Raw genomic sequence first — 56,610 nt, 5'->3', positions numbered from 1 at the left:
GACGATCGTGCTCACCGGCACGCTGCTGGCCATGTCGCGCGATGCGGCCAAGGCACGGCTCGAACAACTCGGCGCCAAGGTCGCCGGCAGCGTGTCCAAAGCCACCAGCCTGGTGATCGCTGGCAGTGAGGCCGGCAGCAAGCTCGACAAGGCGCGCGCGTTGGGCGTGGAGATCTGGGACGAGGCGCAGTGGTTGCACTGGCTCGCTCAACAGACTTGATGCGCGGATCAGCGCGCATGGCCGGCCGGCCGCGCTAAGCTCACGTTTTGACTGTGCCTCCAAGCCATGGCCGAACCCGTCCGCATCGCAATCCACGGCGCCGCCGGGCGCATGGGGCGCAGCCTGATCGAGCTGGCGCGTCAGGATGCGCGCCTGAAGTTGGTGGCCGCGCTGGTGGCGCCGGGCTCCGATCTTGAAGGCACGCCGCTGCGCAGCCCGCCCGTACCCGGAGCGCTTGTCTATGGCACGCAACTGGGTGCTGTCGGCGCCCATGTGTTGGTTGACTTCAGCAGCCCGGCCGGCTTCGATCGGGCCTTGGCGCTTTGTCGTGAGCGCGGGATCGCACTGGTCAGCGGCAGCACGGGTCTCAGCGCAGCGCAATTCGTTGCGCTGGACGCCGCGGCGCGAGACATTCCCGTGCTGCACGCGGCCAACTTCAGCTTGGGCGTCAGCCTGCTGATGCGCTTGCTGCGCGAGGCCGCGGCTGCTTTGCCCGAGTGGGATGTGGAGATCGTCGAGGCGCATCATGCGCACAAAATCGACGCGCCCTCGGGTACCGCGTTGGCGCTGGGCGAGGTTGCCGCCGCCGCCCGCGGACATCGCCTCGATGAGGTGATGCAGACCGCACCCTACGGCCAAACCGGCGCACGCGTGTCAGGCACTATCGGCTTCGCGGTGGTGCGCGGCGGCGATGTGGTCGGTGAGCATGGCGTGTGGCTGCTGGGCACCGGCGAGCGCATCGAGCTGGCTCATCGCGCCACTTCGCGCGACATTTTCGCTCGCGGCGCGCTCAGCGCCGCGGGCTGGCTGGCCACGAAGCAGCCGGGTCGCTATTCGCTCGAGCAGGTGCTGCAGCCGCAACGGAACCCATAGCGCGGCGCGCATAACCACGGCTTCCACGCATTCGCAGCCGCTGGCGCGTGCCGGCATCGCGTGATCGCGGCTGCAGGATCCAGAATCCTTGTACGGCGAGGGTGTCCCCATCATGCGGTATGCACCGGCGTGTGCCACTGCCGTCAACGCGGCGGTAGGATGAGGCATGAGCTTGTATCTGCTGCCCGATTTCCTCGCGATCGGCGGCCTGTTCGCGATCTTCGTTTCGCTGCTGCGGCGCACGCGGCAGACGCGAATGCGCTCATGGACGTTGGGCTGGGCGCTGCTGTTGACGCACATCCTCGCCGAATTCGTCGCGGTCAACATCCACACCGCCAGCGATGCGGCCTACGCGGTAGCGTCGATCACGCTGCTGCTGGCCAGCGTTGCCTTCATCTGGGCGGCGCTAGAGGCGCCCCTGCAGCACTGGCGCTTTCTGGCGCGTCTGGCCGCGGTGGAACTTCCCGATGTGGTCTTCATCGTGCTGCTGTTTTTCAACGTGGGCACGCCGGCTGCTTATGTCACCCTGTCCATAGCCGGTGCGCTGGGCTCTCTGCTGCTCGTTCGTTCGGGCGCGCGTGTCAGCGATCGCAGGGAACGCTGGGTATTTGTCCTCGGGATTCTGTTCGCGTATTCGGCGCAGGCGGCGTTATCCGCATACGGCCACCCCGATTACGCCTTCGACTGGATGCTGTGCTGGCATTACCTTGCAGTCGCCACGCTGTTTTGGCGCAGCGCACGACACGTCACGCCCGGTACCGTGTTCACCACGCTGAGCTTTATCGCTTGGGCCTCGGTATTTCCGGTGGCCGAGCTGCTCCATGTCCTCGCGCCGTCGGTGCATGTGGAGAGCGAGGTGTGGAACCTGCCGAAATACCTGGTTGCCACGGGCATGATCCTGACTCTGCTCGAAGAGCAGATGACCGTCGCGGAGGAAGCTGCCCAGCACGACGATTTGACCGGATTGCCCAACCGCCGGCTGTTCGATCGCAGGCTGCTGCAGGCATTCGCGCTGGCCGACCGGTCTGGAGGCAGGATGGCTTTGTTGGCCATCGACCTGGATCGGTTCAAGCAGATCAACGATCGCTACGGGCATCCGGCCGGCGATGAGGTGCTCATGACGCTCGCACGACGCCTGTCGGGGCGGCTGCGAAAGGGCGATACCCTGGCGCGGGTGGGTGGCGATGAATTCATCGCGATTCTTCCCGAAGTGCCGGATCGTGCCGCGGCGGACGTTGTGGCCGGCGCACTGGCGGCGGCTCTTCAAATGCCAGTCGATCTGCCCGACGCGCGGGTCATGGTGGGTGTCAGCATCGGTGTGGCTGTATATCCCGACGATGCGCAGGATGCGAACGGCCTCCTGGCCCTGGCCGATCGCCGGATGTACGCGAGCAAGGGCATGGAGGCGCCGTCAGCGTACGCGGAACCGTGAGTAGACATGCCACCGGTGTCCACACGGCCGCCGCAATCACGGTTCAGTCCAGATGCCCGGCGTTGCGGTCGCGACCGGCGCCAAGCTTGCGGTCGAGGCCGCCGAAGAGTTTTTTCATCAGCCGCGAAAAGCGTCCGCGCCGGATCTTGCGCGCCTTGGCTTCCTCGTTCACCACCCAGGCGATTTGCAGCACCTTGCGCTCGCCCGCGCAGGGCAAGTGGCCATGAAATGAATTGTCGGCGCGCTTGAACATCGCCAGCGTGCCGAACAGCGGCCTGATCTCGGGCACCAGCACGGCGTCGATGTCGTGCGCGTTGGCCAGAAAGCGCAGGCACCCCTCGCTGATGTCGGGCCAACTGGTGTTGAGGTACAGCAGCGCCGTGGCCACCTTGGAGCGGCTGTCGGTGTGGATGGTGCCGTGGCGTTTGTTCATGCGCCCGCACAGCGTGACCAGGGTGGGGTACTGGCTGAGGCGTTCGATGTTGACCTGCGCGCCCAGCGCATCGGCGAATGCCGGCGCGGTCAGCGCGGCGACCAGCACGTTGAAGCGCGGTCCGCATTGCCGCGCGGTGTAGGGAAAGAATCCGGCCTCGTTGATCTGCGGATAGTCGCCCAGCAGCGCGGGCGCGGATGCGGCGGGCAGCAGGTCCGGCACGACGATGAAATCGAAGGGTTGGTGACACAGCGTCCGCGCCGGGCTGAGCAGGCGCGCGGCGCTGGGCAGCCAATCGACTTCGAAATCGGACAGGACAGCGGCATTCATCCGGTGCGATCCGGGGTTGGGCCAAGGCATTCTAGCGATTGCAGGCAGCGCGGCGCGTGATTTCACGTCGCGCCGGACACCGAGAGCGCCCGCCCCGGAAAATCGCCGGACCGCATTTCGCCGGCATCCTGCTAGAATCCTCGCTCGCCTGCTGTCCTTTCCCCTCGGTCCCGCCCCGCGTCGGATCGCGGGTCTTGTCGTATCCGGAAGGCGTACCCCCATGCATGTTCCCGCCCTGCTCGCCCTCGAAGACGGCACCATTTTCGCGGGCACGAGCGTTGGCGCCCCCGGCCACACCGTGGGCGAGGTGGTGTTCAACACCGCCATGACCGGCTATCAGGAAATCCTCGGCGATCCTTCCTATGCCCGGCAACTGGTCACGCTCACGTATCCGCACATCGGCAATACCGGCTGCAACGCGGACGATGACGAGTCCACGCACGTGCACGCCGCCGGCTTGATCGTGCGCGACGTGCCGCGCCTGCCCAGCAACTGGCGCAGTCGGGAAAGCCTGCCGGATTACCTCAAGCGTCACGGCGTGATCGCCATCGCCGGGCTGGATACGCGCAAGCTCACGCGCCTGCTGCGCGACCATGGCGCGCAGGCTGGCTGCATCCTCGCCGGTCCCGATGCGGCGCACGCCGATGCCGCCGCGATCGCCGTGGCCGCCGCGTGCGGGTTTCCTGGTCTGGCCGGCATGGATCTGGCGCGCGTGGTCAGTACCTCTGCGGCGTATCGCTGGGAGGATGGCAGTCTCGATCTCGATCACGGCGGCTGCGCGCGTCCCGCGCCGCGCTTGCGCGTGGTCGCCTACGACTTCGGTGTCAAGCACAACATCCTGCGCCTGTTGGTCGACCGCGGCTGCGCGCTCACCGTGGTGCCGGCGCAGACGCCCGCCAGCGAGGTGCTGGCGCGCAAGCCCGACGGCGTGTTTCTGTCCAACGGACCCGGCGATCCGGAACCCTGCGACTACGCCATCGCCGCCATCCGCGAATTCCTGGCGCGCAAGACGCCGCTGTTCGGCATTTGCCTCGGCCATCAGTTGCTCGGCCTCGCCGTCGGCGGCAAGACGTTGAAGATGAAATTCGGCCACCACGGCGCCAACCACCCGGTGCAGGAACTGGCCAGCGGCCGCGTGCTGATCACCAGCCAGAACCACGGCTTCGCGGTGGACGAGGCCAGCTTGCCGGTCACCGCGCGCGTCACCCATCGCTCCCTGTTCGACGGTTCCAATCAGGGCATCGCGCTGAGCGACGCGCCGGCGTTTTCGTTCCAGGGCCATCCCGAGGCCTCGCCGGGTCCGCATGATGTCGCTGGGTTGTTTGATCGGTTTATCGATTTGATGCGGGGATTGAAGAGCCGGGACCCGGGGGAAGCCGAAGATCGGGGCCCGGGAGTCGCGGTATGAGTGCCTCGCATTTTCGTGAACTCGAGGTCAGGCAGTTGGCGATGGACTTGGCGCAGGCTGTCTATCGCACCTGCGCTCAGTTTCCCAGGGAAGAGCGTTACGGATTGGCGGCACAGCTTCAGCGTGCAGCAGTCTCGATTCCTTCAAACCTCGCCGAAGGCAACGCGCGCGGATCGACTCGCGATTACGCCCGCTTCGTCTCCATGGCCAAGGGCTCGTGCGCCGAGCTGCAAACGCAGCTTCTGCTGGCCGAGCGCCTGGAACTTGGAGTCGACCCCGATCTGGCGGCCACACTGACATTGTGCGAGCGGGTCAGCCAGATGCTGGCCCGGCTGCAGCAATCCTTGCAACGGCGGATCGAATCCGGGTCCCGTATCGCAGAAACGCCCGAGGACTACTGACCATGCCCCGTCGTTCAGACCTCAAAACCATTCTGCTGATCGGCGCCGGTCCGATCGTGATCGGCCAGGCCTGCGAGTTCGACTACTCCGGCGCGCAGGCGTGCAAGGCGCTGCGCGAGGAGGGCTATCGCGTGGTGCTGGTCAACAGCAATCCGGCGACGATCATGACCGATCCGGACATGGCCGACGCGGTATATATCGAGCCGCTCACCTGGCAGTCGCTGGAACGCATCATCGCCAAGGAGAAACCCGATGCGCTGCTGCCGACCATGGGCGGGCAGACCGCGCTGAACTGCGCGCTGGATCTGGCCGACAACGGCGTGCTGGAAAAACACGGCGTCGAGCTGATCGGCGCCTCGCGCGATGCGATCCGCATGGCCGAGGACCGCGAGTTGTTTCGCGTGGCCATGCAGGAGATCGGCCTGGCATGCCCCAAGGCCGCGATGGCGCGCAGCTTCGAACAGGCGCTCGAGGTGCAGGCGCAGGTGGGTTATCCGACCATCATCCGCCCCAGCTTCACCCTCGGCGGCAGCGGCGGTGGCATCGCCTACAACCGCGAGGAGCTCGAGGAAATCGTCAAGCGCGGTCTGGAACTCTCGCCGGTGCACGAGGTGCTGGTCGAGGAATCGGTGCTGGGCTGGAAGGAGTTCGAGATGGAGGTGGTCCGCGACAAGGCGGACAACTGCATCATCGTCTGCTCGATCGAGAATCTCGATCCGATGGGCGTGCACACCGGCGACAGCATCACCGTGGCGCCGGCGCAGACGCTCACCGACAAGGAATACCAGCGCCTGCGCGATGCCAGCATCGCCGTGCTGCGCAAGATCGGCGTGGATACCGGCGGCAGCAACGTGCAGTTCGGCATCAACGCCGAGGACGGCCGCGTGGTGGTCATCGAGATGAACCCGCGCGTGTCGCGCTCCTCGGCGCTGGCGTCCAAAGCCACCGGTTTCCCGATCGCCAAGGTCGCGGCCAAGCTGGCGGTGGGCTACACGCTGGACGAGCTGCGCAACGAGATCACCGGCGGCAAGACCCCGGCCAGCTTCGAGCCCAGCATCGATTACGTGGTCACCAAGATTCCGCGCTTCGCGTTCGAGAAATTCCCCGCCGCCGACGCGCGCCTGACCACGCAGATGAAATCAGTGGGCGAGGTCATGGCGATCGGTCGCAGCATGCACGAATCGCTGCAAAAAGCGTTGCGCGGGCTGGAGATCGGCAAGAACGGCCTGGATCCGACCGAGCTTGACCTGTCGCTGCCCGACGATCAGGTGCGCCTGAAGCGCGAGTTGCGCGAGCCCAGCCCCGAGCGCTTGTTCTATGTGGCCGATGCCTTCCGCGCCGGTCTGGTGCTGCAGGAAATCCACGCGCTGACGCGCATCGACCCGTGGTTTCTGGCGGTGATCGAGGATCTGGTTCTGGAAGAAGCGCGTGTGCGCGAGGGTGGCTTGAAAACGCTGGACGCCGCGCGCCTGCGCGCACTCAAGCGGCTTGGCTTCGCCGATGCGCGCCTGGCCGCGCTGGTCGGCACCGACGAGGCGGCGTTGCGCCATCTGCGCCACGCGCTGGGTGTGCGTCCGGTGTACAAGCGCGTGGATTCGTGCGCGGCCGAGTTCGCCACCAGCACCGCGTATCTGTACTCGACCTACGAGGACGAGTGCGAAGCCGCGCCGACCACACGCAAAAAAATCATGGTGCTCGGCGGCGGGCCCAACCGCATCGGTCAGGGCATCGAGTTCGATTACTGTTGCGTGCACGCCGCGCTGGCGCTGCGCGAGGACGGTTTCGAGACCATCATGGTCAACTGCAACCCGGAGACCGTGTCCACCGACTACGACACCTCCGATCGTTTGTACTTCGAGCCGCTGACGCTGGAAGACGTGCTGGAAATCGTCGAGCTGGAAAAACCCGTCGGCGTGATCGTGCAGTACGGCGGGCAGACGCCGCTGAAACTGGCGCAGGCACTGGAAGCCAACGGCGTGCCGGTGATCGGCACCAGTCCCGACTCGATCGATCTGGCCGAGGACCGCGAGCGTTTCCAGAAGCTGGTCACCGCACTGGGCCTGTTGCAGCCACGCAACCGCACCGCGCGCAACGCCGACGAAGCGTTGCTGCTGGCGCGCGAGATCGGTTATCCGTTGGTGGTGCGCCCCAGCTACGTGCTCGGCGGGCGCGCCATGGAAGTGGTGTATTCCGATGCCGATCTGGCGCGCTACATCCGCGATGCGGTGCGCGTGTCCGAGCGCTCGCCGGTGCTGCTCGATCGCTTTCTGGACAACGCCATCGAGGTGGACGTCGATGTCGTCGCCGATGCCGAAGGCAACGTGCTGGTCGGCGGCATCATGGAGCACATCGAGGAAGCCGGCGTGCACTCCGGCGATTCATCCTGCTCACTGCCGCCGTATTCGCTGTCGCCTGCGCTACAGGCGCAACTGCGCACGCAGGTCACGCAACTGGCGCGCGCGCTCAAGGTCAACGGGTTGATGAACACGCAGTTCGCGGTGCAGGGCGAGACCATTTACATCCTCGAGGTGAATCCGCGCGCCTCGCGCACGGTGCCGTTCGTGTCCAAGGCCAGCGGCGTGGCACTGGCCAAGATCGCCGCGCGCTGCATGGCCGGGCGCTCGCTGGTGGAGCAGGGCAGCACGCGCGAAGTGGTGCCGGACTACTACTCGGTGAAGGAGGCGATTTTCCCGTTCGCCAAGTTCCAGAACGTGGATCCGATCCTCGGTCCGGAGATGCGCTCCACCGGCGAGGTGATGGGCGTGGGGCGCAGTTTTGGCGCGGCATTCGCGCGCGCGCACGAGGCCGCCGGGATCAAGGCGCCGCCGCTGGGCAAGGCATTTCTGTCGGTGCGCGACGCCGACAAGGAGCGCCTGCTGCCGGTGGCGCTGGACCTGCTGCGGCGCGGTTATGGCCTGGTCGCCAGCGGCGGCACGGCTGCGTTTCTGAGCGGCCACGGTGTACTCTGCGAGCGCATCAACAAGGTGCTCGAAGGTCGGCCGCACATCGTCGATCTGATCAAGAACGGCGAGATCGTGTTCATCGTCAATACCACCGAGGGCAAGCAGGCCATCGCTGACTCGTTCTCGATCCGGCGTGAGGCGTTGCAACTGCGCATCACCTATTCCACCACCATCGCAGGCGCGCGCGCCTTGCTGCACTCGCTGGATTTCCGTGGCCAGGGCGAGGTGCTGAGCCTGCAGGAACTGCATCAGGAGCTGCACGCGTGAAGCGCGCCCCCATGACCCGAAAAGGCTCCGAGCGTCTGCGCGGCGAACTGGAGCGATTGAAAAGCGTCGCGCGACCGCGCGTGATCCACGCCATCGCCGAGGCGCGCGCGCACGGCGATCTGAAGGAAAACGCCGAGTACCACGCCGCGCGCGAACAACAGGGCTTCATCGAAGGTCGCATCAACGAGCTGGAGGCCGCGCTGTCGTTCGCCGAGATCATCGACGTGGCGCGCCTCAACGCCGCGCCGCGCATCGTGTTCGGCGCCACCGTGCAACTCGAGGACGCGGACAGTGGCGAGACCATCACCTACCAGATCGTCGGTGACCTCGAGGCCGACATCAAGGCGGGGTTGATCTCGGTCAGCAGCCCGTTCGCGCGCAGCCTGATCGGCAAAAGCGCCGGCGACAGCGTGGATTTCAACGCACCGGCCGGCCTGCGCTGTTTCGATATTGTCGGCGTGCGCTACGAGTGATTTCCTTCCGTGCTGTCGCGCTGCGTCGTGGCGGCAGGCTGCTGCTGTCCGGCCTCGATCTGAACGTGCACGCCGGCTGGCGCGTCGGCGTGGTCGGGCGCAACGGCAGCGGCAAGTCGAGTCTGTTCGCCACGCTCAAGGGCGAGCTGGAAGTCGATGCCGGCAGCCTCGACATGCCCTCCGGTTTGCGCATGGCCGCGGTCGACCAGGAAACGCCACCGTTGCCGGAAACGGCGCTGGATTTCGTGCTCGGCGGCGATGCCGAACTGCACGCCGCGCATCTTGCCGCCACGCAGGCCGCGGCGGCCGAGGACCACGAAGCCGCGGCGCACGCGCACCTGCGCATCGAGGCCTTGCACGGTTACGACGCCGAGGCGCGCGCCGCGCGCCTGCTGTACGGCCTCGGCTTCGCGCCGGAAACGCACCAGCACGCGGTGGCGAGTTTTTCCGGCGGTTGGCGCGCGCGCCTGAATCTGGCGCGCGCGCTGATGGCGCCCTCGGACCTGCTGCTGCTGGACGAGCCCACCAATCATCTCGATCTGGATGCGGTGCTGTGGCTGGAAATCTGGCTGCAGCGCTATGCGGGCACGCTGTTGCTGATCTCGCATGACCGCGAGTTTCTGGATGCGGTGTGCACGCAGATCCTGCATATCGAAAACGGCGCGGCGCGCGCCTACGCCGGCAACTACAGCGCCTTCGAACGCCAGCGCGCCGAGCAGCTCAAGCAGCAGCAGGCGGCGCGCGCGCGCGAGCAGGCCGAGCGCGCGCACCTGCAGTCCTTCATCGATCGCTTCAAGGCCCAGGCGACCAAGGCCAAGCAGGCGCAGTCGCGCATGAAGCGCCTGGAAAAACTCGGTGACACCGCGGTACTGCGTTCGGCGGAAGCGTTCCGTTTCAGCTTTCCGGAACCCGAGCGTCAGCCGGAGTCGCTGCTGGCGCTGGATGATGCCGCGATCGGTTATCCCGGTCGCGAGATTCTGGAAAACGTGCGCTGCGGCGTGCAGGCCGGCGATCGCATCGGCCTGCTGGGGCGCAACGGCGCCGGCAAATCCACCCTGGTCAAGGCGCTGGTCGGCGATCTGCCGCTGCAGGGCGGCACGCGCCAGGCGCACAAGGACATGGTCATCGGCTACTTCGCTCAGCACACGGTGGAAAGTCTGCGCGCCGGGCATAGCGCCTACACGCATTTGTCCGATCTGGCGCCGCGCGCCGCGCCGCAGGTGCTGCGCGACTGGCTGGGCCAATGGCAATTCGCCGGCGCGCGCGCGTTCGAGCCGGTCGAGGCGTTTTCCGGCGGCGAGCGCGCGCGTCTGGCGCTGGCGCTGATCGCCTGGAGCAAGCCCAACCTGCTAGTGCTCGACGAGCCCACCAATCACCTCGATCTGGAGATGCGCGAGGCGCTGGCCGAGGCGCTCAATGACTACCCCGGCGCATTGCTGCTGGTGGCGCACGACCGGCATCTGCTGGGCCTGGTGTGCGAGCGCTTCTGGCGCGTGCACGACGGCGGCGTGCAGCCGTTCGATGGCGATCTCGACGATTACGCCGCGCTGCAATCCACCTCGACGCGCGCCGCGCGCACCAGCGATACGCACGCGGCCAGGCCCGAGATCAACGCGCGCGAGCGCCGGCGTCAGGCGGCGCAGCAGCGCGAGCGCGAGAAACCACTGCGTCAGCAGTTGCAGAAAACCGAGCAGCGCATGCAGACGCTGGCCGACGCGCTCACGGCGCTGGAGCAGCAGTTGGCTGATCCGAAGCTGTACGCCGGCGCCGATGCCGAACTGACGCGCCTGCTGCAGCAGCAGGCCGGTTTGCGCAGCGAGCACGCGCGCCTCGAAGCCGAGTGGCTGGATCTGTACGCGCAGCTCGAACCGGCCGCGACGTGATGCCGGCGCTGCCCGCGCATACCAGCATCTCCACGAATCGGCGCTAGGCTTCAGGCATGTCCACGCAGACCTTGTTGCTGCCGCCCTTGTCGCGACTCTCTGGAGTGTCCGCGCTGCCGCGCCTGCTCGGGCGTGGCGATCGCGAGCCGGCGCAGACACCGGGTTTGCTCGCGGCCTTGACCGAAGTGTTCGCCGTGCCCGGCCCCGGCCTGCCGGTGGCGGCGCTGTTGCGCGAGGCGCAGGCGCACGATGCGGGTGAGAACGTATGGCTGTGCGCCGATCCGGCGTGGGTGCAGGCCGAACCCGCCGGCGCGCGGCTGCTGGCCTGCGGCGCACTGGGCCTCGCGCGTGACGAGGCCGAAGAACTCGCGCGCCCGCTGCGCCCGCTGCTGGGTGATGCCGGCATGCTGCTGGAAATCAGCACGCCCGATCGCTGGCAATTGCGCCTGCCCGTGGGCAGTCCGTTGCCCAGCTTCGCCGCGCCCGAGACGGTGCTCGGTGAACACCTGCTGGCGCATCTGCCGCAAGGCGCCGAAGGCCGACGCTGGCGCGCGCTGTTCACCGAACTGCAAGTGCTGCTGCACCAGCATCCGCGCAATCGCGCGCGCGCGCAGCAAGGGCTGGCGCCGGTCAATGCGCTGTGGCTGTGGGGCGGTGGTGCGCTGCCGTCGCGGCCGCGCACCACGCTTTCCCGGTTGCTGTCCGCTGACCCGCTGGCGCGCGCGCTGGCGCAGCATGCGCGCGTAACGGTTTGCAGCGACGCGGCGCAACTGCGCGGGCTGGGCGATACGTGGGTCGATCTGGCGGCGCACACCCCGCCAGACGTGCAGCAGTTGCTTGATTCCGCCGTGCGCCGATTGCGGCGCGACGCTGTGCTGCGCCTGGCGTTTCTCGACGGCGCGCGCTGGCGCATCACGGTGGCGCAGCGCTGGCGCTTCTGGCGGCGCGCATGGCGGCCGTGAGTCGTCTGCGCCAGCGCATGGTGAACGCCGCCGCGTTGTTGCCGCATGAACTGCATCCGGTGCTGGCGCGCGTGTATGCCGCGCGCGGCGCGCTGGATGCCGCGAGTATCGCGCCGCGTCTTGCCGCGCTGCATCCGCCGCACAGTTTTTCCGGCATGGCCGCCGCGGTCGCGCTGCTCGGCGACGTGCTGGCGCGCGACGGGCGCATCCTGATCGTCGGCGATTACGATTGCGATGGTGCCACCGGCATCGCCGTCGGCGTACGCGGCCTGCGTCTGCTCGGCGCGCGCCACATCGATTACGCGGTGCCCAATCGCTTCGTGCACGGCTATGGATTGAGCCCGGCGCTGGTCGCAACCCTCGCGCAGGCGCCCGATCTGTTGATCACCGTGGACAACGGCATCGCCGCGCTGGAGGGCGTGGCCGCGGCGCGCGCGCGCGGCAGTCGCGTGCTGGTCACCGATCATCATCTGCCCGGCGTCGCGCTGCCCGCGGCCGATGCCATCCTCAACCCGAACCTGCCTGGCGAAACCTTCGCCAGCAGCGCGCTGGCCGGTGTCGGCGTGATGTTTTATCTGCTGCTGGGTCTGCGCGCCGCGCTGCGCGCGCAAGGGCGTTATCACAACGCCGCGGAGCCGGATCTGACACCGCTGCTGGATCTGGTCGCGCTGGGCACGGTGGCCGATCTGGTGCCGCTGGATGCCAACAATCGCGCCCTCGCGCGCGCCGGGCTGGCGCGCATGCGCGGCGGACGCAGCACGCCGGGCATCGCGGCCTTGTTCGCGGTCAGCGGTCGCGATGCGCGCACGGCCGCGGCCAGCGATCTGGGTTTCGCGCTGGCACCGCGCATCAATGCCGCGGGAAGGCTGGACGACATGCGCATCGGCATCGAATGTCTGCTCACCGATGACGCCGCGCGCGCCGCGATGCTGGCCGCGCAGTTGCATGCCATCAATGCCGAGCGCCGCGACGTGCAGGCCGGCATGCTCGACGAGGCACTGGCGCTGGCCGACGCCGATCGCGCCGCCGATACCTGGGGCGTGTGCCTGTATCAGCCAGGCTGGCACGAGGGCGTGGTCGGGCTGGTGGCCGCGCGCCTGAAAGAGCAATTGCATCGCCCGGTGGTGGCGTTCGCGCCCGCGGCCGGTGCGCCCGGCGAACTGCGCGGTTCGGCGCGCTCGATTCCTGGTTTGCATATCCGCGATGTGCTGGCTGATGTCGCCGCCGCGCATCCCGGCCTGCTGCCGCGCTTCGGCGGCCACGCCATGGCCGCGGGCCTGAACCTGCGCAGCGCCGACTATGCACGCTTCGCGCGCGCCTTTGATGTCGCCGTGCGCGCGCGTCTCGATCCCGCAGCGCTGACCCCGCTGCTGTGGACCGATGGCGAATTGCAGCCCGGCGAGTTCAGCCTTGATCTAGCGCGCGCGCTGCGCGACGGCGGCCCGTGGGGGCAGGGTTTTCCCGAGCCGCTGTTCGAGGGCCACTTCGTCTGTTTGCATTGGCGCCTACTCAGCGGCGGCCACTGGCGCCTGCGTCTGCAAACACTGCCGCACGGCCCCGAGCTCGACGCCGTGTATTTTCAGCCGCACGGCGAGCGGCCGCCCACGTCCATGCGTGCGGCCTATCGCCTGCAACTCGACACCTGGCAAGGCCGCGAGCGTCTGCAACTGCTGCTGCAGCACATCGAATCGGAGTGAGGGGTAGGGTTGCCAATGAATGCGTGCATGTGCTGATCCGTACCTGATTCGGGCAGGATGAAGGCTCCAGGTATTGCGTGGTGCTCTGCTATCCTCAAGTGCTTTATACGGCGCGTCGTCCATGATCGAGACCAACCCCATCCAGAATCTGATCGCAGACCTGCGCGAGCGCGTCGCCGCGCTCAGGGGGTATCTTTGACTACGCGGGCAAACGCGAGCGTCTGGAAGAGGTCAACCGCGAGCTGGAGCTGCCCAAGGTCTGGGACGATCCGGCACACGCGCAGGAACTGGGCCGCGAGCGTGCGCGGCTGGCGCAGATCGTCGAGGGTCTGGATGCGATCGGCGGTGGGCTGAACGACGCCGCCGAACTGCTCGATCTGGCGATTGCCGATGGCGACGAGGCTTCGATCAAGGCCGTCGCCACCGATGTCGATGCGCTGGCCGGCCGCGTCGGCACGCTGGAGTTTCGGCGCATGTTCGCCGGCAAGATGGACAGCAGCAACGCGTTTGTCGATATCCAGGCCGGCGCCGGCGGCACCGAGGCACAGGACTGGGCCGAAATGCTGCTGCGCATGTATCTGCGCTGGGCCGAGTCGCGCGGCTGGAAGACCGAGCTGCTGGAAGCCAGCGCGGGCGAGGTCGCGGGCATCAAGTCGGCCACCTTCCGCGTCGAGGGCGATTACGCCTACGGCTGGCTGAAGACCGAAACCGGCGTGCACCGCCTGGTGCGCAAGAGTCCGTTCGACTCGGACAACCGCCGCCACACCAGCTTCGGCAGCGTGTTCGTCGCGCCCGAAGTGGACGACGACATCGACATCGCGATCAACCCCGCCGACCTGAAGACCGACGTGTATCGGTCCTCCGGCGCGGGTGGCCAGCACGTCAACAAGACCGAATCCGCGGTGCGCATCACCCACGTGCCGACCAACACCGTGGTGGCCTGCCAGACCGAGCGCAGCCAGCATGCCAACCGCGACCGCGCGATGAAGATGCTCAAGGCCAAGCTCTACGAGCTGGAGCTGCACAAGCGCAACGTCGAGAAGGCCGCGGTCGAGGCCACCAAGTCCGACATCGGCTGGGGCAGCCAGATTCGCAATTACGTGCTCGATCAGTCGCGCATCAAGGACCTGCGCACCGGCATCGAACGTTCGGATACGCAAAAGGTGCTCGATGGTGATCTCGATGAGTTCGTCGAGGGTAGCCTGAAGGCTGGTCTGGAAGTCGGCTCCAAGCGCGCGGATGCTTGATGGCACGCATTCAACAACTAGAATATGGGTGCCCATATCATGGTGTACGGGAGTCCAGATGAAGACCACCATTGAAATCAATGACGCATTGCTCAAGCGCGCCCGCAGCGTCAGTCAGCGCGATGGCACCACGCTGCGCGCCTTGGTGGAACAGGGTCTGCAGCATGTGCTGGGCAAACCCGTGCGTAGCGCTCCGACAGTGGTCGAATCGCTGGTGTTTGATGGCAGGGCAGGCTTCACCGAGGCTTTTGCCGATGCCTCGTGGAGCAAGATCAAGGAAGAGAGCCGGCGGCGATGATCGCGGTCGACACCACCATCCTGGTGTACGCGCATCGGCCCGATTACGCGCAGATGCATGCTCTTGCCTTGACTGCCATGAATGCCCTGGCCAACAGCCGTCGGCCATGGGCGATTCCGTGGCCATGCGTGCATGAGTTCGTCGGCAATGTGACGAATCGGCGTATCTACAAAACACCGACTTCATTGGCCATGGCGCTGCAGGCGGTGTCGGTCTGGCTGGCCAGTGATCAGGTGCAATTGCTGCATGAAAGCCCTGGTCACTTCCACACGCTTTCCGAACTCTGCGTCGATGCCGATGTTTGCGGTTCACAGATTCACGACGCGCGCATCGCCGCCATCTGCGTCGATCACGGGGTCAGCCAGTTGTGGACGGTGGACCGTGACTTTTCCCGCTTCCACGCGCGTTTGCCGGTGCGCAATCCATTGAAGAGTTCATTCCATGTCTGAAGCAACCGCACCGCCTTTCGACGACAACAAGCTGATCGCCGAGCGCCGCGAAAAACTCAAGGCGCTGCGTGCGGCGGGCATCGCCTATCCCAACGATTTCCAGCCCGACGTTTTCGCCGGCGATCTGGCCGCGGACTACGCCGATGCCGAGCACTGGACGGCCGCGGCGCTGGCCGCCAGCGGCCACCGCGTGCGCCTGGGCGGACGCCTGCTGGCCAAGCGCGTGATGGGCAAGGCCAGTTTCGCGCGGCTGCAGGACGGTACGGGCGCGATCCAGTTGTTTCTGCGCGCCGAGCTGGGCGACGCCTACGCGGCGTTCAAGGGCTGGGACATCGGCGACATCGTCGGCGTCGAGGGCACGCTGACGCGCACCAAAACCGGCGAGCTGTCGGTGGCGGTCAGCGCGATCCGGCTGCTGGTCAAGGCGCTGCGTCCGCTGCCGGACAAGTGGCACGGCCTCGCCGATGTCGAGCAGCGTTACCGGCAGCGCTATGTCGACCTGATCGTCACGCCCGAGGCGCGCACCACGTTCCGCCTGCGTTCGCAGGTCATTGGTTGCATCCGCCGCTGGCTGGAGGATGCGCCGCGGCGCTTCATGGAAGTGGAAACGCCGATGATGCACGTGATCCCAGGCGGCGCCACGGCGCGGCCGTTCATCACCCATCACAATGCGCTGGACCTGCAGTTGTACCTGCGCGTGGCGCCCGAGCTGTATCTCAAGCGGCTGGTCGTGGGCGGTTTCGAGCGCGTGTACGAGATCAACCGCAACTTCCGCAACGAGGGCGTGTCCACGCGCCACAACCCGGAATTCACCATGCTCGAGCTGTATCAGGCCTACGCCACGTACAGCGACATCATGGATTTGACCGAAGCCTTGTTGCGCACGACCGCCGCGACCACGCTGGGGCGCACCGCGCTGAGTTGGGAAGGGCGCGCGATTGACCTGGGCGCGCCGTTCCGGCGTTGGCGCATGGAAGACGCGGTGCTACAGCACAATCCGGAAATCCAGCGCGAGCAACTGCGCGACCGCGCCGCGCTGGCCGCGCACGCGCGGCACCTCGGCGTGGCGATCAAGCCCGATTATGGCTGGGGCAAACTGCTGCTGGAGATCTTCGAGAAGACGGTCGAAGCCAGCCTGGTGCAGCCCACTTTCATCACCCAGCATCCGGTCGAGGTATCGCCGCTGGCGCGCGAGAGCGATACCGACAAGGGCCTCACCGATCGCTTCGAACTGTTCATCGGCGGCAAGGAAATCGCCAATGGTTTTTCCGAGTTGAACGACCCCGAGGATCAGGCCGCGCGCTTTCAAGCGCAGGTCGATGCCAGGGCCGGTGGTGACGACGAGGCCATGCACTACGACGCCGACTACATCCGCGCGCTGGAACATGGCTTGCCACCCACCGGCGGCCTCGGCATCGGCATTGACCGTCTGGTGATGCTGCTGGCCGATGTACCCTCGATCCGTGACGTGCTGTTGTTTCCGTATATGCGGCCGGAAGGCCGGGACCCGGGACCCGGGATACGGGACTCGTGAAAAGCGAGCCACACACACACGCACACTCAGCACGCGCATTTCCCACTTCCGACTTTCCACTCACGACTGCCCCAGCCCATGTGGTACGCCATCACCGCTACTGACCATCCCGACTCGCTGGCCGCGCGCAAGGCCGCGCGCCCGGCGCATCTCGCGCGCTTGCAGGCACTGCATGAGCAGGGGCGCCTGCTGCTGGCGGGGCCGTTCCCGGCGATCGATGCCGAAGACCCCGGCCCGGCGGGTTTCAGCGGCAGCCTGATCGTGGCGGAGTTCGTCGATCTCGCCGCCGCGCGAACCTGGGCCGAGGCCGATCCCTACCGCGCCGCGGGCGTCTACCGCAGCGTCGAGGTCAAGCCATTCCGCAAGGTGCTGCCATGAGCGAGGCGCGCGTGGCGCTGATCCGCGCACGCCTGCAGACCGCGTTCGCGCCACTGGAGCTCGACGTGATCGACGACAGCGCCAGGCACGCGGGTCACGCCGGCGCGCGCGATGGACGTGGGCACTTCCGCGTGCGCATCGTCAGCGCCGCGTTCGTCGGCATGGCGCCATTGGCGCGGCACCGCGCCGTGTATGCGGCGCTGGGCGCGCTGATGGACAGCGATATCCACGCCCTGCAAATCGAGGCGGCACCGCCGGCCAGACCCTGAACCCGGCATCGGCTGTCGGCGCTCACGGCCATTACGAGATGCTCCTGAAACGCGATTCAATGAATTTCAGCAACTTGTACAAACTTTGCAAGCTTGATTCGAATCTTGCCGCGTTGCACATGCGTGCGCCCATTGGCTACAGTCGCGGGCTTGGCCGCAGCGGGCAGCGCGGCGCTCACCGGATTCCTGCACGCGCATGCGCCTGACCTCGATCAAGCTGGCCGGTTTCAAGTCCTTCGTCGACCCGACCACGCTGTCGCTGCCGACCAACATCACCTGCGTGGTAGGCCCCAACGGCAGTGGAAAATCCAACATCATCGACGCGGTGCGCTGGGTGCTGGGTGAAAGCGCGGCCAGTCGCCTGCGCAGCGAAAACATCACCGATGTGATCTTCGCCGGCTCGACCGCGCGCAACCCGGCCGGGCAGGCCAGCGTCGAACTGATGTTCGACAATGCCGATGGCAAGCTGGGTGGCGAATGGGCCAACTTCGCCGAGATCTCGGTGCGGCGTCTGGTCAGCCACGACGGCCAGTCGAACTACTACATCAACGGCACGCGCTGTCGGCGCCGCGACATCACCGATCTGTTCCTTGGCACCGGCCTCGGCGCGCGCAGCTACGCGATCATCGAGCAGGGCGTGATCTCCGACATCGTCGAGTCCGAGCCCGAACATTTGCGCGTGCACCTGGAAGAAGCCGCCGGCATCTCCAAGTACAAGGAGCGGCGCAAGGAAACCGAGAGCCGCATCAAGGCCACGCGCGAGAATCTGGATCGTATCCGCGACGTGCGTGACGAGGTCGACAAGCAGCTCGATCACCTCAATCGCCAGGCGCGCGCGGCCGAGCGTTGGCAGACGCTGAAGACCGAGCAGACGCGCCGCGAGGCCGAATTGCGCGCGCTCGAATATCGTGCGCTGAGCACCGAACTGGCGCTGCAGCAGCGGGCGCTGCGCGACAGCGAACTGGCGATAGAGCGCGAACAGGCGGCGCTGGCCGAGATTGAAAACCGTCTCGAACACGCGCGCGCGGCGCATGCCGAAGCGGGCGTGCAATTCAACGCGGCGCAGGCCGAGACCTACAAGATCGGGGCCGAGGTCGCGCGCGTCGAACAGCAGTTGCGCCACAACCGCGAGCTCGGCGAGCGCCTGCAGCGCGAGCAGACCGAAACTGCCACGCAACTGCAGCAGATCGAGCACCAGCTTGAAGAAGATCAAACCCGTCAGCGCGAGCAACGCCGCGCCCAGGACGAGGCCGCGCTGCAGCTCGAAACCCTGCGCGCCGACGTGCTGCGCCACGAACAGGCGCTGGCGCAGGCCGAGACACAACTGGCCGCGTGGCAGCAGGACTGGGACACGCACAGCCGCGAGGCCGCCGATGTGGCGCGCGCGGCCGAGGTCGAGCGCACGCACCTGAGCCATCTCGATCGCGAAAATATGGAGCTGGCGCGGCGCCATGAAACGCTGGAGCGCGAGCGCTGCGGTACCGATCTGGCCGCACTGGAAGCCGCGATCGGCGCGCTGGAGCAACAGCACGGCGCGCAGCAGCAGTGGGTCGAACGCATGAACGCGGCGTTGGAGCAGCACAAGGCGGCGCTGACGCAGGCGCAAATGCATGAATGCGAGCAGCAGGCGGCACAGGATCGCGCGCGGCAAAATGTGCAGATGCTGCGCGGACGACTGGCTTCACTCGAAGCCTTGCAACACGCCGCGCTGGGCGAGGACGACGCGCGTCTGCGCGGTTGGCTGCAGCGCCTCGGCCTGCAGCGGGCCACGCGCCTGGGCGCGCAGCTCAAGGTGGATGCGGGCTGGGAGCGCGCGGTGGAAACCGTGCTCGCCGGCTGGCTCGACGCGGTGCTCACCGCGCAGCCGCTGGACGCTGCCGCGGCACTGGCCGCGGATGATGATTTCGATCTGACCCTGCTCAGCCTTGCTCACGCGAGTAGCGATGCCGCGGCCGCCGACACGCTGGCCGCGCACGCCCAGGGTCCGGCTGCGGCGCTGGCCCTGCTGACGCGCGTGCATACCGCCGCCGATCTGGTCAACGCGCGCACGCTGGCGGCGAATCTCGCGCCGGGGCAAAGTGTCATCACCCCCGGCGGCGAATGGCTGGGTCGCGATTTCTTGCGCGTGCTGCGCGGCGGTGACAAACAGGCCGGCGTGCTGGCGCGTGCGCGCGAAATCGAATCCGTGCAGAGCATGCTGGCCGAGGCCGAGGCCGCCACGCAGGCGGCCAGCGCTGCCGTGGAGGCCGCCATCGTCGCGCGCACCGAGCACGAACGCCTGCGCGAGGACACCCAGCGCGAGCTGTATCAGGCGCATCGACGTCTCGCGGAATTGGCGGGTCAGCGCCAAAGCCAATCCGGCAAGCTGGAACTGGCGCGCAATCGCTTGGCACGACTGGACGAGGAACTCGGTGGCGTGGCGCAGCGCCTGACAGCGCTGGAAGGTGAAACGCGCGGCGCGCACGCCAAGCTGGAAACCGCGCTGGCGCGCATGGGCGTCGATGAAACCCGGCGCCATGAGCTGGAAGCTGCGCGCCGCAGCCTGCTGGAAGCGCGCGAAGAGGCGCGGATGAATCTGCGCGAGGCCAGCGAGCGCCAGCGGCAACTGGCGCTGGGGTTGGAATCGCGGCGCAGCGCACTGGCCGCGCTGGAGCAGGCGATCGCGCGCACGCAGACGCAAAGCGCGCAGGTGCGCGCGCGCGCCGATGCGCTGGCCGCGCAACTCGCCACCGGCACCGCTCCGCTGGCCGAACTGGAAGCCGAGCGCGCCGTGTATCTCGAACAGCGCCTGCTGGCCGATCGCGCGCTGGTCACCGCGCGTGGCGCGCTGGAGTCCGTTGAAGCCAGCCTGCGTGCGCTGGAAGGTGAACGCCAGCACGCCGAACAACGCCTGCTGCAGCAGCGCGAGCAGGGCACCGAGCAGCGTCTGGCCGAGCAGGCGCAACGCCTGCGCGCGGCGCAGATCGCCGCGACCATCAGCGCCAGCGGTCTGGCGCTGGAGGAAGTGCTGGCCAGCCTCGCCGAGGATATCGAGATCGACGGCTTCCGCACCGCGCTGCTGGATCTGGAGCAGAAGATTCGCCGCCTGGAGCCTGTCAACCTCGCCGCCATCCAGGAACACGCCGAGCAGGCCGAGCGCAAGACTTACCTCGACGCGCAACTGGCCGATCTGACCGAGGCGCTGCAGACGCTGGAATCCGCGATCCGCAAGATCGACCGCGAGACCCGGCAGATGTTTCGCGACACGTTCGACAAGGTCAACGCCGGCCTGCAAGAGCTTTTCCCGCGCCTGTTCGGCGGTGGCACGGCCTACCTCGAGCTCAGCGGCGAGGATTTGCTCGATGCCGGCGTGGCGATCATGGCGCGGCCGCCGGGCAAACGCAGCAGCAATATCTCGCAGCTCTCGGGTGGCGAGAAGGCGCTGATCGCGGTGGCTCTGGTGTTCGCCATTTTCCGTCTCAATCCAGCGCCGTTCTGCATCCTCGATGAGGTCGATGCGCCGCTGGACGAAGCCAATGTTGGCCGCTTCACCGAACTGGTCAAGGAGATGAGCGATCGCGTGCAGTTCTTGTACGTGACACACAACAAAACCAGCATGGAGTCGGCCCAGCACTTGTGCGGCGTGGCCATGCGCGAGCCGGGCGTGTCGCGGCTGGTGCAGGTGGATCTCGAAGAAGCCGCTAAACTCGCCGGCGTTGCCTGACACCTTCCGTGCTGATCGGCGCGGAACCCCCGGAGATCACGATGCATTGGGACCCCGCGATCGGCCTGCCGCTGCTGATCCTGAGCCTTGTCGCGCTGCTGGCGATCTACATCATCGGGCGCAAGCGCCCGCCAGCCGCCACACGCAGCGAGCCCGAGCGCGGCGAGAGCGCGCGCATCGAGCCGCGTTTCGGCGACGCGGCGCTGGATGCGGAACCTGTCGAGGAGCGCGTGATGGCTCCCGAGGCGGGCCAGCCCGGCGCCAGACCCACGACACCCCAAGTCCCCCTTTTGCACGAGGCAGCGACGGCGACCGTCACACCCGCGCCTGCCGCGCCCGCCAGGACCGCCGGCAAACGCCATGAAGCGAACATCGAGCGCATCATCAGCCTGTTCGTCACCGCGCGTGAAGGGCGGGTTTTTCGTGGCGTCGATCTGGTGGTGGCCGCCGAAAAAGTGGGTCTTGAATTCGGCGACATGAATATCTTTCATCGCCTCGACGAGCATAGCGCGGCGCTGGGTCCGGTGTTCAGCGTGGCCAACATGGTCAAGCCCGGCAATTTCGATCTGGCGCGCATCGACGCCCTGGTGACGCCCGGCCTCGGTTTTTTCATGACGCTGCCCGGCCCGCTCAATGCGCTGGATGCCTGGGACGCCATGTTGCCCGCCGCGCAGCGCATGGCTGAATTGCTCGATGGCGTGCTGCTGGATTCCGAGCGCAATGGCCTGGGCCGTCAGGGCATCCAGCACATCCGCGATGACCTGCGCGGCTGGGACCGCCGCCACGAGGGCGAGGAAATCGGACTGCGCCCGCGCTGAGTCGTGCTCAAACCCGACGCTGGCCATCCGGCGCGCGCGACACGATCGGTACCACGTACAAGCGCAGCATGAAGTACGCGACCAACGCGATGGCAATGCCGATCAGCAGCCACCCGCCGTCCTGCGTGACCAAGCCGAGCAGCAGCACCAGCATCATCGGCAACACGGTCAAGCCGTGGCCCCACCACGGCACGCTGATGCGATAACCACAGCGGCGGCATTCGCGCACCTGCCACGGTGAGGTAAGTGCCTTGACGACCGCCGGCATGGCGCGCTGCGCGCAGTGCGGGCAATCGAGTTGCATGTGCATGGCGGGGCTCAGTGGGTTGCGCGCGGGCTTCTGACCCGCGCTCAGGCACCCAGACTGCGCACCAGTTCGATGTACTTGCGCTGCGCCGCGCTGCGCTCGGTGCCCTTGAGCTTGGCCCAGGCTTCGTACTTGGCGGTGCCGACGAAATCGAAAAAGCCCGGCTTGGGACCATCGACATCGCCCGTGGAGCCCTGCTTGTACAGCGCGTAGAGCTTCAGCAGCGTGTCGTTGTCGGGGCGCTCGCCCAGCTTTTTGACGGCCTCGGTGGCGGCGAGAAATTGCTGATCGAGATCGGCCATGGCGAGCGTCTGCGGGTGTGGGCGGCGGGGTTGTAGCATGCACCCTGCAGGGGGTCAACGCACAATGCACACAGGCGCCACGCCATCGGTGATGCACCGGCGCGGCCATGCACACAGCCGACATATTGCGTCAGTCATGTGACGGCGATGGGCGGTCAGTGTCGCGCCCAGTCAGCATTTTTGCGGCCTGTGCGGCTGGCCCGGATCCTGCTTGGGTATACGCGTACCCGGCGCGGGGGCCGGAACCGGACAAATACACATGAGTGCACAGAACCTTTATCGTCACGCCCGCCTGCATGTGGTCAGCGCGGTGCTGCTCAGCCGCGGCGCCGAGAGCGCGCAGAGCGAGATGGTCGATATTTCCGCAACCGGCTTGTGCGTGCAGCGCCCGCAGCAGTGGCAAGGCGGTCCCGGACAGTTGTGGACGCTGGATCTGCTGCTGGAAGGCGATGCGCACGTCAATCTGGAAGCCACCTGCGTGCGCGAGACCGCGAACAAGCTGTGCTTCGAGTTCACGCGCATTCCCGAGGATCGCCAGATCCCGTTATGGAACCTGCTCGGCGGCTACGCCGACCGCGTCGAAGCGTTCAGCGCCTGATTCATTCGCCGGCACAGCGCGTCATTCCTCAAGCCTTGGCGCTGTCGCGCAGTTCGCGGCGCAGGATCTTGCCGACGTTGGTCTTGGGCAGGTTGTCGCGAAACTCGATGTAGTGCGGGCGCTTGTAGCCGGTGAGATTTTCCTTGGCGTAAGCGCGCACCTCGGCCTCGGTGAGCGCGGGATTCTTGCGCACCACGAAGAGCTTCACCGTCTCGCCGGATTTCTCATCGGGTACACCGATTGCGGCCACCTCGAGCACGCCGGGGCAGGCGGCCATGACGTCCTCGACCTCATTCGGGTACACGTTGAAACCGGACACCAGGATCATGTCCTTCTTGCGATCGACGATGTAGAAAAATCCGTTGGCGTCCATGCGCGCGATGTCGCCAGTGTGCAGCCAGCCGCCGGCATCCATGACCTTGGCGGTTTCGTCGGGGCGATTCCAGTAGCCCCGCATCACCTGCGGGCCCTTGACGCACAACTCACCGACCTCGCCCGTGGTCAGCAGCTTGCCGCTGTCGTCCTGCACGCAGACTTCGGTGGAAGGCACGGGCAGACCGATCGAGCCGTTGTAGGCGGCCAGATCCAGCGGATTGATGCACACCGCCGGGCTGGTTTCGGTGAGGCCGTAGGCTTCCACCAGGGTGCAGCCGGTCACCTGTTTCCAGCGCTCGGCCACGGCGCGCTGCACGGCCATGCCGCCGCCAAGCGTCATGCGCAGATGCGAGAAGTCCAGTTCACTGAAGCCGGGCGTGTTGAGTAGGCCGTTGAACAGCGTGTTGACGCCGGTGATGGCGGTGAACCGCAATTTGCGCAGCTCCTTGACGAAGCCCGGCATATCGCGCGGATTGGTGATCAGATAGGCGTAGCCGCCGGTTTTCAGAAAAGTGAAGCAGTTGGCTGTCAGCGAAAAGATGTGATACAGCGGCAGGGCGGTGACGATGACTTCCTCGCCCTCGTGCAGCACCGATTGAATCCAGGTCGAAGCCTGCAGCATGTTGGCGACCATGTTGCCGTGGCTGAGCATCGCCCCTTTGGCCACGCCGGTGGTGCCACCGGTGTATTGCAGGAAGGCCAGATCGTCGTGATTCAGCGTCACCTGCGGGAGTGCGTGGCCCGCGCCCAGCGCCAGCGCCTGGTGCAGGCTGATGGCGCCAGGCAATTGCCAGGCCGGCACCATTTTCTTGAGGTGACGCACCACGAGATTCATCAGCGTGCCCTTGAGCGCGCCCAGCATCTCGCCCATGCTGGTGACTACCACGCTGCGCACATCGGTGTTTGCGATCACGCCCTGCAGCACGCTGGCGAAATTTTCCAGCACCACGATGGCCTTGGCGCCGGAGTCCTTGAGCTGGTGTTGCAATTCGCGTGCGGTATACAGCGGGTTGGTGTTGACGACCACCAGGCCGGCGCGCAGCGCGCCAAACAGAGCGATCGGATACTGCAGGATGTTGGGCAGCATGATCGCGATGCGATCGCCCTTGGCCAGCCCGAGCGTGCCGCTCAGATAGGCGGCGAACCGCGCGCTGAGGCGATCGATGTCGGCGTAGCTCAGCGTGCGGCCGTAATTGCCGTAAGCAGGACGCTGGGCGAAGCGTGCGCAGGCCTCGTCGATGACCGCCACGACCGAGGCGTAGCGGCTCAGATCGATTTCGGCAGGGACGCTTTTCGGGTAGTGCGCAAGCCAGGGACGCTCAACGCCCATGTGTTGACCTCATCGACTGCAAGGATGGTGGCGCACCGCGCGCGCAGGCATGACTCGATTGCAACATAGCCCCCCAAGGCCGGCAAGGCGCGCTGCAACGGCGACGCCGATCCATGACTTATGGCAGGGGCGCGGAACCCAAGCGGGGTTGACGGCTCTAATGCACCGCATGCGCCATTCAGCGCACGTTACTGACCCCAGGAGAACACCTTGAAGCTGCAACGTAAAGTTCTGCCCCTGCTGCTGGCCGCGAGCCTGCTGCCTATGGGCGCCCATGCCGCCGATGCGGCGCATGCCGAGCCCGCCAAGACTGAAACCGCCGCGACCGCGGTGCCGCAACAGCGCGAAGTGGTGACCCACGGCAGCGTGCGCATCGGCAACCAGGACGTGCGCTACACCGCCACCGCCGGCACCATCATCCTGCGCGATGACAAGAACGCACCAGTCGCCACCATGTTCTACGTGGCCTACACCAAGGATGGCGTACGCAACGAGGCCAAGCGTCCGATCACCTTCCTGTACAACGGCGGCCCGGGCTCGTCCTCGATCTGGCTGCACATGGGCGGCCTCGGCCCGATGAAGGTCGCGCTCAACAACGCCGGCGCCACGCCGCCCGCGCCCTACGCCATCGTGCCCAACCACGACAGCCTGCTCGACGACAGCGATCTGGTGTTCATCGATGCGGTCGGCACCGGCTACAGCCATGTGGTCGGCAAGGGCACCGACAAGATGTTCTGGGGCGTGGATCAGGACGTGAAGTCCTTCAGTCAGTTCATCCAGCGTTATCTCACGCAATTCAACCGCTGGAACTCGCCCAAGTTCCTGCTCGGCGAGAGCTATGGCACCACGCGCTCGGCGGCGCTGGTGGAGTATCTGCAGGATCAGGGCGTGAGCATGAACGGCGTGGTGCTGCAGTCGTCCATCCTCAATTACGGTTTGCTGATGCCGGGTTCGGACGCCAAGTACGAGCTGTATCTGCCCACCTACACCGCGCTGGCCTGGTACCACCACAAGCTGCCGGGCAATCCGGGCACCGATTTGCCGGCGTTGCTGGCCAAGGTGCAGACCTTCGCCCTCGGCGAGTACGCGCACGCGCTGGCGCAGGGCGAGAACCTCTCCAGCAGCGAGCGCGACGCGGTGGCCGCCAAGCTGCACGAGTACACCGGGCTGCCGCTGGAGTACATCAAGCGCGCCAATTTGCGCATCGAGGCCAGCAACTTCCGCAAGGAGCTGATGCTGCCCGAGCGCGAGAGCATCGGCCGCTACGACGGGCGCTACGCCGGGCTGGACATCAACGCGATTGGCTCGACGCCCGACTTCGACCCATCCGACCAGTTCGTCTCGCCGGGCTTCACCACGGCCTTCAACTGGTACCTGACCAACGTACTGAAGTACCACTCCGAGCGCCCGTACAAGGTGATGAACGACAAGGTCATCGGCGAGTGGGACTGGCACCATGCGGTGCCCGGCTCGGGCTGGAAGCTGCCGCTGCCCTATGTGGCGGGTGATCTCGGCGCGGCGCTGCGCAAGAACCCTTACCTGCGTGTGATGTCGGCCAATGGCTACTTCGATCTGGCCACGCCATTCTTCGCCACCGAGTACGATCTCGACCACATGATGCTGGAGCCGCAGTTGCGCAGCCACGTCGAGTTCACCTTCTACGATTCGGGCCACATGATTTATCTCAACCCGCAAGCGCTGGCCGCTTATCACGCAGACCTCAACCGGTTCTACCGCAGTACGCTGGCGGTTGACGCTGCCGGCGACAAGCAGTAACACCGTTACATGGACCGCGCGGGCATGGTGCCCGCGCGGTCAACCGTGGCGAATGGGCCGCGTTATCCAGGAGAGGGTTTCTGGAGCTTGCCGTGAAACGAATTTTTGTTGTGGGCTGTCCGCGTTCGGGTACCACCGTGGTGCAGGCGCTGATCGCGCGTCATCCCGATGTGCATACCTTGCCCGAGACGGGGTTTTTCGAAGCCCTGTACGGCGGCACACAGGCGCGCTGGGGCGATCCCTACGCGCGCGACGGACGGCGCTGGTATCACCGCCGGCTGCATCTGGCGCAATCACGCGGACGGCGCCGCCTGCGCGAACTGGAGCACAGCACAGGCCTGACACGGCGTCCGCCGGCCCCGTGGCGCGATGGCGCCTGCATCCGGCGTTTCGTGCGCATGCTGGACACGGCCGCGATGCGGGCCGAGTGCAATGCGTGGATCGAAAAAACTCCGCAACATCTGCTGTATCTGGACGAGATCGCGGCCGCTGTGCCGGATGCGCGCTTCGTGCATGTGATTCGCGCTGGCCGCGACGTGCTGGCTTCGATCGCCGATGCCGATCTGCATCAGCCGTGGCCGGATTTCTCCGGCGGCGTAGTGACCTGGGCGCGACGCTGGAACCATGCCCTGGGATTGTCGCTGGCGCGGCAGGACGACCCGCGACATTTTCTTCTGTGTCTGGAAGACCTTACCCGCGACTTCGACGGCACATGGCATGCGCTGCGCGAGTTTCTCGATCTGGCGGTCGATCGCACCTTGCTGGCGCGGCCCGGCAGTCGCGTCAGCAGCGTTGATCACGAACCATGGCGAAAGCGCGAGACCACGGGCCGGATCAATACGCCCGAGCGCAAATACGAGCGCCTGTTCGGCCCGGAGACGCGCGCTTGGATCGAAACCGCCTTGTGCGACTACGCCAGCGCGCGGCGTCAGATCAGCGAGGCCTGCGCGCAGTCCCGTTCGGGTTGATGCATTTGCAAAAGCGGGCAGCCTGACGCCGATTCGACACGGTAAAGCGACAAGCAGGATGACGCGGTGGAGCCGTCCCGCCTTGGTCGCCATGCATACGGACGTACTCGTCGTGGCGGCACATCCGTGTGCCGAAACCGTTCAACAGCGCTGCCTTGCCAGCGCGAGATCAGGCAGCCTTGCGCGTGGCCAGTTGGCGCAGCACGTAAGGCAGGATGCCGCCGTGTCGATAGAACTCGCGTTCCTTGGGCGTCAGCAGCATGACGCGCACGCGGAAGCGCTTCTCGCCGGCATCGCCATGCGCGATCACCGTGGCTTCGCGCGCCTCGGGCGCATCGAAGCCGACGATGGCGAAGCTCTCGCGACCCGTCAGGCCGTGCGTCTGCGCGCTTTCGCCATCGAGAAACTGCAGTGGCAGCACGCCCATGCCGACCAGATTGGAGCGGTGGATGCGCTCGAAACTCTCGGCGATCACCGCTTTCACGCCCAGCAGCAGCGTGCCCTTGGCCGCCCAATCGCGCGATGAGCCGGTGCCATATTCCTTGCCGGCGATGACGATCAGCGGCGTTTTTTCTGTCTGGTACTGCATCGCTGCGTCGTAGATCGCCATTTGCCTGGCGCTGGGCACATGCAGCGTGTAGCCACCCTCGACGCCATCCAGCATCAGGTTCCTGATGCGGATGTTGGCGAAGGTGCCGCGCACCATCACATCGTCGTTGCCGCGGCGCGATCCGTAGGAGTTGAAGTCCCTGGGCTCGACGCCGTGCGTGATCAGATAGCGACCCGCAGGAGAGTCCTTCTTGATGTTGCCGGCCGGCGAGATGTGATCGGTGGTGATGGAGTCGCCGAACAAGCCCAGACAGCGCGCGCCCTGGATCGCGACGATGGCGGCGGGCTGCATGCCCATGCCAATGAAGTACGGCGGATTCTTGATGTACGTGGAGTCGCTCCAGCGGTACAGCTCGCCCGCGGGCGCGGCGATGCTGCTCCAGCGGCTGTCGCCGGCGAACACGTTGGCGTAGCTGCGGGTAAACATCTGCGGGTTGATGGTGCTGGCGATCAGATCGGAGATTTCCTGGTTGCTCGGCCACACGTCCTTCAGGAGCACCGGCTTGCCGTCGCTGCCCGTGCCCAAGGGTTCGTGGGCGAGGTCGATGTCGAGCGATCCGGCCAGCGCGTAGGCCACGACCAGCGGCGGCGAGGCAAGGTAGTTGAGCTTGACCTCGGGGTGCACGCGGCCTTCGAAATTGCGATTGCCCGAGAGCACCGCGCCGACCGTGAGATCGCCCGCGGCGATGGCCTTGCTGACCTCCGCCGGCAGCGGGCCGGAGTTGCCGATGCAGGTGGTGCAGCCATAGCCGACCAGATAAAAGCCGATCTTTTCCAGCTCGCCCAGCAGCGCCGATTTCTGCAGGTAATCGGTGACCACCAGCGAGCCCGGTGCCAGCGAGGTCTTGACCCAGGGCTTGGCCTTGAGTCCGCGCGCGGCGGCCTTCTTGGCGACCAGCCCGGCGGCCAGCATCACCGCCGGGTTGGAAGTATTGGTGCACGAGGTGATCGCGGCGATCACCACGGCGCCATCACCGAGGTCGAAGGTTTGCCCATTCATCTCGACGCGCACACTGCCGTCGGACAAGGCGTTGGCGGCGTTGCCGACCGCACTGCCACCCCCTTCGTCGGCGAATCGCGCGGCGTCGCCATTACGCGGCTTGCGCATGGCCGCCAGCGGCTTGATCGCGGCGGCGGCGCTGGCCTTGACGTCCTCCAGCAGCACGCGGTCCTGCGGGCGCTTGGGGCCGGCCAGCGAAGGGCGCACTGTGGCCAGGTCCAGCTCCAGCGTGGCGCTGAATTGCGTGTGCGGGGTGTGCTCGTCGTGCCACAGGCCCTGTGCCTTGGCATAAGCCTCGACCAGCGCGATCTGCGCGGCATCGCGGCCGGTCAGGCGCAAATAATTCAGCACCTCGGCATCGATCGGGAAAATGCCGCAGGTGGCACCATACTCGGGCGCCATGTTGGCGATGGTGGCGCGATCGGCCAGCGCCAGATGGGCCAGTCCGTCGCCGTGGAACTCGACGAATTTGCCGACCACGCCCAGCTTGCGCAGCATCTGCGTCACGGTCAGCACCAGATCGGTCGCGGTGGTGCCCTCGGGCAGCTTGCCGCTGAGCTTGAAGCCGACCACCTGCGGAATCAGCATGGAGGAGGGCTGGCCGAGCATCGCCGCCTCGGCCTCGATGCCGCCCACGCCCCAACCCAGCACGCCCAGGCCGTTGACCATGGTCGTGTGCGAGTCGGTGCCGAAAACGGTATCCGGGTACGCCCACTGCGTGCCGTCCAGCGGCGCGGTCATCACCACGCGCGCCAGGTGTTCCAGATTCACCTGATGCACGATGCCTGTGCGCGGCGGCACCACTTTGAAATTGCCGAACGCCTTCTGGCCCCAGCGCAGGAAGCTGTAGCGCTCGCCGTTGCGTTGAAACTCGATGGCGACGTTGTCCTCCAGCGCCTCGCGGGTGCCGAACTCGTCCACTTGCACCGAATGGTCGATCACCAACTCGGAGGGGATCAGCGGATTGATGCGCTTGGGGTCGCCGCCCAGCGCGCGCATGGCGTCGCGCATCGCGGCCAGATCGACCACGCAAGGCACGCCGGTGAAATCCTGCAGCACCACGCGCGCGGGCATGAAGGCGATCTCGGTGTCGGGTTCTTTCCTGGCGTCCCAGTTGGCGATCGCTTCGATCTCGCGCGCGCTGACGTTCACGCCATCCTCGTGGCGCAGCAGGTTTTCCAGCAGAATCTTCATCGCGTAGGGCAGGCGCTTGAGATCGAAGCGCTGGCCCAGCTTGGCGAGGCTGGCGAAGGTATAGCGCTGACCCTGCACTTCAAGGGTGTCGCGCACGGCAAATGAGTCTTTCATGGGTCTCACTCCTGACTGGATTTGTTGCTGATACCGGGTACTGAGTTCGCGATGCTTGCGGGCCAAGATCGGGGCTTTGGCAGGCGCTCAGCAGTTGAGACAAGTCGCTGGCGGATGCGTTCGGCAGGTGCGCGCCACCGTCACCGACTGCGGTTCATCCGCGCTAGCATGGGCTGGATGTCCACTGCATACAATCGCATTTCATGACATGCAGCATTCGATGATTTCGACGATGCTGGCCGCGGTGTCGCTGCGCGACCTGGCGCTGGTGCAGGCGGTGCAGCGTCACGGCAGCTTCAACAGCGCGGCACGCGCCATGCACATCAGCCCATCCGGTTTGTCGCATCAGGTGCAAAAGGTCGAACAAGCCCTGGGCGCGCCCCTGTTCGAGCGCGGCGGGCGGCGCGTCGTGCCCACGGCTGGCGGCCAGCGCCTGCTGGCGCACATCGACACGCTGCTGCATGCCGCTGAACACTTGCAGCAAATAGCCCGCGCCGGCGCCGTGGCCTTCGGTGGCGAGTTGCGCCTGGGCGTGCCAGCCTCGCTGGGGCCTTATCTGCTGCCGCATCTGATCACGCCGTTTCCGCAGCATTTTCCGGGCGCGCGGCTGAGTCTTTCCGAGGGCAAGCCCAAGGGCTTGCTGCGGCGTTTGCAGGAAGCCGAGCTGGACGCCGTGCTGGCGCCCGTCGCGCCGGCGCTCAGCGGTATCGCCATGCGTTCGCTGTTCTTCGAGCCGTGGGAGCTGATGCTGCGCGCCGATCACCCGCTGGCCGGGCGGCGCCGGATCGCGCAGACGCAACTCGACCCCGCCACCGCCACGCTGATGGCCGAGAGCCACGCCGCAGGGCAGGGCCACGTGCAGGACGTGAGTCTGGAAAGCCTCGCCGCGCTCACCACGCTGCGCGGCGGCTACGCGCTGGTACCGGCGCTGGCGCATGAGCGCCTCGCCTCGATGCCGGGCATCGTGCTGGCGCAGATCAAGGGACAGGCGCCGGGCCGCGAGATCGCGCTGTACTGGCGCGAGGCCTCGCCCTGGCAGGCAGATCTGCACAGTTTCGCCGTGCTGCTGGTCAAGGTGGCGAAGCAGCGTCCGCGCTTGAGACTGATCAAACTGGGGAACGCCGCAACAAGTACTGGCGTGCTTGCTGCGCGGCAAGCCATTCGTGACTTGCGCAAGGTTTGAATTTGTTCAGACCTTGTCTAGCCCTGATCCAGCGTCGCGCGCGATTGCAAGCCGCGCGCCAGCATCAGCGTCTGCTTGCGCTGCAGCAGCAGGCGCCACTGCGTGCCGCCAATCTGGCGCCACAGCACCGCCGCGCGCACCGCGGCCAGCAGCGCGGCGCGGATGCGCTCGACCAGCGCCGGCTGATTGAGCATCTGCGCATTGCCGGTCACCAGCACGCGCGGGCGCAGGCTGCTGACCGTTTCGGCGTACAGACCTGCCAGACGCGCGATGACGCTGGCGTGATCGGGGCTGCCGAAATGCTCGGCCTGGCGCTGCGCGTCGCGCAGGCCCTGCTGCAGGTGTTCAAGACGCGGGCCATCGGTCATCAGGCGACGCTCGATGCGCAGCACGGTCAGCGCCATGCGCGTGATCATGCCATCGGCCTGCTCGCCCTCGATCTGGCGAATCAGCGTTTGCAGCCCGAGGCGCACGCCGCCGATGCCGCCGAATACCGCCAGCGTGTCGGGCGCGTCGATGCGCAGCACACTGGAAAGGCTGGCCGCGTAGGCGCTGCTGTCAGCCTGACCCTGGGTGGCCAGCGCGCGCACCAGCGCCAGCGCCTGGAACAAGCCGGCCAGGGCAAGGGTGCGTTCTTCCGAGCGATCGGTGGTCATTGCTGCGAACTCATGGCGGCGGGCTCATGGTGGAGTGGTGGCGGAGCGATCAAACCGCCAAACACGGCGTCGCTGGCCTCAATGGTAGCGCCACCGAGGCATACCTCATCCTGATAGAACACGATGGACTGCCCGGGCGCCGGCGCACGCTGCGGTCGCGCGAAGCGCACGCGGCAGCCATCGGCATCGATTTCCACATGGCATTCCTGCGCGGGCTGGCGGTAGCGGATCTGCGCCTGGCAAGTGAACGCGTCGGCCGGCGCGTGGCCCGCGATCCATGTTGGCGCCAAGGCGCGCAGCGTGCGCGCATCCAGCCAGCGCGCGACGTCGCCCTGGGCGACGATCAGCGTATTGACCGCGACATCCTTGCCCACGACGTACCACGCACCGCCACCCGCGCCGCGCACGCCGCCCAGACCCAACCCAGCGCGTTGGCCGAGGGTGAAATACAGGCTGCCGGGGTGCTCGCCGACGCGGCGCCCGGCGCTATCGAGGATATCCCCCGGTCGCGCCGGCAAGTACTGCGCCAGAAACGTGCGAAAATCGCGCTCGCCGATGAAGCAGATGCCGGTGGAATCCTTCTTGGCCTGCGTCGGCAGCGCGTGCTCGCGCGCCAATGCGCGCACCGCGGGCTTGTGCATCACGCCCAGCGGAAACAGCGTGCGCGACAACTCGTACTGGCCCAGCGCGTGCAGGAAATAGCTCTGATCCTTGCCGGCATCCACGCCGCGCAGCAGCTCATGGCCATGCGCGGTTTCGCGCACGCGCGCGTAATGCCCGGTGGCGATGCGCTCGGCGCCCAGCGCCAGCGCGGCCTCGAGAAACACCTTGAACTTGATCTCGCGGTTGCACAGCACATCCGGATTGGGCGTGCGTCCGCGCGCATACTCGTCGAGAAAATGCCGGAACACCTCGCGCAGATAATCGGCGGAGAAATCACGCAGATGAAAGCGCAGGCCGAGACGCCCGGCCACGGCCACGGCGTCCTTGCGATCCTGCTCGGCATGGCAGTGCGGGTCGTCGGCATCCTCGCGCCAATTGCGCATGAACACGCACTCCACGGAATGTCCATCCTGTTGCAACAACAACGCGGCGACCGAGGAATCGACCCCGCCGGACAAACCCACGGCAACGCGCATCTCAGCCCCAGCCCGTGGCGCCCAGGCGTCCGATCGCAGCCAGCGGCAGACGCTGGCCGCCCAGCCAGGCATCGATGCTGGCCAGCACCAGGGACGTGCGCAGGCGCTGCGCGGCGGCGGCGATTTCCTCGCGCGTCAGCCACAGCGCACGCACGATGCCGGCATCCAGCGGCCGCGCGGCGTCGTGCTGCAGCGCCTCGGCGGCAAAGGCGAAGCGCAGCGTGACATCGCCGTGGCGCGGATTCAGCCACGGCATCACCCCGATGAAGTGCCGCGGCGCCACGCGCCAGCCGGTTTCCTCCAGTGTCTCGCGCACCAGCGCATCGACGATCTCCTCGCCGGATTCCAGATGCCCGGCCGGTTGATTCAGGCACAGCACGCCGCGAATGTTTTCCTCAACCATCAGGAATTGGTCGCCGCGCGCCACCACCGCCGCCACGGTCACGCGCGGTCGCCACACTGGCTCGACAGGGGTTTGCTGCGACATGTTTGCAATCTCCGGAAACGCCGCCATTGTGCCATTCACGCCTCTTGGTCGCGCGCCTCGCAGAGTATGATTTGCCCATGAAATCGAACGTCAGCGCCATGGCCGAAGAACCACGCCATGAATACGAACAGGAGCACGGCGTGGCGCTGGAAACCGCCAAGCCCGAACTGCAGCGCCCGGCCATGTTCCAGGTCGTGCTGCTCAATGACGACTACACGCCGATGGAGTTCGTGGTCGAGGTGTTGCGCGTGTTCTTCGGTATGCAGCAGGAACGCGCGGTGCAGGTGATGCTGCATGTGCACCACCGCGGCAAGGGTGTATGTGGCGTATTCACGCGCGAAGTGGCGGAAACCAAGGTCAATCAGGTCAACGAATACGCGCGGGCGCACCAGCATCCCTTACTTTGCGATATGGAAAAGCTCTAAGCTGCCTCCATGTCGACAGCATCCCGGAGAGCGGTCGGCACGGCCGCTCCGGCACATGGATGTGCCGCCACGCACCGCACGTGAATGCGTGCGTGGCAAAAGTGGCGCGGCTTGGCCGCGACCGTTTGCTCGCAAGCCGCGGCAGGAAGCCCGGTCTTGCAAATTGATACAGAGGTCAATCCGATGTTCAGCAAGGATCTCGAACTCACCATAGGTCAGTGCTACAAGGATGCGCGCGAGCACCGTCACGAGTTCATGACGGTCGAGCACTTGCTGCTAGCTTTGCTCGGCAACGCCGCCGCGACCGGTGCGTTGCGCGCGTGTGGCGCCGATCTGTCCAAGCTCGAGCATGACCTGCGCGAGATCATCACGCAGACGGTGCCGGTGCTTCCCGTCGATGACGAGCGCGACACCCAACCGACGCTGGGCTTCCAGCGCGTGCTGCAGCGCGCCGTGTATCACGTGCAATCCTCGGGCCGCAAAGAGGTCACCGGTGCCAACGTGCTGGTGGCGATCTTTGGCGAGAAGGATTCACACGCGGTGTATTTCCTCAACCAGCAGGAAGTGAGCCGGCTGGACGTGGTCAATTACATCGCGCACGGCATCGCCAAGCTGGAACCGGATGCCTCCAGCAACAACAGCTCAGGCGAGCGCGAGCAGGAAGAGGGCTCCGATGTCAAATCCAACCCGCTGGGTGATTACGCGGTCAACCTCAACGAGCTGGCGCGGCAAGGCAAGATCGATCCGTTGATCGGACGCGCGGATGAGATCGAGCGCACCATCCATGTGTTGTGCCGGCGGCGCAAGAACAATCCGCTGTATGTCGGCGAGGCTGGCGTCGGCAAGACCGCGCTGGCCGAGGGTTTGGCGCGACGCATCGTCGAGGGCGGGGTGCCCGAGATCCTCAAGGACACCACGGTTTGGGCGCTGGATCTGGGCGCGCTGGTGGCCGGCACCAAGTACCGCGGCGATTTCGAGAAGCGCCTCAAGGGCGTCATCGCGCAGTTGCGCAAGGATGCCAAGGCGATCCTGTTCATCGACGAAATTCACACCATCATCGGCGCCGGATCAGCCTCGGGTGGCACCATGGATGCCTCCAACCTGATCAAGCCGGTGCTGGCCTCGGGCGAGTTGCGCTGCATCGGCTCGACCACGTTCCAGGAATACCGCGGCATCTTCGAGAAGGACCGCGCGCTGGCGCGGCGTTTCCAGAAAATCGACGTGCCCGAGCCGTCACTGGCGGAAAGCGTGGAAATCCTCATCGGCCTCAAAAGCCGCTTCGAGGCGCACCACAGCGTCGAATATACTGCCGAGGCGCTGAAGGCTGCGGTGGATCTCTCGGTGCGGCATCTGCCCGATCGTCTGTTGCCGGACAAGGCCATCGACGTGATCGACGAGGCTGGCGCGCGTCAGCGCCTGCTGCCGGTCGAAACGCGCAGTGAGCGCGTGGATGTGCCCGACATCGAGTACATCGTGGCACGCATGGCGCGCATTCCGCAGAAGCAGGTTTCGGCTTCCGATCGCGATGTGCTGCGCAATCTCGACCGCAATCTCAAGATGGTCGTGTTCGGCCAGGACGAGGCCATCGACACGCTGACCAGCGCCATCAAGATGGCGCGTTCGGGGCTGGGCGATCCGCAAAAACCCATCGGCTGCTTCCTGCTGGCCGGTCCGACCGGCGTCGGCAAGACCGAGGTCACGCGGCAACTGGCCATGCAGCTCGGCATCGAGCTGATCCGCTTCGACATGTCCGAGTACATGGAAGGGCACTCGGTCAGCCGCCTGATCGGTGCGCCTCCGGGCTACGTGGGCTTTGATCAGGGCGGCCTGCTCACCGAGGCTGTGGTCAAGCACCCGCACAGCGTGCTGCTGCTGGATGAAATCGAGAAAGCCCACCCCGACGTGTTCAACATCCTGCTGCAGGTCATGGACCGTGGTGCGCTGACCGACACCAATGGCCGTGAAGCGAATTTCAAGAACGTGATCGTGGTGATGACCACCAATGCCGGTGCATCGCTGGCGGCGCGCCGCAGCATCGGCTTCGTCGAACAGAACCATACCAGCGACGCCATGGAAGTCATCCGCCGCACATTCACGCCGGAGTTCCGCAATCGCCTCGATGCCATCGTGCAGTTTGGCGCGCTGGGCTTCGATCACGTGCTGCGCGTGGTCGACAAATTCCTGATCGAGCTCGAAGCACAACTCAACGAGAAGCACGTCAGCCTCAACGTCGAGCCGGACGCAAGGCACTGGCTGGCCGAGCACGGTTTTGATCCGCAAATGGGCGCGCGGCCGATGGCGCGCGTGATCCAGGAGCAGGTCAAGCGCCCGCTGGCCGAGGAGCTGCTGTTCGGCAAACTGGCGGCGGGCGGGCGCGTGATCCTGCGCGTGCGTGACGGCAAGCTGCGCAGCGAGGCCGAGGCCGGCGCACAGACTCCGGTGATGGTGGAGTAGCCGGCATTGGTGTGCCGCGAGGAGTTTCCGAGGCGCCTTAGCGCACGCGGTAAGTGATGCGTGCCTTGGTCAGGTCGTACGGGGTCATTTCCACCTTGACCTTGTCGCCAGTGATGATGCGGATGTAGTTCTTGCGCATGCGCCCGGAAATATGCGCGATCACGATGTGACCGTTTTCCAGTTGCACGCGGAACATGGTATTGGGCAGGGTTTCGGAAACCGTGCCCTCCATTTCGATGACGTCGTCTTTGGCCATTGCTCGGGGCTAACCGCGGCTCAAGGCCGCATCAATCGGCGATTCTGCCACGCGCAGGCGCTGCGGCGATAGTGTGAAGCGCGCGTCAGCAAGCAATTCCGACAGGCGCAACGTTCAAATCGCCGCGCCAAGGTGCTGGTCAAGCTGACGCCGGATTTCCGCCTCGATGGTCGGCTGCATGAAGCCCAGCAGCAGACCCAACTCGGCGTGGATATGCACCTGGCCGGCCTCCAGGGTGATGCCGCCCTCGACGCCGCTGCGCCGAAAATGCAGCACGTCACCCTGCCAGGTGGTTTGCAGTGCAAAGCGCGCGCGCAGCGCCGCCGCGACCTGATCGATGGTGGCGCGCGCTTGCGGCGCCGGCAGCGAGTGCGCGCGGCTGATGTCAATGGTGGGCATGGCGCGATCATAGCGGTTGCAGTTGCATATCCAGGCGCCCGGCAGCGATACGGCCTGATACAGTCCGCGCCCGGAGCACATCATGCGCATCGCCATCCTGGCACCTGAAAAAATAGAATTCAGCAGCGCCGCTGCGGCGATCACGCTGGGCAGCGCCGCGAGCGACGATATCGTGCTCGCTGGCGAGGGCATCGCCGGCGAGCACGCGCACCTGAGTCTGGACGCGCGCGGCTACGTTCTCGAAGTGCGCGCAGGGGTTGCGCCGATCTATGTCAATGCACGCCCAGTGCGTGAGCGCGCGCTGCTGCATGCGGGCGACCAGATCAGCATTGGTGCGGCGCAGGTGTTGCTGCTGGGCGAGCACGTGCGCGAGGCCTGCCCGGACGATCTTGAACCCGATGCTGATTTGCCGCCCGGAATGCTGAACCTGCGCGGCATCGGCGGCACGCGTAGCGGCGCGGCGCTCAACGTTGCGCCGACACTGGAGCTGGGCGCCGACGGCCTGCCGGTCGGCCTGGGGGCAAAAGCGGGTTCGTTGCGCGTTTTCTGCGTGCACGGCCGCCCGGCATTGCTCAGCCGCGATCTGCCTGCGGGCGCGTGGCCGCGCATCAATGGCCATGTCGCCGCGTGCGCGTGGTTGCACGATGGCGATCAGATCGCCATCGGCGCGCAGCGCTATCTGGTTGATGCGCCTGCTGACGCGGCGCGCCACGATGCCGCGCAGGCATTCATTCCGCCCGAGGCCGCGCGCCCCGAAGACACCGCCGGGCCGCGCCGCGAAGTGTGGTGGCTGCTGCTAACCGCGGCCGTGATTGCGCTAGTGCTGGCGCTGCTGCTGGCCATTCGCCACTGATTTCCGCCGGAGCTTCGATATGAGCCGCACCTGGAACTTCGCCGCCGGTCCCGCCGCCATGCCCGAGGAGGTCTTGCTTCAGGCTCAGACCGAATTGCTGGAGTGGCGCGATGCGCGCGCCTCGGTCATGGAGATCTCGCACCGTGGCAAGGCGTTCATGGCGCTGACCGCCGAGATCGAGGCCGATCTGCGCGCGCTGGCCGCGATCCCAGCGCATTACAAGGTGCTGTTCCTACAGGGTGGCGCCACGTTGCAATTCGCGCTGCTGGCGATGAATCTGGCCGCGCCCGGACAACGCGCCGATTACGTGCTCAGCGGCCACTGGAGCGAGAAAGCCGCGCGTGAAGCCGCACCCTATGTCGAGGTGCAGATTGCCGCCGACGCCCGCGCCAGCCATTACACGGCGCTGCCGCCGCGTGCCGACTGGCAACTCGACGCGCAGTCGGCCTACGTGCACTACACGCCCAACGAAACCATCCACGGACTCGAATTTCCCGATATCCCCGAGGTGGGCAGCGTACCGCTGGTGGCGGATTTTTCCTCGAGCATCCTGTCCGCGCCGCTGGACATCGCGCGCTACGGAATGATTTACGCCGGCGCACAGAAAAACATCGGCCCGTCCGGCCTGACCCTGCTGATCGTGCGTGAGGATCTGCTGGCGCGTGCCACGCGACCGATGGCGAGTATTTTCCGTTACGCCGAGCACGCGGCGCACGAGTCGATGCTCAACACGCCCAACACCTTCGGCTGGTATCTGGCCGGGCTCACCTTCAAGTGGATCGCTCGGCACGGCGGCCTCGCCGCCATGGCCGCGCGCAACCGGCGCAAGGCCGACACGCTGTATGCGGCCATCGACGGCTCCGGCGGTTTTTACCGCAACCCGGTCGAGCCACGCGCGCGCTCGCGCATGAACGTACCGTTTTTCTTGCACGACGCCGCGCTCGATGCGCGTTTCCTGGCCGCGGCCGAACAGGCCGGGCTGCTGGCTTTGAAGGGCCATCGCGCGCTAGGCGGCATGCGCGCCTCGCTGTACAACGCCATGCCGCAGCAGGGTGTCGATGCGCTGGTGGCCTTCATGGGCGAGTTTCAGCGCGGCCACGGTTGAGCGTCGGCGGGCAATCGCGCAGTATGGGGCTCTCTGCCCACGCACGCTGCGTCCATGCCCGAGCCCACCGCATCCAACCCTTCCGATCCGCAGGCCGCGGATGACGCTTCGGCGCCAACGCCCACCGCCAATCTGGCCGAGGCGCGCCAGCGCATCGACGCCATCGACCGCGAGCTGCAGGCGCTGATCGCCGAGCGCGCGCGCTGGGCGCAGCAGGTCGGCCGCGCCAAGGGGCCGCTCATGGCCGCGGTGGATTACTACCGCCCCGAGCGCGAGGCGCAGGTGTTGCGCATGGTCGTGGACCGCAATCAGGGGCCGCTGTCCGATGCCGAGCTGGTGCGCCTGTTCCGCGAAATCATGTCGGCCTGTCTGGCGCAGCAGGAGCCGCTGTGCATCGGCTTCCTCGGCCCCGAGGGTACTTTCAGCCAGCAGGCCGCGCAGAAACACTTCGGCCACAGCGCGCGCCTGTTGCCGCTGGCCAGCATCGAGGAGGTGTTCCAGGAGGTGGAGGCCGGGCACGCCGATTTCGGCATCGTGCCGGTGGAAAACTCCGGGCAGGGCACCATCCAGTCGACGCTGGATATGTTCCTGACCTCGCGGTTGAAAATCTGCGGCGAGATCGAGCTGCGCGTGCACCAGTATCTGCTGTCGCGCACCGGGCGCATGGAGGATGTCGAGCGCGTGTACTCGCATCCGCAGTCGCTGGCGCAATGCAAGGTCTGGCTGCGCCAGCATCTGCCGGCCAGCGAGCGCGTGGCGACCGCCAGCAACGCCGAAGGCGCGCGCCGCGCGCATCTGGCCGATGACGCCGCGGCGATCGCCGGCGAAGCGGTGGCGCATGTCTATGGACTCAAGGTGATCGCCGGCCCGATCGAGGATCGCCCCGACAACACCACGCGCTTTCTGGTGCTGGGGCGCGAGTTGTTTCCGCCATCGGGCAACGATCGCACCTCGCTGCTGGTGTTCGTCAAGGATCAGCCCGGCGCGCTGTTCAACGCGCTCAGCCCGTTCGCGGCGCACGGGGTCAGCATGAACCGCATCGAGTCGCGACCGGCGCACAGCGGCGCCTGGCAATACGCGTTTTTCATCGACTTGTCCGGCCACGTCGAGGACGCCGCGTTGCGCGCCGCGCTCGACGAACTCACCCCGCACGCCTCCGAGATCCGCGTGCTCGGCTCGTACCCGGTGGCGATTCCATGAAGCGTGCAGTGCGAGCGCCGCACTGGCGGCGCGCATGAGCGCGCGGCTGGACTGGATCAGCCAGATGGGCGGCCCGCTGCGCGGCGCGCTGCGCGTGCCGGGCGACAAGTCGATTTCGCACCGCGCGCTCATGCTCGCTGCGCTGGCGCAGGGACAATCGCGCGTCAGCGGCTTTCTGGAAGGCGAGGACACCCGCGCCACCGCGCGTATCCTGCAGCAGCTCGGCGTGCGTATCGCCGCGCCCAGCGCCGGCGAGCGCGTGATCGAGGGCGTTGGCCTGCATGGTTTGCGCCCCAGCGCGCAGCCGCTGGATTGCGGCAACGCCGGCACCGGCATGCGTCTGCTGGCCGGACTGCTGGCCGGGCAGGGTTTCGACAGCACGCTGATCGGCGATGCCTCGCTCTCGCAGCGGCCGATGCGGCGCGTGATCGAACCGTTGGCCACGCTGGGCGCACGCATCGACAGCAGTGATGGGCGGCCGCCGCTGCGCATCCACGGCAACACGGGCTTGCATGGGCATGCGATCACCACGGCCATCGCCAGCGCGCAGGTCAAATCGGCCATCCTGCTGGCGGGCTTGTACGCCGGGGGCGTGACGCGCGTGGACGAACCACGGCCCACGCGCGATTACACCGAACGCATGCTGCAGGCCTTCGGCTGGCCGATCGAATTCGGTCCCGGCTGGGCGTCCCTGCCGGGCCGACAAAGTCTGCGCGCCTGCGCTGTGCAGGTGCCCGGCGATTTTTCCTCGGCGGCGTTTTTCATCGTCGCCGCCACGCTGGTGCCCGACAGCGAACTGCTGCTGCGGGAGGTCGGCCTCAACCCCCGCCGCATCGGGCTGATCGAGGTGCTGCGCGCCATGGGCGCCGACATACGCATCGAGGCGCCGCGCCAGCACGGCGGTGAGCCGATCGCCGACCTGCGCGTGCGCCACGCGGACTTGCGCGGCACCGAGGTGCCGCTTGCGCACGTGGCGGACATGATCGACGAGTTCCCGATTCTGTTCGTTGCCGCGGCCTGTGCCGCGGGCGTGACGCGCGTGCATGGCGCCACCGAGCTGCGGGTGAAGGAATCCGACCGTATCGCGGTGATGGCAAGCGGTCTGTGCGCGCTCGGCATCGATGTGCAGGAGACCCCCGACGGCGCGCTGATCCGCGGTGGCGATCTGCGTGGCGGCGTGGTGGACAGCCGCGGCGATCATCGCTGCGCGATGAGTTTCGCCGTGGCCGGTTTGCGTGCCGAAGGGGTGGTGCGCATCAGTGACTGCGCCAATGTCGCCACCTCGTTTCCCGGCTTTGAGGCGTTGGCGCGCAGCGTCGGGTTTGATCTCGGGCAGGCATCACCGGCGCAGCCGGCATGAGCGGCGAACAGTTACCCAGGTTCAGCGTGGTCATTCCGGCGCGTTTCACCTCCACGCGTCTGCCGGGCAAGCCGCTGCGTCTGCTGGCCGGCACGCCCTTGATCGAGCACGTGGCGCGGCGCGCGCTGACCATGGGCGCGACGCAGGTGGTGCTGGCCACCGACGACACACGCATCGCCGCGGCAGTAGCTGGCCTCGACGTGCGGGTGGTGATGACGCGCGCCGATCACGCCTCGGGTAGCGACCGACTGGCCGAATGCGCGGCGGCATGCGCCTGGCCCGAGGATCACATCGTCGTCAACTTGCAGGGCGACGAGCCCTTCGTGCCCGCCGCCGGAGTACACGCCGTGGTTGCAGCGCTGGCCGCAGGCGATGCGGCGATGGCGACCCTGGCGACGCCCATCAACGAGATCGCCGCACTGCTCGATCCCAACGTGGTCAAGCTGGTGTGTGATCGCAGCGGGCATGCGTTGTATTTCAGCCGCGCGCCGGTGCCGTGGGTGCGCGATGCGCTGGCGCATGATCGCAGCAGCCTGCCGCAAGACGCGCCGTTGCTGCGCCATATCGGCCTGTATGCTTATCGCGCCGGTTTCCTGCGCCGTTTCGCGCAGCTTGAGTCCACCCCGCTGGAACGCGCCGAGGCGTTGGAGCAACTGCGCGCGCTGGAGCACGGCTATCGCATCCGCGTGGCGCTGAGCGCGGATGAATTTCCACCCGGCGTCGACACCGAGCAGGATCTCGTGCGCGCCGAGGCATACCTGCGCGCGCTCGCAAGCGGCGCTTGAGCTCGGCGCGCGCCGCGTGCGCCAGCTAACATCAGTCAATCGCACATCCTGAAGCCGCGCGTTGTGGCATCAAGCTCGATGACATCAAGGGAGTCCGCCATGTCCGCCATGCCAGAACTGTCGTCGCTTGCCGATGCGCTGGATTGGGTCAATGCGCGCGGGCGCCTCACCCTGGAAAGCCTGCGTGGTCGCGTGGTGATCCTGCTGTTCTGGAGTTACGACAACATTCACTGCATCAACCTGCTGCCGCGTCTGCAGAAAATGGCCGGACGACTGCACGACGGCGTCGTATTGCTGGGCGTGCATACGCCGAAATACGCGGCGCAGCGGCAGGCGCTGACGGTTTCCAAGGCGGCGCATCGGCTGCACCTGCGCATGCCGGTCGCCAACGATGCCGACTGGCGCGCGTGGCGCGTGTTCGGCATCGAATCATGGCCCAGCGCGGTGGTGATCGACTGCGAGGGTGGCGTGGTGCGCGTGCTGCAGGGCGAGTCGATGAGCGACGAACTGGAGACGCTGGCCGCCAACCTGCTGGAAGACGCCGCCGCGCGCGATTTGCGCCGCTTCGACGCGGCGCCAGGCGTCGATGGCGGCGAGCCGCAAATGAGCCTGCGCTTTCCGGCGGCAGTGGCGGTGAGCGAGCAGCGCCTGTACGTGAGCGACAGCAGCCGCAATCGCGTGTTGGAATGTACGCACGATGGCCGCGTGCTGCGCCAGTTCGGTTCGGGCACGCCGGGCTATTGGGATGGCCACTTGAACGATGCCGGGTTCTGCGATCCGCAAGGGCTGGCGCTAAGTGGCGAATCGCTGTACGTCGCCGACACCGGCAACCACGCCGTGCGCCGCGTGCGCCTCGCCTCGGGACAGATCGAAACCGTGCTCGGAAGCGGCCGCGAAGGCTTCGACTCGCCGCGCGCGGCGATACTGCCCACGGCGCTCACGGTCAGCGCGCCGGTGGCGTTGCTGGTGCGTGACAACCTGCTGTACGTGAGCATGGCCGGGCAGCATCAAATCTGGCGCATGGACCTGGCCGCAACCCGTGTCGAGGTGCTGGCCGGCAACGGTCACAACAGCCTGCACGATGGTCCCGCGCTGGAGGCAGGCCTAGTGCAGCCGGCGGCGCTGGCCTATCACGCCGGACAGTTGCTGATCGCCGATGCCGGCGCCAACGCCGTGCGCGCGCTGCGCATCGCCGATGGCCACGTGTCCACGCTGGCCGGACTCGGACCGTGGCAAGCGGGACTGGCCGATGGCACGGCCAGTGCGGCGCGCTTCGCGCATCCGCTGGGTCTGGCGGTGGATGGCACCGGCACGGTGTATGTCGCCGACACGCTCAATGGGCGCCTGTGCCGCATGAACTCGGCCGGACGCGCCGGCTGGACGGTGCAAAGCGTGGTGCTGCCGCAGACGCTGCAGGAGCCGGCCGGTCTCGCCATCGTCGGGCGCAGCCTGTGGCTGGCCGAGCGCAACGCGCATCTGCTGCGACGCCTCGACCTGGACAGTGGTGCCCTGGGGAAGCTGTCGCTCGGCGCGTAAAATGCCGCCATGCATGCATCGGCGCCGGCCACGTTCGACGGCAAACTCTTCGTCAGCCACCTGACCCCCGCACCGGGTGTCTATCGCATGTACGCGGGCGATGGCGTGCTGCTGTATGTCGGCAAAGCCGGCAACCTGAAAAAGCGCGTCAGCAGTTATTTCATGCGCCCGCTGCTGGAGCCGCGCATCGCCGCGATGGTGGCGCAGATCGCGCGCATGGAAACCACCATCACGCGCACCGAAAGCGAAGCGCTGATGCTGGAAGCGCAGTTGATCAAGCAATTGCAGCCGCGCTACAACATTCTGTTGCGCGATGGCAAAAGCTACCCCTATGTGCTGATCACGGCGCACGCGGAATATCCACGTTTGGCCTGGCACCGCGGTGCGCGCAGCGCGCCGGGCAGTTATTTCGGGCCGTTTCCCAGCAGCGGCGCAGTGCGCGAAAGCCTGAACCTGCTGCACAAGCTGTTTCATTTGCGCGGTTGCGAGGAAAGCTATTTCCACAACCGCACGCGGCCGTGTTTGCAGCACCAGATCGGGCGCTGCAGCGCGCCTTGCGTCGGTTTGATCTCACCCGCGGATTACGCCGCTGACGTGCGCCACGTGCAGATGTTCCTGCAGGGCCGCAGCAGCGCGGTCATCGACGAGATTGTCGCGCTCATGCAACGCGCCAGCACCGCGCAGGAATTCGAGCGCGCGGCGCGTTTGCGCGATCAGATCCAGGCCTTGCGCACGGTGCAGAGCGAGCACTACGTGCAGGGCGCCAGCGCTGACATGGACGTGCTGGCCTGCCGCATCAGCGGCGAAAGCGCCTGCGTCAGCGTGCTGTTTTTCCGCAACGGACTGGCCTTGGGATCGCGCGATTTTTTCCCACGCATGGGCGTGGATACACCCACGCCGGGTGCGCTGCTGGCGCAGTTCATCACCCAGTACTACGTCGAACGCGCGGCACCCACCGAGCTCATCCTCGAGCATGCGCCCGAGCAACCCGATCTGCTGGGTCAGGCGCTGGGCGAGCACGCCGGCCACGAGGTGCGCATCAAGACCCAGGTGCGCGGCGACCGCGCGCGCTTCATCGAGCTGGCCGGACGCAATGCCGAGGCCGCACTGGCCACGCGCCTGGCCAGTCGGCAGACGCTGGAAACGCGCTTCGCCGATCTCGCGCGCCTGCTCGCGCTGCCCAAGCCGCCAGCGCGCATCGAGTGTTTCGATATCAGCCATACCCAGGGCGAGGCCACCGTGGCCTCGTGCGTGGCCTATGGCCCCGAGGGGCCGATGAAGGGCCATTACCGCAAGTTCAACATCGCCGGCATCATCGCGGGCGACGACTACGCGGCGATGGAGCAAGCCCTCACGCGCCGCTTCCGTCGCGTCGCGGAGGGCGGCGACTGGGCCAGCCCGGATCTGTTGCTGATCGATGGCGGGACAGGGCAGATCGCGCGCGCCGAGCAAGTGCTGGATGCGCTGTGCGTGCGCGGTGTGCCGATCATCGGCGTGGCCAAGGGTCCGGCACGACGCAGCGGCGAGGAAACCCTGGTGCTGGCGCATGGCGGCGGGCAATTGCATCCGGGCAGCGCCTCGCCGGCGCTGCAATTGATCAACGCGGTGCGCGACGAAGCGCATCGTTTCGCCATCGGTGCGCACCGCCGTCGCCGCGAGGCGACGCGCGAGCGCAGCGTGCTGCAGGACATCCCCGGCATCGGCCCACGTCGCCGCCGCATGCTGCTGAATGCCTTCGGCGGCATGGCCGGTCTGCAAGATGCGGGCGTGGAGGAAATCGCGCGTGTCAGTGGCATCGATCGCAGCCTCGCGGCGCGCATTTATGCTGCCCTGCATGGCTGACGCATCCGCACCGCGCATGCCACACTTGCACATTGCCTGAATCCCCGACCATGCGCATCAACATTCCGACCTGGCTCACCCTGTTCCGCATCCTGTTGCTGCCCGTGGTCGTGGTGGTGTTCTACCTGCCGTGGCATTGGTCGAGTCTGGCGGCGGCGGGCGTGTTCGTGGCCGCGGCCTTGACCGACTGGCTGGATGGCTGGCTGGCGCGCCGGCTGGGGCAGACCTCGTCGTTTGGCGCATTTCTCGATCCGGTGGCCGACAAGTTGATGGTCACGGTAACCCTGTTTCTGCTGGTGTCCGATCACCCGTCGGCGCTGCTGGCGCTGACCAGCGCGGTCATCGTCGGACGCGAGATCGGCGTTTCTGCGCTGCGCGAGTGGATGGCTGAATTGGGGCAGCGCGCGCGCGTGCGCGTGCAACTGCTGGGCAAGTTGAAAACCGTCATGCAATTCGTTGCCATCGTCGTACTGCTGGTCGAGCATGATGCCGGTACGCTGCGTTTCTACAAGGTCGGCGAGGCATTGCTGCTGCTGGCCGCGGCGCTGACACTGGTTTCCGGTTTCGGTTATTTGCGCGCGGCCTGGCCGAGCCTGAGCGAGTCCAATTCCCGCGACGGGGGTTGACAGTCACAGCCCCGCATCTACAATTCGCGTTCCGTTGCGGGAATAGCTCAGTTGGTAGAGCACGACCTTGCCAAGGTCGGGGTCGCGAGTTCGAGTCTCGTTTCCCGCTCCAATTTTCCAAAACCTCGGCAACCCGGGGTTTTGTTGTTTCAGGGGTTCTGCCCACGCCCCGATCATGCACACTGCGGTATCGTGTTGCAGCAAGGCCAGGTGGCAGAGTGGTTATGCAGCGGCCTGCAAAGCCGTGTACGCCGGTTCAATTCCGACCCTGGCCTCCACAACCCCAAGGCGCGCCGCGCGCGCCACCATGCCCGGGTGGCGAAATTGGTAGACGCAGCGGACTTAAAATCCGCAGACTGGCAACAGTCGTGCCGGTTCAAATCCGGCCCCGGGCACCACAAGCACTTCCGGACACGTCCGCAGACGTCCAGAAAACCGGCAGAAACCCAGGAAAATGCTAGCTTTCCCGTCCGGGAACGTCCGGTGCTGTCCGCTTGCAGCCAGTCGCTATAGCGAGTGACTTTCCGAGTAACCCGCAAAAAGCGGTTTTCGAGTTACTCGCCCATGCTGACTGATACCAAGCTCAAGGCCCCGCGCCCGCGCGTGAAGCTCTACCGCGTTGCCGACGAAAAGGGGCTGTGCATCGAAGTTCACCCCAGCGGCGCGCCACTGGCGCCAGCGCTACAGCTTCGGCGGCAAGGACAAGATGCTGAGCCTTGGCGTCTATCCCGCCGTACCGCTGCTGCTGGCCCGCGAGCGCCGCGACCAAGCCCGTGCACTGGTGGCGCAAGGCATAGACCCGAGCGCCGAGCGCAAGGCGGCCAAGGATGCGGATGCACTGACCTTTGAAGCCGTCGCGCGTGAGTGGCTGGCCCGTCGAGACTTGGCCCCGGCGACTGCCAACAAACACCGCTGGCTGCTTGAGCGCCACGTCCTGCCAGTGCTGGGCGCCAAGCCGATCAGCTCGATTACCGCCGCCGACGTTCTGGCGATGCTGCAAGCGCTTGAGGGGCGCGGATTGCTGGAAACTGCCGGACGCGCACGCTCGCAAGTGTCCGGGGTGTTCCGCCACGCGGTAGCAACCCTGCGCGCATCGGGCGATCCGACCATAGCCCTGCGCGGTGCGATCAAGTCGCCCAAGGTGCGGCACTTCGCAGCGGTGACTGATCCGCGCAAGCTGGGCGATTTGCTGCGCGCACTGTGGGGGTACCAAGGCGGGTTCGTGGTGGCGTCCGCGCTCAAGCTCGCGCCGCTGGTGTTCACCCGGCCCTGGCGAGCTGCGGCATGCGGAATGGGCCGAGATCGACCTGGATGCGGCGACGTGGTGCATTCCCGCCCACAAGATGGAAATGCGCGCGGCGCATATCGTGCCGCTGAGTACGCAAGCCGTCGCCATCCTGCGCGAGCTGTACGCGCTGACTGGGTGCGGCCGGTACGTGTTCCCATCGCCGCGTCCAAAGCGGCCCATGTCTGAGAATGCCGTTACCGTGGCCCTGCGCGCGCTGGGCTATGACGGCGACACCATGACCGGCCACGGCTTCCGCAGCACAGCCAGCACGCTGCTGCATGAACAGGGCTACCCGTCCGACGTGATCGAACGCCAGCTAGCCCACAAGGAATCCAACGCAGTGAAGGAAGCCTATAACCGCGCGCAGCACCTGCCCGAGCGCGTCAAGATGATGCAGGCATGGAGTGACTATCTGGACGGCTTGCGCATTGGTGCCGATGTGGTGCCGATCCAGCGCAAGGCGGACTAGTCAAGTGTTGCTTGACGATAGCCCGGCAGCGCCGGACATGCCCCATGATCCGCAGCTTCCGGCACAAGGGACTGGCCGATCTGTTTCGCAGCGGCAACGCTGCGAAGGTGAAGCCAGACTTGCGAAACCGCATCCTGCGGAGATTGGGCGCGCTGCACGTCGCGGGCGAACTGGCAGACCTGAACGTGCCGGGCTTCGACTTCCACCCGCTCAAAGGACGCAAGCCGACACGCCACAGCCCGCACGTCAATGGGCCATGGTGTATCACCTTTGAATGGGCCAGGGGCGATGCGTTGCGCGTGGACTTGGAGCAATACCACTAGGGCCGACCATGACCGAACACACCGCCAAGCGGAACCGTCCGCCGATACATCCGGGCGCGATCCTGCGCGATGACGTATTGCCTGCCCTTGGATTGAGCGTGACCGAGAGCGCACGCCGTCTGCGCATATCGCGGCAAACCCTGCATGACCTGCTGGCCGAGCGCAAGGGCTTCACGCCGGAAATGGCGCTGCGCGTAGGCGCGTTCGCGGGCAATGGCGCAACGCTCTGGCTGCGCATGCAACAGGAATACGACTTGTGGCACGCCGAACGCAAACTGGCCGATGAGCTGCGCGCGATCCAGAAGGCTGCCGCATAATCGACTCACCACGGCTAGGGCGACGGCCCGAACGCCGGCCTCTTTATAGCCCCTCGCATCAGAGCATAGGCATCCAGTTCGCCGATATGGTGGCAGGCGCCGTGTACCGCAAATACGCAAAAGGCGATGATCGGTTCTTCGACCAGATCGTCGCCTCTTTTCGCGCGTCACCCAGAGGTGAAATCAATGGCTTCGGGATCGTGCATTTTCCCAAACCCTAGTGTTTGGCGCTGTGTCGAGGTTGCCCTCAAACCTGCAAATTGACGCAGTCACGGTGTGCCGAGATAGTAGAGGCCAGGGCCGATGCGCAACTTTGCTCAGCCCACCCACGCGCGCGCGTTGCGGAACAGGCGCAGCCAAGGGGAGTCCTCGGTCCAGCGCTCGGGGCGCCAGCTCATTTGCACGCTGCGGAACACGCGCTCGGGGTGCGGCATCAGCGCCAGCACGCGGCCGTCGGCGGCGTGGAAGCCGGTATGGCCGCCGGGCGAACCATTGGGGTTGAGCGGGTAGGCCTCGGTGGTTTTGCCGCGGTTGTCCACATAGCGCAAGCAGGCGTTGCGGCCGGATTTTTCGTCGCCGCGCCATTCCGCGCGGCCTTCGCCATGCGCGACCACGACGGGAATGCGTGAGCCGGCCATGCCGCGCAGGAAGATCGAGGGCGAATCCATGACTTCGACCGTGACCACGCGCGCCTCGTACTGCTCGGAAGCGTTGCGGCGGAAGTGCGGCCAGCCCTCGGCGCCGGGGATCAGGGTTTTCAGTTCGGACAGCATCTGGCAGCCGTTGCACACGCCCAGCACGAAGTGGTGGGGGTCGGCGATGAACTCCATGAACTGCTGGCGCAACGCCTCGTTGTAGCGGATCGACGCGGCCCAGCCGCGACCGGCGCCAAGCACGTCGCCATACGAGAACCCGCCGCCGGCGGCGAAACCCTTGAAGCCGGCGAGGTCATGACGACCGCTGTGCAGATCGCTCATGTGCACGTCGACGGCCTCAAAACCGGCACGAGTGAAGGCGGCGGCCATCTCGACCTCGCCATTGACGCCTTGCTCGCGCAGGATCGCCACGCGCGGCCGCGCGCCCGTGGCGATGAACGGCGCGGCGATATCCGCGCCCGGCTCGAAGCCGAGCTTCGGACTCAGGCCCGGATCGGCGTCGTCGATGCGCCAGACGCGCTCGGCGTCGGCGCTGACCGGGTTGTCGCGCAGGCGCTGCATGGCGTGGCTGGTTTCCTGCCACGCGCTGAGCCATTGCGTCCAGTTGCCGCGCATCACGGTTTCGCTGCCGAGGAACAGCTTGATGCCCAGCTTCTCGCGCGGCTCGCCGATGGGGTGCAGGATCTTGTCGAGGCCGTGGCTGACGGCCAGCGCCTGCAGGCGCGCACGGTCGGCGCGGCGCACTTGCAGCACCGCGCCAAGTTCCTCGTTGAACAGCACGCGCAGCGTGGCCTCGCCCCAGCCATCGAGCTGCAGGGTGAGGCCGCAGTGGCCGGCGAAAGCCATTTCCAGCAGGGTGACGATCAGTCCGCCATCGCTGCGATCGTGATAAGCCAGCAGCAGTCCCTGCGCGTTGGCCTGCTGCACGAAAGCGAACAGCGCGCGCAGCGATGCCGGATCATCCACATCCGGGGCTAGGCCGCCGCCGCGGTTGAACACCTGCACCAGGATCGATTCGCCGAGGCGATCGCGACCGGCGCCGAGATCCAGCAGCCACAGGTCGCTGATGCCCTGATCGAGGCGCAACTGCGGGGTCAGCGCGCGGCGCACGTCGGTGACGCGCGCGAATGCGCTGACCACCAGCGATACCGGCGCCACGGTGCGCTGCGCGCCAGACTCCGCGTCGTCCCAACTGGTTTGCATGGACAGCGAGTCCTTGCCCACCGGAATGGAAATGTCCAGCGCCCGCGCCAGCGCGCTGGCGGCGGCGACGGCATCGAACAGGCGCGCGTCCTCGCCGGGATGATCGACCGCCGCCATCCAGTTGGCCGACAGGCGCACCTCGCCGATCTCGCTGATGGGCGCGGCGGCGAGATTGGTCAATGCCTCGCCCAGTGCCATGCGCGCGGACTCGGCGCCGCCGAGCAGGGCCAGCGGCGTACGTTCGCCCACGGCCATGGCTTCGCCGGCGTAGCCCTCGAAATCGATCAGGCTCAGCGCGCAGTCGGCCACCGGCACCTGCCACGGGCCGACCATCGGATCGCGCGCGCACAGCCCGCCGACGCTGCGATCGCCGATGGTGATCAGGAACGACTTGCTGCCCACGCTGGGGTGGCGCAGCACGCGCGCGATGGCTTCCTCGAGTCCGATGCCGGACAAATCCGGCACCACGTCCACGCGCGACTTGACGCGGTGCGCGTCGCGCTGCATGCGTGGCGCCTTGCCCAGCAGCATCGGCAGCGGCATGTCCACCACGTCCAGCGTCGGCTCGCCGCGGCTGTCGCGCACGCGCAATTGCCGCGCGGCGGTGGCCGTGCCGACCTGCGCCACCGGGCAGCGCTCGCGCGCACAGATCGCCAGCAGATCATCGAGCCGATCCGGGCGCACCCCCAGCACGTAGCGCTCCTGCGCCTCGTTGCACCACAGTTGCATCGGGCTCAGCGCGGGATCGGCCGAGGGCACGCGCGCCAGTTCGATCTCGCCGCCGACACCGGAATCGTGCAGCAGTTCCGGCAGCGCATTGGACAGGCCGCCGGCGCCGACATCGTGGATGGCGACGATGGGATTGGCCTCGCCCTGCGCGCAGCAGGCGTCGATCACTTCCTGACAGCGACGCTGCATCTCGGCGTTGTCGCGTTGCACCGAGGCGTAGTCGAGCGCGGCGCTGGCCGCGCCGCCGCGCATGGATGATGCCGCGCCGCCGCCGAGGCCGATCAGCAGCGCCGGCCCACCCAGCACCAGCACCGCATCGCCATGCAGCAGCTTGAGTTTTTGCACGTGCCCCACGGACATATTGGCGATACCGCCGGTCAGCATGATCGGTTTGTCATAGCCGCGGCGCAGGCCGAATTCGCCGCTTTCCTGCTCGAAGCTGCGGAAGTAGCCGGCCAGGCACGGGCGTCCGAATTCGTTGTTGAACGCGGCCGCGCCCAGCGGCCCGTCGCGCATGATCTCGAAGGCGCTGGCGTAGCGCGGTGACAGCGGACGCGCGCTTTCCCACGGACGCGGCAGACCCGGGATGCGCAGATGCGACACGCTGAAGCCGGTCAGCCCGACCTTGGGTTTGCCGCCGCGACCGACCGCGCCCTCGTCGCGGATTTCGCCGCCGGCACCGGTAGCGGCGCCCGGCCACGGCGCGATCGCGGTGGGATGGTTGTGGGTTTCCACCTTGATCGCGTAGGGCACCTCGCAGGTCTCGGCGCGCCATACGCCCGACTGCGCATCCACGCCGAAGCGGCGCCCGCGGCTGCCGGCGATCACCGCGGCGTTGTCGCTGTACGCCGAGAGCGTATGCGCCGGATGCGCGGCGTGGGTGGCGCGGATCATGCCGAACAGGGTTTCCGCGCGCGGTTCGCCGTCCAGCGTCCAGCGCGCGTTGAACACCTTGTGGCGGCAGTGCTCGGAGTTGGCCTGCGCGAACATCATCAGCTCGGCGTCGGTGGGGTCGCGGCCCAGCGCGCGGTAGTTCTCCAGCAGATACGCGATTTCATCCGCCGCCAGCGCCAGTCCGAGGTGCGCGTTGGCGGCCTCCAGCGCGGCCTGTGCATCGCCGGCCAGCGCGATGTGCTCGAGCGCGCCCGGCTGGCCGTGCAAAAACAGGCCGGTGGCGTCCTCGATGCGCGTCAGCACGGATTCGGTCATGCGGTCGTGCAACACCTCCAGTGCCGCGGCGTGCGCGGGTTGCCCGAACGCGGGCAGGGCGTCGACCGCGTAAGCCACGCCGCGTTCGACGCGCGCCACCGCAAAACCGCAGCCGCGCAGGATGTCGCTGGCCTTGGACGACCACGGCGACACCGTGCCCAGACGCGGCGTCACCCACAGGCTGGCGACCGCGGGCGTGGTGTCGCGTGCTTCCAGCACTTCGCGCAGGCGCGCCAGCGTCGCGGCATCGGGTTCGCCGTCGACATCCAGTACGAACACATACCAAGCCTGGCGCACGCGCGTGCCCGCACTGACTGTCTGCAGGCGGGCGTTGAGGCGTTCCAGGCGAAAGGGCGAGAGTGCGCTGGGACCATCAAGAACAAGCATGCGCGGGCGCCGTAAATCAGGAAAACGCGATTTTAACCCTAGCGGGGACACGGGACACGGGACACAGCGTTGCGCGGAGTCGCGCAGTCCTCGTCATCCTCGGGCGCACGCAGCGCGAACCGGGGATCCAGTGCTCTACCCAGCGCTGCGACTGGATGCCCGCTTGCGCGGGTATGACGATGCAAAGGGACTCGGCACTCGGCACTCGGGAAAAGCTTGCGCGGTGGTCGAAGCGTTTTAGTCCTTTTCAGTTGCCGGCTACCAGCTCTCCAGCTCAATACCCCGTCCCGAAGCCATCGTCGGTTTCGGCCGGCAAATCGGTTTCTCGCGAGGTGCCGCCTTCGGCGAGGCGGATGCGCAGCGCCAGACCATCGCGCGAGTCGGCCTTGTTCAGCGCCTCCTCCAGCTCGATGCGGCCGTCGCGGTAGAGCTTGAACAGCGACTGGTCGAAGGTTTGCATGCCTTCGTGCAGGCTGCGTTCCATGGCCGGCTTGATCTCGTGCACCTGGCCGCGGCGCAGCATGTCGCGGATGTGCGGGGTGTTGATCAACACCTCGGCCGCGGGCAGACGGCGGTTGTCCTTGCCGATCACCAGGCGCTGGCTGATCACCGCCTTGAGATTGAGCGACAGGTTCATCAGCACGTTCTTGTGCGCGGCCTCGGGGAAGAAATTGAGGATGCGCTCGATGGTCTGATCGGCGTTGTTGGAGTGCAGTGTGGCTAGACACAGATGTCCGGTTTCGGAAAAGGCGATGGCCGCGTCCATGGTCTCGGAGTCGCGGATCTCGCCGATCATGATCACGTCCGGTGCCTCGCGCATCGCGTTTTTCAAAGCCTCGTGGTAGCTGTGCGTGTCCAATCCCACCTCGCGCTGATTGACGATCGAGCGCTTGTGCCGGTGCAGGTATTCGATCGGATCCTCGATGGTGAGGATGTGCCCCTGGGTGCCCTGGTTGCGGTGATCGATCATCGAGGCCAGCGTGGTCGACTTGCCTGAACCGGTGGCGCCGACCACCAGCACCAGACCGCGCGGCTCCATGATGATCTCCTTGAAAATCGGCGGCAGGCGCAGTTGCTCGATGCTGGGGATGTCGCTCTTGATGGCGCGGATCACCATGCCGATCTCGCCGCGCTGCTTGAACACGTTGATGCGGAAGCGCCCGGCGTCCTTCACTGCCACCGCCATGTTCAGTTCAAGGTCGCGCTCGAACTGCGGCACCTGGCCTTCGTCCATCAGCGAGTAGGCGATCTTCTTCACCATGCCGGCTGGCAGCCCGGTGTTGCCGAGTGGGTAAAGCTTGCCCTCGACCTTGATGTTCACCGGCGCGCCGGTGGTCAGGAACATGTCCGACGCGCCCTTGTCCACCATCAATTTCAGGAAATAACCGATGTCCATTGTGTACGTCCGATGCACGAATGCGTTGCCAAGCTCGGGCTGGCGTGCCAAAAATGGCCTTACCCCCCGCTGCGATTTGCAGGTTATGGCACGGCCCATGAGAATTTTCCACCGCGCGGCACTCATTTCCGCTGTTTCATCCCTGTTGCTGCTGCTTGGCGGTTGCGCCAGCACGCCGCCACCCACCGACGCCATGACCCAGGCGCGCGACATGCTCGACGCCGCGCGCAGCGCCCAGGCGCCGATCTTCGCGCCGCTGGATCTGGGCACGGCGCAGGCGCGCTATGCCCTGGCGCAGCAGGCGCTGGCCGGCAAGCACTACGACAGCGCGCGGCGCTACGCCAACGAGGCCGAGGCCGCCGCCGAACTGGCGCGCGCCAAGGCCGAGCTGGGCCAGTTGCGCGAGCAAATTCGCCAGCGCACGCGGCAGAACGCCGAGCTGTCCAGTCGCCTGCTTGGCACCGCGCCCGCGGACGCCGCGCCACCGTCGCCGGCTTTGGCGCCGGCACCAGCGAGCAGCGCCACGCAAACCTATCCCGCCAGTACAAGCAGCAGCGGGGGTGCGCCATGAAGCGCGTGCTGTTGATCCTGGTGCTGTGCGCGGCAAGCAGTCTCGCGTTGGCTGCGTCGCCGCCCCCCGATCCCGCCTACCAGCACCTGTCCGCCGAGCTCGCGCAGCTCAGCCAGGATCCGGTGCTGGGCCACTACGCGCAGGGTGAGCAGGCGCGCGCGCGCGACGCGCTGGCGCGATTGCTCGCGGCCGCGGGCGACCAGACCGAACACGCCTATTGGGCGTACATCGCCGCGCGTCGCGTCGCGCTGGCCGCCACCACCGCACAGATCGACGACGCGCGCGCCAAGCTGGCGCAGTTGCAGCAGGAGCGCGATCGCATCCAATACCAGGCCAAGGAGCAGGAAGTCGCGCGCGTGCGTCAGCAACTGGCGCAGGCGCGATTGCAAAACGCCGCCGCCGCCGAGGAAACCCAGCGCCTGCAAGCGCAGGGCCAGAGTTACGCCGTGCAGGCGCAGCAGGCGCAGCAGCAGGCCACGCAGGCCAGGCAAATGGCGGCGATGCAGACCAGGGCGGCGAGCTTGGCCAAGCGCGAAGCGGCGCTGGCCGAGCAGGCCATCCAGGCGATGCAGGGCCGGCTCGATCACCTGACCCCGCGGCAAGGCCCGCAAGGCTTGCAAATGACACTTGAAGGCGACGCCTTCGCGCCTGGGCAGTCCGTCCTCAAGCCGCAGGCCGCCAGCCATCTCGGCACCCTGGTGCAGTTCGCGCAAGCGCATGCGCTTGCGCCGCTGCTGGTGATCGGCTACACCGACGACACCGGCAGTGCCGCCGCCAATCTGGTGCTGTCGCGCCAGCGCGCGCAGGCCGTGGCGCAGACGCTGGTCGCGCACGGCGTGCGCGCCTCGCGCATCCACGTCGAAGGCAGGGGCGAGGCCGATCCGATCGCCTCCAACGCCACGCCCGAGGGCCGCGCGCGCAACCGCCGCGTGGTGGTGATCCTGCGCGGGGTCAACGGCTGAGAGACTCGGGACTCGGGACAAAGCGTTGCGACTTGTGCCGTCATCCCGGGGCGCGCGCAGCGCGAGCCCGGGATCCAGAGCGCCACGCGTCGATGCACCCGCGTCGCGCTCAATCCTCCTCGGCGTGCGGCTTCCACGCCGCGGCCAGTTTTTTCTGCACCGCTGGCGGCGTGGCCTCGTAGT

52 protein-coding genes, 3 tRNA genes and 1 pseudogene (2 of these 56 running past the window's edge) are annotated in these 56,610 nt (G+C 66.7%); 42 read left to right on the top strand and 14 right to left on the bottom strand.

Annotation, left to right across the window (positions count from 1 at the left end; genetic code table 11):
• From ligA to ACYDAT_RS01980, 3 genes are all read left to right on the top strand, one after another.
• Positions 1-220: the 3' portion of an NAD-dependent DNA ligase LigA gene (gene ligA / locus ACYDAT_RS01990; RefSeq protein ID WP_461438337.1), read on the top strand. The gene continues 2,144 nt to the left of window position 1, outside the view; the window shows 220 of its 2,364 coding nt (coding positions 2,145-2,364); its start codon lies beyond the left edge, outside the window; it ends in the stop codon at positions 218-220.
• Between the two features lie 66 nt (positions 221-286).
• Positions 287-1,093: a 4-hydroxy-tetrahydrodipicolinate reductase gene (dapB, locus tag ACYDAT_RS01985; protein WP_461438336.1), complete on the top strand. Its 807-nt coding sequence runs from the start codon at positions 287-289 to the stop codon at positions 1,091-1,093.
• A 172-nt stretch (positions 1,094-1,265) separates the two neighbouring features.
• Positions 1,266-2,525 carry a diguanylate cyclase domain-containing protein gene (locus ACYDAT_RS01980; protein WP_461448317.1) on the top strand — a complete coding sequence of 420 codons (1,260 nt, stop codon included), beginning with the start codon at positions 1,266-1,268 and terminating at the stop codon, positions 2,523-2,525.
• Positions 2,526-2,568: 43 nt separating this feature from the next.
• Here the strand turns inward: ACYDAT_RS01980 and ACYDAT_RS01975 are convergent, their stop codons facing one another.
• Complete coding sequence (locus ACYDAT_RS01975; protein WP_461448316.1) at positions 2,569-3,288, bottom strand: 2OG-Fe(II) oxygenase family protein; 720 nt, start codon at positions 3,286-3,288, stop codon at positions 2,569-2,571.
• A 220-nt stretch (positions 3,289-3,508) separates the two neighbouring features.
• Here ACYDAT_RS01975 and carA point away from each other — a divergent pair, with 220 nt between their 5' ends.
• The 13 genes from carA to ACYDAT_RS01910 all read left to right on the top strand — a co-directional run bounded on the left by carA (position 3,509) and on the right by ACYDAT_RS01910 (position 17,517).
• Positions 3,509-4,696, top strand: coding sequence for a glutamine-hydrolyzing carbamoyl-phosphate synthase small subunit (carA, locus tag ACYDAT_RS01970; RefSeq protein WP_461441837.1), 1,188 nt, complete (start codon positions 3,509-3,511; stop codon positions 4,694-4,696).
• Positions 4,693-5,097, top strand: coding sequence for a four helix bundle protein (locus tag ACYDAT_RS01965; RefSeq protein WP_461448315.1), 405 nt, complete (start codon positions 4,693-4,695; stop codon positions 5,095-5,097). The genes carA and ACYDAT_RS01965 overlap by 4 nt, the downstream gene beginning before the upstream one ends.
• A gap of 2 nt (positions 5,098-5,099) precedes the next feature.
• Positions 5,100-8,327, top strand: a complete 3,228-nt coding sequence (carB, locus tag ACYDAT_RS01960) for a carbamoyl-phosphate synthase large subunit (protein ID WP_461438331.1) — start codon at positions 5,100-5,102, stop codon at positions 8,325-8,327.
• Positions 8,324-8,800, top strand: a complete 477-nt coding sequence (greA, locus tag ACYDAT_RS01955; RefSeq protein WP_461448314.1) for a transcription elongation factor GreA — start codon at positions 8,324-8,326, stop codon at positions 8,798-8,800. Before carB ends, greA begins: the two co-directional genes overlap by 4 nt.
• Positions 8,797-10,683, top strand: coding sequence for an ABC-F family ATP-binding cassette domain-containing protein (locus ACYDAT_RS01950; protein ID WP_461448313.1), 1,887 nt, complete (start codon positions 8,797-8,799; stop codon positions 10,681-10,683). The genes greA and ACYDAT_RS01950 overlap by 4 nt, the downstream gene beginning before the upstream one ends.
• 56 nt (positions 10,684-10,739) lie before the next feature.
• Positions 10,740-11,645, top strand: a complete 906-nt coding sequence (locus ACYDAT_RS01945) for a phosphoglycerate mutase (protein ID WP_461438329.1) — start codon at positions 10,740-10,742, stop codon at positions 11,643-11,645.
• Complete coding sequence (gene recJ / locus ACYDAT_RS01940) at positions 11,633-13,342, top strand: single-stranded-DNA-specific exonuclease RecJ (protein WP_461438328.1); 1,710 nt, start codon at positions 11,633-11,635, stop codon at positions 13,340-13,342. Before ACYDAT_RS01945 ends, recJ begins: the two co-directional genes overlap by 13 nt.
• Positions 13,343-13,463: 121 nt before the next feature.
• Positions 13,464-14,589, top strand: a protein-coding gene (prfB, locus tag ACYDAT_RS01935) for a peptide chain release factor 2 (RefSeq protein WP_461438327.1) whose coding sequence is annotated in 2 segments (ribosomal slippage) — positions 13,464-13,538 and positions 13,540-14,589 — 1,125 coding nt in all. Because the reading frame shifts where the segments join, the coding sequence is not laid out codon by codon here.
• 58 nt (positions 14,590-14,647) lie between these two features.
• Positions 14,648-14,887, top strand: a complete 240-nt coding sequence (locus ACYDAT_RS01930; protein ID WP_461438326.1) for a type II toxin-antitoxin system VapB family antitoxin — start codon at positions 14,648-14,650, stop codon at positions 14,885-14,887.
• Entirely contained in the window at positions 14,884-15,336 is a 453-nt protein-coding gene (locus tag ACYDAT_RS01925; RefSeq protein ID WP_461441844.1) for a TA system VapC family ribonuclease toxin, read from the top strand. Before ACYDAT_RS01930 ends, ACYDAT_RS01925 begins: the two co-directional genes overlap by 4 nt.
• Positions 15,329-16,870, top strand: a complete 1,542-nt coding sequence (lysS, locus tag ACYDAT_RS01920) for a lysine--tRNA ligase (RefSeq protein ID WP_461438324.1) — start codon at positions 15,329-15,331, stop codon at positions 16,868-16,870. Before ACYDAT_RS01925 ends, lysS begins: the two co-directional genes overlap by 8 nt.
• A 78-nt stretch (positions 16,871-16,948) precedes the next feature.
• Positions 16,949-17,248 (top strand): YciI family protein, encoded by a 300-nt coding sequence (locus ACYDAT_RS01915; RefSeq protein WP_461438323.1) that lies wholly within the window; start codon positions 16,949-16,951, stop codon positions 17,246-17,248.
• The gene (locus ACYDAT_RS01910) at positions 17,245-17,517 is read left to right on the top strand and encodes a BolA family protein (RefSeq protein ID WP_461438322.1); all 273 of its coding nucleotides are present in this window, start codon (positions 17,245-17,247) and stop codon (positions 17,515-17,517) included. Before ACYDAT_RS01915 ends, ACYDAT_RS01910 begins: the two co-directional genes overlap by 4 nt.
• A gap of 56 nt (positions 17,518-17,573) precedes the next feature.
• Here ACYDAT_RS01910 and ACYDAT_RS01905 read toward each other — a convergent pair whose 3' ends face one another.
• Positions 17,574-17,696, bottom strand: coding sequence for a hypothetical protein (locus ACYDAT_RS01905; protein ID WP_461438321.1), 123 nt, complete (start codon positions 17,694-17,696; stop codon positions 17,574-17,576).
• 17 nt (positions 17,697-17,713) lie between these two features.
• Between ACYDAT_RS01905 and smc the strand changes: the two genes are divergently transcribed.
• Both smc and zipA read left to right on the top strand, forming a co-directional pair.
• Complete coding sequence (gene smc / locus ACYDAT_RS01900; protein WP_461448312.1) at positions 17,714-21,220, top strand: chromosome segregation protein SMC; 3,507 nt, start codon at positions 17,714-17,716, stop codon at positions 21,218-21,220.
• 41 nt (positions 21,221-21,261) lie between these two features.
• Positions 21,262-22,038, top strand: coding sequence for a cell division protein ZipA (zipA, locus tag ACYDAT_RS01895; protein WP_461438319.1), 777 nt, complete (start codon positions 21,262-21,264; stop codon positions 22,036-22,038).
• A 7-nt stretch (positions 22,039-22,045) separates the two neighbouring features.
• Here zipA and ACYDAT_RS01890 read toward each other — a convergent pair whose 3' ends face one another.
• Positions 22,046-22,348 (bottom strand): hypothetical protein, encoded by a 303-nt coding sequence (locus ACYDAT_RS01890; RefSeq protein WP_461448311.1) that lies wholly within the window; start codon positions 22,346-22,348, stop codon positions 22,046-22,048.
• Between the two features lie 41 nt (positions 22,349-22,389).
• Positions 22,390-22,647, bottom strand: a complete 258-nt coding sequence (locus ACYDAT_RS01885) for an acyl-CoA-binding protein (protein WP_461438317.1) — start codon at positions 22,645-22,647, stop codon at positions 22,390-22,392.
• Positions 22,648-22,906: 259 nt separating this feature from the next.
• Between ACYDAT_RS01885 and ACYDAT_RS01880 the strand changes: the two genes are divergently transcribed.
• A complete protein-coding gene (locus tag ACYDAT_RS01880; RefSeq protein ID WP_297900226.1) occupies positions 22,907-23,245 on the top strand; it encodes a PilZ domain-containing protein in 339 nt (112 codons plus the stop codon).
• Positions 23,246-23,273: 28 nt separating this feature from the next.
• On the opposite strand, the gene ACYDAT_RS01875 is transcribed toward ACYDAT_RS01880, so the two are convergent.
• A complete protein-coding gene (locus tag ACYDAT_RS01875) occupies positions 23,274-24,950 on the bottom strand; it encodes a long-chain-fatty-acid--CoA ligase (RefSeq protein ID WP_461448310.1) in 1,677 nt (558 codons plus the stop codon).
• A gap of 210 nt (positions 24,951-25,160) precedes the next feature.
• Between ACYDAT_RS01875 and ACYDAT_RS01870 the strand changes: the two genes are divergently transcribed.
• Both ACYDAT_RS01870 and ACYDAT_RS01865 read left to right on the top strand, forming a co-directional pair.
• Entirely contained in the window at positions 25,161-26,726 is a 1,566-nt protein-coding gene (locus ACYDAT_RS01870; RefSeq protein ID WP_461438315.1) for a S10 family peptidase, read from the top strand.
• 92 nt (positions 26,727-26,818) lie between these two features.
• Positions 26,819-27,694 (top strand): sulfotransferase family protein, encoded by an 876-nt coding sequence (locus ACYDAT_RS01865; RefSeq protein WP_461438314.1) that lies wholly within the window; start codon positions 26,819-26,821, stop codon positions 27,692-27,694.
• Positions 27,695-27,863: 169 nt separating this feature from the next.
• Here ACYDAT_RS01865 and acnA read toward each other — a convergent pair whose 3' ends face one another.
• The gene (gene acnA, locus ACYDAT_RS01860; protein ID WP_461448309.1) at positions 27,864-30,611 is read right to left on the bottom strand and encodes an aconitate hydratase AcnA; all 2,748 of its coding nucleotides are present in this window, start codon (positions 30,609-30,611) and stop codon (positions 27,864-27,866) included.
• Positions 30,612-30,819: 208 nt separating this feature from the next.
• Here acnA and ACYDAT_RS01855 point away from each other — a divergent pair, with 208 nt between their 5' ends.
• A complete protein-coding gene (locus tag ACYDAT_RS01855) occupies positions 30,820-31,794 on the top strand; it encodes a LysR family transcriptional regulator (protein ID WP_461438312.1) in 975 nt (324 codons plus the stop codon).
• A 17-nt stretch (positions 31,795-31,811) separates the two neighbouring features.
• Here ACYDAT_RS01855 and hflD read toward each other — a convergent pair whose 3' ends face one another.
• The 3 genes from hflD to ACYDAT_RS01840 are packed head-to-tail and all read right to left on the bottom strand — an operon-like array spanning position 31,812 to position 34,076.
• Positions 31,812-32,450, bottom strand: coding sequence for a high frequency lysogenization protein HflD (gene hflD / locus ACYDAT_RS01850; RefSeq protein WP_461438311.1), 639 nt, complete (start codon positions 32,448-32,450; stop codon positions 31,812-31,814).
• A complete protein-coding gene (gene mnmA / locus ACYDAT_RS01845; RefSeq protein WP_461448308.1) occupies positions 32,447-33,589 on the bottom strand; it encodes a tRNA 2-thiouridine(34) synthase MnmA in 1,143 nt (380 codons plus the stop codon). Before mnmA ends, hflD begins: the two co-directional genes overlap by 4 nt.
• Before the next feature lies 1 nt (position 33,590).
• The gene (locus tag ACYDAT_RS01840) at positions 33,591-34,076 is read right to left on the bottom strand and encodes an NUDIX hydrolase (protein ID WP_461448307.1); all 486 of its coding nucleotides are present in this window, start codon (positions 34,074-34,076) and stop codon (positions 33,591-33,593) included.
• A gap of 98 nt (positions 34,077-34,174) precedes the next feature.
• Here ACYDAT_RS01840 and clpS point away from each other — a divergent pair, with 98 nt between their 5' ends.
• The gene (gene clpS, locus ACYDAT_RS01835; RefSeq protein ID WP_297900244.1) at positions 34,175-34,501 is read left to right on the top strand and encodes an ATP-dependent Clp protease adapter ClpS; all 327 of its coding nucleotides are present in this window, start codon (positions 34,175-34,177) and stop codon (positions 34,499-34,501) included.
• A 183-nt stretch (positions 34,502-34,684) separates the two neighbouring features.
• Entirely contained in the window at positions 34,685-36,955 is a 2,271-nt protein-coding gene (gene clpA / locus ACYDAT_RS01830; RefSeq protein ID WP_461448344.1) for an ATP-dependent Clp protease ATP-binding subunit ClpA, read from the top strand.
• Positions 36,956-36,992: 37 nt separating this feature from the next.
• Here clpA and infA read toward each other — a convergent pair whose 3' ends face one another.
• The gene (gene infA / locus ACYDAT_RS01825; RefSeq protein ID WP_081128036.1) at positions 36,993-37,211 is read right to left on the bottom strand and encodes a translation initiation factor IF-1; all 219 of its coding nucleotides are present in this window, start codon (positions 37,209-37,211) and stop codon (positions 36,993-36,995) included.
• Between the two features lie 114 nt (positions 37,212-37,325).
• Complete coding sequence (locus ACYDAT_RS01820) at positions 37,326-37,610, bottom strand: polyhydroxyalkanoic acid system family protein (protein ID WP_461448306.1); 285 nt, start codon at positions 37,608-37,610, stop codon at positions 37,326-37,328.
• Between the two features lie 82 nt (positions 37,611-37,692).
• Between ACYDAT_RS01820 and ACYDAT_RS01815 the strand changes: the two genes are divergently transcribed.
• From ACYDAT_RS01815 to ACYDAT_RS01740, 16 genes and pseudogenes are all read left to right on the top strand, one after another.
• Complete coding sequence (locus ACYDAT_RS01815) at positions 37,693-38,463, top strand: FHA domain-containing protein (protein WP_461448305.1); 771 nt, start codon at positions 37,693-37,695, stop codon at positions 38,461-38,463.
• 19 nt (positions 38,464-38,482) lie between these two features.
• On the top strand, positions 38,483-39,568 hold the full coding sequence (serC, locus tag ACYDAT_RS01810) for a 3-phosphoserine/phosphohydroxythreonine transaminase (RefSeq protein ID WP_461448304.1): 1,086 nt from the start codon (positions 38,483-38,485) through the stop codon (positions 39,566-39,568).
• A gap of 54 nt (positions 39,569-39,622) precedes the next feature.
• On the top strand, positions 39,623-40,768 hold the full coding sequence (pheA, locus tag ACYDAT_RS01805) for a prephenate dehydratase (protein WP_461448303.1): 1,146 nt from the start codon (positions 39,623-39,625) through the stop codon (positions 40,766-40,768).
• 34 nt (positions 40,769-40,802) lie between these two features.
• Complete coding sequence (aroA, locus tag ACYDAT_RS01800; RefSeq protein ID WP_461448302.1) at positions 40,803-42,128, top strand: 3-phosphoshikimate 1-carboxyvinyltransferase; 1,326 nt, start codon at positions 40,803-40,805, stop codon at positions 42,126-42,128.
• Entirely contained in the window at positions 42,125-42,913 is a 789-nt protein-coding gene (gene kdsB, locus ACYDAT_RS01795; protein WP_461439906.1) for a 3-deoxy-manno-octulosonate cytidylyltransferase, read from the top strand. Before aroA ends, kdsB begins: the two co-directional genes overlap by 4 nt.
• Positions 42,914-43,012: 99 nt before the next feature.
• Entirely contained in the window at positions 43,013-44,449 is a 1,437-nt protein-coding gene (locus ACYDAT_RS01790; RefSeq protein WP_461448301.1) for a redoxin domain-containing protein, read from the top strand.
• Positions 44,450-44,458: 9 nt separating this feature from the next.
• A complete protein-coding gene (gene uvrC / locus ACYDAT_RS01785; protein ID WP_461448300.1) occupies positions 44,459-46,291 on the top strand; it encodes an excinuclease ABC subunit UvrC in 1,833 nt (610 codons plus the stop codon).
• 50 nt (positions 46,292-46,341) lie between these two features.
• Positions 46,342-46,917, top strand: coding sequence for a CDP-diacylglycerol--glycerol-3-phosphate 3-phosphatidyltransferase (gene pgsA / locus ACYDAT_RS01780; protein WP_461439909.1), 576 nt, complete (start codon positions 46,342-46,344; stop codon positions 46,915-46,917).
• Between the two features lie 36 nt (positions 46,918-46,953).
• Positions 46,954-47,029: transfer RNA gene (locus ACYDAT_RS01775), tRNA-Gly, on the top strand.
• A 92-nt stretch (positions 47,030-47,121) separates the two neighbouring features.
• Positions 47,122-47,195 (top strand) — tRNA-Cys (locus tag ACYDAT_RS01770).
• Between the two features lie 31 nt (positions 47,196-47,226).
• Positions 47,227-47,315: transfer RNA gene (locus ACYDAT_RS01765), tRNA-Leu, on the top strand.
• Positions 47,316-47,623: 308 nt separating this feature from the next.
• Positions 47,624-47,983 (top strand): annotated as a pseudogene (locus tag ACYDAT_RS01760) (tyrosine-type recombinase/integrase); the annotation flags it as partial.
• A 97-nt stretch (positions 47,984-48,080) separates the two neighbouring features.
• Positions 48,081-48,674 (top strand): tyrosine-type recombinase/integrase, encoded by a 594-nt coding sequence (locus ACYDAT_RS01755; RefSeq protein WP_461448343.1) that lies wholly within the window; start codon positions 48,081-48,083, stop codon positions 48,672-48,674.
• A 44-nt stretch (positions 48,675-48,718) separates the two neighbouring features.
• The gene (locus ACYDAT_RS01750) at positions 48,719-48,997 is read left to right on the top strand and encodes a type II toxin-antitoxin system RelE/ParE family toxin (protein WP_461448299.1); all 279 of its coding nucleotides are present in this window, start codon (positions 48,719-48,721) and stop codon (positions 48,995-48,997) included.
• On the top strand, positions 48,949-49,314 hold the full coding sequence (locus ACYDAT_RS01745; RefSeq protein WP_461448298.1) for a HigA family addiction module antitoxin: 366 nt from the start codon (positions 48,949-48,951) through the stop codon (positions 49,312-49,314). The genes ACYDAT_RS01750 and ACYDAT_RS01745 overlap by 49 nt, the downstream gene beginning before the upstream one ends.
• Positions 49,311-49,535 (top strand): DUF3800 domain-containing protein, encoded by a 225-nt coding sequence (locus ACYDAT_RS01740; RefSeq protein ID WP_461448342.1) that lies wholly within the window; start codon positions 49,311-49,313, stop codon positions 49,533-49,535. Before ACYDAT_RS01745 ends, ACYDAT_RS01740 begins: the two co-directional genes overlap by 4 nt.
• Before the next feature lie 96 nt (positions 49,536-49,631).
• Here ACYDAT_RS01740 and purL read toward each other — a convergent pair whose 3' ends face one another.
• Both purL and ACYDAT_RS01730 read right to left on the bottom strand, forming a co-directional pair.
• Complete coding sequence (gene purL, locus ACYDAT_RS01735; RefSeq protein WP_461448297.1) at positions 49,632-53,498, bottom strand: phosphoribosylformylglycinamidine synthase; 3,867 nt, start codon at positions 53,496-53,498, stop codon at positions 49,632-49,634.
• 274 nt (positions 53,499-53,772) lie between these two features.
• Positions 53,773-54,894: a PilT/PilU family type 4a pilus ATPase gene (locus ACYDAT_RS01730; protein ID WP_461440057.1), complete on the bottom strand. Its 1,122-nt coding sequence runs from the start codon at positions 54,892-54,894 to the stop codon at positions 53,773-53,775.
• Between the two features lie 97 nt (positions 54,895-54,991).
• On the opposite strand from ACYDAT_RS01730, the gene ACYDAT_RS01725 reads away from it, so the two are divergent.
• Together ACYDAT_RS01725 and ACYDAT_RS01720 are read left to right on the top strand one after the other, a co-directional pair.
• Positions 54,992-55,465 carry a DUF4398 domain-containing protein gene (locus tag ACYDAT_RS01725; RefSeq protein ID WP_461440058.1) on the top strand — a complete coding sequence of 158 codons (474 nt, stop codon included), beginning with the start codon at positions 54,992-54,994 and terminating at the stop codon, positions 55,463-55,465.
• Positions 55,462-56,427, top strand: coding sequence for an OmpA family protein (locus tag ACYDAT_RS01720; protein ID WP_461440059.1), 966 nt, complete (start codon positions 55,462-55,464; stop codon positions 56,425-56,427). Before ACYDAT_RS01725 ends, ACYDAT_RS01720 begins: the two co-directional genes overlap by 4 nt.
• Before the next feature lie 109 nt (positions 56,428-56,536).
• Here ACYDAT_RS01720 and fusA read toward each other — a convergent pair whose 3' ends face one another.
• Positions 56,537-56,610: the 3' portion of an elongation factor G gene (gene fusA, locus ACYDAT_RS01715; RefSeq protein WP_461448296.1), read on the bottom strand. It continues 1,969 nt past the right edge of the window; 74 of the gene's 2,043 nt are visible here — the last part of the coding sequence; its start codon lies off the right edge, out of view; the stop codon is at positions 56,537-56,539.

The organism is Metallibacterium sp. (genome assembly GCF_054637675.1).
The sequence above is the reverse complement of the archived record's forward strand: the minus strand, read 5'-3'. Positions and strand labels throughout refer to the sequence as shown.

Excerpts from the sequence above, each read along its gene's own strand:
- uvrC (WP_461448300.1), top strand. The coding sequence starts at position 44,459 with ATGCATGCATCGGCGCCGGCCACGTTCGACGGCAAACTCTTCGTCAGC.
- ACYDAT_RS01885 (WP_461438317.1), bottom strand. The coding sequence starts at position 22,647 with ATGGCCGATCTCGATCAGCAATTTCTCGCCGCCACCGAGGCCGTCAAA.
- ACYDAT_RS01730 (WP_461440057.1), bottom strand. The coding sequence starts at position 54,894 with ATGGACATCGGTTATTTCCTGAAATTGATGGTGGACAAGGGCGCGTCG.
- dapB (WP_461438336.1), top strand. The coding sequence starts at position 287 with ATGGCCGAACCCGTCCGCATCGCAATCCACGGCGCCGCCGGGCGCATG.
- aroA (WP_461448302.1), top strand. The coding sequence starts at position 40,803 with ATGAGCGCGCGGCTGGACTGGATCAGCCAGATGGGCGGCCCGCTGCGC.
- pgsA (WP_461439909.1), top strand. The coding sequence starts at position 46,342 with ATGCGCATCAACATTCCGACCTGGCTCACCCTGTTCCGCATCCTGTTG.
- infA (WP_081128036.1), bottom strand. The coding sequence starts at position 37,211 with ATGGCCAAAGACGACGTCATCGAAATGGAGGGCACGGTTTCCGAAACC.
- hflD (WP_461438311.1), bottom strand. The coding sequence starts at position 32,450 with ATGACCACCGATCGCTCGGAAGAACGCACCCTTGCCCTGGCCGGCTTG.
- zipA (WP_461438319.1), top strand. The coding sequence starts at position 21,262 with ATGCATTGGGACCCCGCGATCGGCCTGCCGCTGCTGATCCTGAGCCTT.
- ACYDAT_RS01815 (WP_461448305.1), top strand. The coding sequence starts at position 37,693 with ATGCGCATCGCCATCCTGGCACCTGAAAAAATAGAATTCAGCAGCGCC.
- mnmA (WP_461448308.1), bottom strand. The coding sequence starts at position 33,589 with ATGCGCGTTGCCGTGGGTTTGTCCGGCGGGGTCGATTCCTCGGTCGCC.
- smc (WP_461448312.1), top strand. The coding sequence starts at position 17,714 with ATGCGCCTGACCTCGATCAAGCTGGCCGGTTTCAAGTCCTTCGTCGAC.
- ACYDAT_RS01720 (WP_461440059.1), top strand. The coding sequence starts at position 55,462 with ATGAAGCGCGTGCTGTTGATCCTGGTGCTGTGCGCGGCAAGCAGTCTC.
- ACYDAT_RS01840 (WP_461448307.1), bottom strand. The coding sequence starts at position 34,076 with ATGTCGCAGCAAACCCCTGTCGAGCCAGTGTGGCGACCGCGCGTGACC.
- purL (WP_461448297.1), bottom strand. The coding sequence starts at position 53,498 with ATGCTTGTTCTTGATGGTCCCAGCGCACTCTCGCCCTTTCGCCTGGAA.
- carB (WP_461438331.1), top strand. The coding sequence starts at position 5,100 with ATGCCCCGTCGTTCAGACCTCAAAACCATTCTGCTGATCGGCGCCGGT.
- ACYDAT_RS01930 (WP_461438326.1), top strand. The coding sequence starts at position 14,648 with ATGAAGACCACCATTGAAATCAATGACGCATTGCTCAAGCGCGCCCGC.
- lysS (WP_461438324.1), top strand. The coding sequence starts at position 15,329 with ATGTCTGAAGCAACCGCACCGCCTTTCGACGACAACAAGCTGATCGCC.
- ACYDAT_RS01725 (WP_461440058.1), top strand. The coding sequence starts at position 54,992 with ATGAGAATTTTCCACCGCGCGGCACTCATTTCCGCTGTTTCATCCCTG.
- clpS (WP_297900244.1), top strand. The coding sequence starts at position 34,175 with ATGGCCGAAGAACCACGCCATGAATACGAACAGGAGCACGGCGTGGCG.
- ACYDAT_RS01790 (WP_461448301.1), top strand. The coding sequence starts at position 43,013 with ATGTCCGCCATGCCAGAACTGTCGTCGCTTGCCGATGCGCTGGATTGG.
- clpA (WP_461448344.1), top strand. The coding sequence starts at position 34,685 with ATGTTCAGCAAGGATCTCGAACTCACCATAGGTCAGTGCTACAAGGAT.
- ACYDAT_RS01925 (WP_461441844.1), top strand. The coding sequence starts at position 14,884 with ATGATCGCGGTCGACACCACCATCCTGGTGTACGCGCATCGGCCCGAT.
- ACYDAT_RS01910 (WP_461438322.1), top strand. The coding sequence starts at position 17,245 with ATGAGCGAGGCGCGCGTGGCGCTGATCCGCGCACGCCTGCAGACCGCG.
- ACYDAT_RS01750 (WP_461448299.1), top strand. The coding sequence starts at position 48,719 with ATGATCCGCAGCTTCCGGCACAAGGGACTGGCCGATCTGTTTCGCAGC.
- ACYDAT_RS01915 (WP_461438323.1), top strand. The coding sequence starts at position 16,949 with ATGTGGTACGCCATCACCGCTACTGACCATCCCGACTCGCTGGCCGCG.
- serC (WP_461448304.1), top strand. The coding sequence starts at position 38,483 with ATGAGCCGCACCTGGAACTTCGCCGCCGGTCCCGCCGCCATGCCCGAG.
- ACYDAT_RS01820 (WP_461448306.1), bottom strand. The coding sequence starts at position 37,610 with ATGCCCACCATTGACATCAGCCGCGCGCACTCGCTGCCGGCGCCGCAA.
- ACYDAT_RS01745 (WP_461448298.1), top strand. The coding sequence starts at position 48,949 with ATGGGCCAGGGGCGATGCGTTGCGCGTGGACTTGGAGCAATACCACTA.
- acnA (WP_461448309.1), bottom strand. The coding sequence starts at position 30,611 with ATGAAAGACTCATTTGCCGTGCGCGACACCCTTGAAGTGCAGGGTCAG.
- ACYDAT_RS01875 (WP_461448310.1), bottom strand. The coding sequence starts at position 24,950 with ATGGGCGTTGAGCGTCCCTGGCTTGCGCACTACCCGAAAAGCGTCCCT.
- ACYDAT_RS01965 (WP_461448315.1), top strand. The coding sequence starts at position 4,693 with ATGAGTGCCTCGCATTTTCGTGAACTCGAGGTCAGGCAGTTGGCGATG.
- ACYDAT_RS01880 (WP_297900226.1), top strand. The coding sequence starts at position 22,907 with ATGAGTGCACAGAACCTTTATCGTCACGCCCGCCTGCATGTGGTCAGC.
- ACYDAT_RS01855 (WP_461438312.1), top strand. The coding sequence starts at position 30,820 with ATGCAGCATTCGATGATTTCGACGATGCTGGCCGCGGTGTCGCTGCGC.
- carA (WP_461441837.1), top strand. The coding sequence starts at position 3,509 with ATGCATGTTCCCGCCCTGCTCGCCCTCGAAGACGGCACCATTTTCGCG.
- ACYDAT_RS01975 (WP_461448316.1), bottom strand. The coding sequence starts at position 3,288 with ATGAATGCCGCTGTCCTGTCCGATTTCGAAGTCGATTGGCTGCCCAGC.
- recJ (WP_461438328.1), top strand. The coding sequence starts at position 11,633 with ATGGCGGCCGTGAGTCGTCTGCGCCAGCGCATGGTGAACGCCGCCGCG.
- ACYDAT_RS01890 (WP_461448311.1), bottom strand. The coding sequence starts at position 22,348 with ATGCACATGCAACTCGATTGCCCGCACTGCGCGCAGCGCGCCATGCCG.
- ACYDAT_RS01945 (WP_461438329.1), top strand. The coding sequence starts at position 10,740 with ATGTCCACGCAGACCTTGTTGCTGCCGCCCTTGTCGCGACTCTCTGGA.
- kdsB (WP_461439906.1), top strand. The coding sequence starts at position 42,125 with ATGAGCGGCGAACAGTTACCCAGGTTCAGCGTGGTCATTCCGGCGCGT.
- pheA (WP_461448303.1), top strand. The coding sequence starts at position 39,623 with ATGCCCGAGCCCACCGCATCCAACCCTTCCGATCCGCAGGCCGCGGAT.